Source organism: Mycobacterium sp. GA-1285 (assembly GCF_001499905.1).
Lineage (GTDB): Bacteria > Actinomycetota > Actinomycetes > Mycobacteriales > Mycobacteriaceae > Mycobacterium.
On sequence record NZ_LQIS01000011.1, the window covers coordinates 1 to 56961 of the forward strand.

At 66.1% G+C, this 56961-nt stretch carries 52 protein-coding genes and 2 pseudogenes (1 of these 54 only partly in view); 29 read left to right on the top strand and 25 right to left on the bottom strand.

The window, feature by feature from the left end; genetic code table 11:
- Nucleotides 1-337: 337 nt before the first annotated feature.
- Both AU193_RS08295 and AU193_RS08300 read right to left on the bottom strand, forming a co-directional pair.
- Entirely contained in the window at nt 338-1690 is a 1353-nt protein-coding gene (locus AU193_RS08295; RefSeq protein WP_064421899.1) for an MFS transporter, read from the bottom strand.
- 39 nt (nt 1691-1729) lie between these two features.
- Complete coding sequence (locus AU193_RS08300) at nt 1730-2134, bottom strand: cupin domain-containing protein (protein WP_064421900.1); 405 nt, start codon at nt 2132-2134, stop codon at nt 1730-1732.
- 245 nt (nt 2135-2379) lie between these two features.
- On the opposite strand from AU193_RS08300, the gene AU193_RS08305 reads away from it, so the two are divergent.
- Nucleotides 2380-2955, top strand: a complete 576-nt coding sequence (locus tag AU193_RS08305; protein WP_371259169.1) for a nitroreductase — start codon at nt 2380-2382, stop codon at nt 2953-2955.
- A 12-nt stretch (nt 2956-2967) separates the two neighbouring features.
- Here AU193_RS08305 and AU193_RS08310 read toward each other — a convergent pair whose 3' ends face one another.
- Entirely contained in the window at nt 2968-4776 is a 1809-nt protein-coding gene (locus tag AU193_RS08310) for a long-chain fatty acid--CoA ligase (protein WP_064421901.1), read from the bottom strand.
- A 192-nt stretch (nt 4777-4968) separates the two neighbouring features.
- On the opposite strand from AU193_RS08310, the gene AU193_RS08315 reads away from it, so the two are divergent.
- Complete coding sequence (locus AU193_RS08315; RefSeq protein ID WP_064421902.1) at nt 4969-5235, top strand: YdeI/OmpD-associated family protein; 267 nt, start codon at nt 4969-4971, stop codon at nt 5233-5235.
- On the opposite strand, the gene AU193_RS08320 is transcribed toward AU193_RS08315, so the two are convergent.
- Nucleotides 5236-6441, bottom strand: a complete 1206-nt coding sequence (locus tag AU193_RS08320) for an NAD(P)/FAD-dependent oxidoreductase (protein WP_064421991.1) — start codon at nt 6439-6441, stop codon at nt 5236-5238.
- A 173-nt stretch (nt 6442-6614) separates the two neighbouring features.
- Between AU193_RS08320 and AU193_RS08325 the strand changes: the two genes are divergently transcribed.
- On the top strand, nt 6615-7298 hold the full coding sequence (locus tag AU193_RS08325; RefSeq protein ID WP_064421903.1) for a TetR/AcrR family transcriptional regulator: 684 nt from the start codon (nt 6615-6617) through the stop codon (nt 7296-7298).
- Between the two features lie 28 nt (nt 7299-7326).
- Here the strand turns inward: AU193_RS08325 and AU193_RS08330 are convergent.
- From AU193_RS08330 to AU193_RS08335, 3 genes and pseudogenes are all read right to left on the bottom strand, one after another.
- A pseudogene (locus AU193_RS08330) lies at nt 7327-8606 on the bottom strand (hypothetical protein).
- Nucleotides 8600-8680, bottom strand: a pseudogene (locus AU193_RS23810) (oxidoreductase); the annotation flags it as partial. The pseudogenes AU193_RS08330 and AU193_RS23810, both read right to left, overlap by 7 nt.
- 60 nt (nt 8681-8740) lie before the next feature.
- Nucleotides 8741-9712, bottom strand: a complete 972-nt coding sequence (locus AU193_RS08335; protein WP_064421992.1) for an enoyl-CoA hydratase/isomerase family protein — start codon at nt 9710-9712, stop codon at nt 8741-8743.
- Nucleotides 9713-10933: 1221 nt separating this feature from the next.
- Between AU193_RS08335 and AU193_RS08340 the strand changes: the two genes are divergently transcribed.
- The 4 genes from AU193_RS08340 to AU193_RS08355 all read left to right on the top strand — a co-directional run bounded on the left by AU193_RS08340 (nt 10934) and on the right by AU193_RS08355 (nt 14917).
- On the top strand, nt 10934-11980 hold the full coding sequence (locus AU193_RS08340; RefSeq protein ID WP_156425153.1) for a hypothetical protein: 1047 nt from the start codon (nt 10934-10936) through the stop codon (nt 11978-11980).
- A 149-nt stretch (nt 11981-12129) separates the two neighbouring features.
- On the top strand, nt 12130-13179 hold the full coding sequence (locus tag AU193_RS08345) for a Rieske 2Fe-2S domain-containing protein (protein WP_064421905.1): 1050 nt from the start codon (nt 12130-12132) through the stop codon (nt 13177-13179).
- Nucleotides 13176-14267: a dihydrodipicolinate reductase gene (locus tag AU193_RS08350; RefSeq protein WP_064421906.1), complete on the top strand. Its 1092-nt coding sequence runs from the start codon at nt 13176-13178 to the stop codon at nt 14265-14267. The genes AU193_RS08345 and AU193_RS08350 overlap by 4 nt, the downstream gene beginning before the upstream one ends.
- 2 nt (nt 14268-14269) lie before the next feature.
- Nucleotides 14270-14917: a TetR/AcrR family transcriptional regulator gene (locus AU193_RS08355; protein ID WP_064421907.1), complete on the top strand. Its 648-nt coding sequence runs from the start codon at nt 14270-14272 to the stop codon at nt 14915-14917.
- Between the two features lie 6 nt (nt 14918-14923).
- Here AU193_RS08355 and AU193_RS08360 read toward each other — a convergent pair whose 3' ends face one another.
- The 3 genes from AU193_RS08360 to AU193_RS08370 all read right to left on the bottom strand — a co-directional run bounded on the left by AU193_RS08360 (nt 14924) and on the right by AU193_RS08370 (nt 18270).
- Nucleotides 14924-15799 carry a universal stress protein gene (locus AU193_RS08360; protein ID WP_064421908.1) on the bottom strand — a complete coding sequence of 292 codons (876 nt, stop codon included), beginning with the start codon at nt 15797-15799 and terminating at the stop codon, nt 14924-14926.
- A 97-nt stretch (nt 15800-15896) separates the two neighbouring features.
- Nucleotides 15897-17021 (bottom strand): acyl-CoA dehydrogenase family protein, encoded by a 1125-nt coding sequence (locus tag AU193_RS08365; protein ID WP_064421909.1) that lies wholly within the window; start codon nt 17019-17021, stop codon nt 15897-15899.
- A 10-nt stretch (nt 17022-17031) separates the two neighbouring features.
- The gene (locus AU193_RS08370) at nt 17032-18270 is read right to left on the bottom strand and encodes an acyl-CoA dehydrogenase family protein (RefSeq protein WP_064421910.1); all 1239 of its coding nucleotides are present in this window, start codon (nt 18268-18270) and stop codon (nt 17032-17034) included.
- 135 nt (nt 18271-18405) lie between these two features.
- On the opposite strand from AU193_RS08370, the gene AU193_RS08375 reads away from it, so the two are divergent.
- Nucleotides 18406-18807: a PAS domain-containing protein gene (locus AU193_RS08375; protein ID WP_064421911.1), complete on the top strand. Its 402-nt coding sequence runs from the start codon at nt 18406-18408 to the stop codon at nt 18805-18807.
- A gap of 1 nt (nt 18808) precedes the next feature.
- Here the strand turns inward: AU193_RS08375 and AU193_RS08380 are convergent, their stop codons facing one another.
- Together AU193_RS08380 and AU193_RS08385 are read right to left on the bottom strand one after the other, a co-directional pair.
- Nucleotides 18809-19468 carry a ScbR family autoregulator-binding transcription factor gene (locus AU193_RS08380; protein ID WP_064421912.1) on the bottom strand — a complete coding sequence of 220 codons (660 nt, stop codon included), beginning with the start codon at nt 19466-19468 and terminating at the stop codon, nt 18809-18811.
- Between the two features lie 63 nt (nt 19469-19531).
- Nucleotides 19532-20149, bottom strand: a complete 618-nt coding sequence (locus AU193_RS08385) for a TetR/AcrR family transcriptional regulator (RefSeq protein ID WP_253867689.1) — start codon at nt 20147-20149, stop codon at nt 19532-19534.
- A gap of 421 nt (nt 20150-20570) precedes the next feature.
- Between AU193_RS08385 and AU193_RS08390 the strand changes: the two genes are divergently transcribed.
- Nucleotides 20571-21452 (top strand): hypothetical protein, encoded by an 882-nt coding sequence (locus AU193_RS08390; RefSeq protein ID WP_064421913.1) that lies wholly within the window; start codon nt 20571-20573, stop codon nt 21450-21452.
- On the opposite strand, the gene AU193_RS08395 is transcribed toward AU193_RS08390, so the two are convergent.
- From AU193_RS08395 to AU193_RS08405, 3 genes are read right to left on the bottom strand one after another with little or no spacing between them, the layout of a single operon-like run.
- Nucleotides 21399-23198: a bifunctional diguanylate cyclase/phosphodiesterase gene (locus AU193_RS08395; protein WP_064421994.1), complete on the bottom strand. Its 1800-nt coding sequence runs from the start codon at nt 23196-23198 to the stop codon at nt 21399-21401. The two genes, AU193_RS08390 and AU193_RS08395, sit on opposite strands and share 54 nt — an antisense overlap.
- 47 nt (nt 23199-23245) lie before the next feature.
- The gene (locus AU193_RS08400; protein ID WP_064421914.1) at nt 23246-25384 is read right to left on the bottom strand and encodes an Rv1355c family protein; all 2139 of its coding nucleotides are present in this window, start codon (nt 25382-25384) and stop codon (nt 23246-23248) included.
- On the bottom strand, nt 25381-26130 hold the full coding sequence (locus AU193_RS08405) for a hypothetical protein (protein WP_064421915.1): 750 nt from the start codon (nt 26128-26130) through the stop codon (nt 25381-25383). Before AU193_RS08405 ends, AU193_RS08400 begins: the two co-directional genes overlap by 4 nt.
- Before the next feature lie 302 nt (nt 26131-26432).
- Here AU193_RS08405 and purU point away from each other — a divergent pair, with 302 nt between their 5' ends.
- Both purU and AU193_RS08415 read left to right on the top strand, forming a co-directional pair.
- The gene (purU, locus tag AU193_RS08410) at nt 26433-27329 is read left to right on the top strand and encodes a formyltetrahydrofolate deformylase (protein WP_064421916.1); all 897 of its coding nucleotides are present in this window, start codon (nt 26433-26435) and stop codon (nt 27327-27329) included.
- 28 nt (nt 27330-27357) lie between these two features.
- A complete protein-coding gene (locus tag AU193_RS08415; protein ID WP_064421917.1) occupies nt 27358-27810 on the top strand; it encodes a MaoC family dehydratase in 453 nt (150 codons plus the stop codon).
- Nucleotides 27811-27814: 4 nt separating this feature from the next.
- Here AU193_RS08415 and AU193_RS08420 read toward each other — a convergent pair whose 3' ends face one another.
- Nucleotides 27815-28633 (bottom strand): mycofactocin-coupled SDR family oxidoreductase, encoded by an 819-nt coding sequence (locus AU193_RS08420; protein ID WP_064421918.1) that lies wholly within the window; start codon nt 28631-28633, stop codon nt 27815-27817.
- Nucleotides 28630-29802 (bottom strand): acyl-CoA dehydrogenase family protein, encoded by a 1173-nt coding sequence (locus AU193_RS08425; protein WP_064421919.1) that lies wholly within the window; start codon nt 29800-29802, stop codon nt 28630-28632. Before AU193_RS08425 ends, AU193_RS08420 begins: the two co-directional genes overlap by 4 nt.
- Nucleotides 29803-29974: 172 nt before the next feature.
- Between AU193_RS08425 and fabG the strand changes: the two genes are divergently transcribed.
- Genes fabG through AU193_RS08445 form a run of 4 tightly spaced genes read left to right on the top strand, consistent with a single transcriptional unit; the run spans nt 29975 to nt 33790 of the window.
- Entirely contained in the window at nt 29975-30715 is a 741-nt protein-coding gene (fabG, locus tag AU193_RS08430) for a 3-oxoacyl-ACP reductase FabG (RefSeq protein WP_064421920.1), read from the top strand.
- The gene (locus tag AU193_RS08435; RefSeq protein WP_064421921.1) at nt 30715-31929 is read left to right on the top strand and encodes an acetyl-CoA C-acetyltransferase; all 1215 of its coding nucleotides are present in this window, start codon (nt 30715-30717) and stop codon (nt 31927-31929) included. Before fabG ends, AU193_RS08435 begins: the two co-directional genes overlap by 1 nt.
- Nucleotides 31926-33119, top strand: a complete 1194-nt coding sequence (locus tag AU193_RS08440) for an acyl-CoA dehydrogenase family protein (RefSeq protein WP_064421922.1) — start codon at nt 31926-31928, stop codon at nt 33117-33119. The genes AU193_RS08435 and AU193_RS08440 overlap by 4 nt, the downstream gene beginning before the upstream one ends.
- A gap of 2 nt (nt 33120-33121) precedes the next feature.
- On the top strand, nt 33122-33790 hold the full coding sequence (locus AU193_RS08445) for a GntR family transcriptional regulator (protein ID WP_064421923.1): 669 nt from the start codon (nt 33122-33124) through the stop codon (nt 33788-33790).
- Here AU193_RS08445 and AU193_RS08450 read toward each other — a convergent pair.
- The 6 genes from AU193_RS08450 to AU193_RS08475 are packed head-to-tail and all read right to left on the bottom strand — an operon-like array spanning nt 33783 to nt 40674.
- The gene (locus AU193_RS08450; RefSeq protein ID WP_064421924.1) at nt 33783-35273 is read right to left on the bottom strand and encodes a class I adenylate-forming enzyme family protein; all 1491 of its coding nucleotides are present in this window, start codon (nt 35271-35273) and stop codon (nt 33783-33785) included. The two genes, AU193_RS08445 and AU193_RS08450, sit on opposite strands and share 8 nt — an antisense overlap.
- Nucleotides 35266-36774 (bottom strand): class I adenylate-forming enzyme family protein, encoded by a 1509-nt coding sequence (locus tag AU193_RS08455; protein ID WP_064421925.1) that lies wholly within the window; start codon nt 36772-36774, stop codon nt 35266-35268. The genes AU193_RS08450 and AU193_RS08455 overlap by 8 nt, the downstream gene beginning before the upstream one ends.
- Nucleotides 36767-38224, bottom strand: coding sequence for a class I adenylate-forming enzyme family protein (locus AU193_RS08460; RefSeq protein ID WP_064421926.1), 1458 nt, complete (start codon nt 38222-38224; stop codon nt 36767-36769). The genes AU193_RS08455 and AU193_RS08460 overlap by 8 nt, the downstream gene beginning before the upstream one ends.
- A complete protein-coding gene (locus AU193_RS08465) occupies nt 38224-39021 on the bottom strand; it encodes an enoyl-CoA hydratase/isomerase family protein (protein ID WP_064421995.1) in 798 nt (265 codons plus the stop codon). The genes AU193_RS08460 and AU193_RS08465 overlap by 1 nt, the downstream gene beginning before the upstream one ends.
- On the bottom strand, nt 39018-39836 hold the full coding sequence (locus AU193_RS08470; protein ID WP_064421927.1) for an enoyl-CoA hydratase/isomerase family protein: 819 nt from the start codon (nt 39834-39836) through the stop codon (nt 39018-39020). The genes AU193_RS08465 and AU193_RS08470 overlap by 4 nt, the downstream gene beginning before the upstream one ends.
- A 16-nt stretch (nt 39837-39852) precedes the next feature.
- On the bottom strand, nt 39853-40674 hold the full coding sequence (locus tag AU193_RS08475; protein ID WP_253867691.1) for an enoyl-CoA hydratase/isomerase family protein: 822 nt from the start codon (nt 40672-40674) through the stop codon (nt 39853-39855).
- Between the two features lie 96 nt (nt 40675-40770).
- On the opposite strand from AU193_RS08475, the gene AU193_RS08480 reads away from it, so the two are divergent.
- The 4 genes from AU193_RS08480 (at nt 40771) to AU193_RS08495 (ending at nt 44358) form a co-directional block, all read left to right on the top strand.
- Nucleotides 40771-41421, top strand: coding sequence for a hypothetical protein (locus AU193_RS08480; RefSeq protein ID WP_064421929.1), 651 nt, complete (start codon nt 40771-40773; stop codon nt 41419-41421).
- Nucleotides 41418-42191: a FadR/GntR family transcriptional regulator gene (locus AU193_RS08485; protein WP_064421930.1), complete on the top strand. Its 774-nt coding sequence runs from the start codon at nt 41418-41420 to the stop codon at nt 42189-42191. The genes AU193_RS08480 and AU193_RS08485 overlap by 4 nt, the downstream gene beginning before the upstream one ends.
- A gap of 9 nt (nt 42192-42200) precedes the next feature.
- Nucleotides 42201-43118: an enoyl-CoA hydratase/isomerase family protein gene (locus AU193_RS08490; protein ID WP_064421931.1), complete on the top strand. Its 918-nt coding sequence runs from the start codon at nt 42201-42203 to the stop codon at nt 43116-43118.
- Nucleotides 43119-43182: 64 nt separating this feature from the next.
- Entirely contained in the window at nt 43183-44358 is a 1176-nt protein-coding gene (locus AU193_RS08495) for a thiolase family protein (protein WP_064421932.1), read from the top strand.
- Nucleotides 44359-44452: 94 nt separating this feature from the next.
- Here AU193_RS08495 and AU193_RS08500 read toward each other — a convergent pair whose 3' ends face one another.
- The gene (locus tag AU193_RS08500; protein ID WP_064421933.1) at nt 44453-45187 is read right to left on the bottom strand and encodes a TetR/AcrR family transcriptional regulator; all 735 of its coding nucleotides are present in this window, start codon (nt 45185-45187) and stop codon (nt 44453-44455) included.
- A gap of 231 nt (nt 45188-45418) precedes the next feature.
- Between AU193_RS08500 and AU193_RS08505 the strand changes: the two genes are divergently transcribed.
- The 10 genes from AU193_RS08505 to AU193_RS08550 all read left to right on the top strand — a co-directional run bounded on the left by AU193_RS08505 (nt 45419) and on the right by AU193_RS08550 (nt 55873).
- Nucleotides 45419-46216, top strand: coding sequence for an SDR family NAD(P)-dependent oxidoreductase (locus tag AU193_RS08505; RefSeq protein ID WP_064421934.1), 798 nt, complete (start codon nt 45419-45421; stop codon nt 46214-46216).
- Nucleotides 46217-46258: 42 nt separating this feature from the next.
- On the top strand, nt 46259-47266 hold the full coding sequence (locus AU193_RS08510) for a dihydrodipicolinate synthase family protein (RefSeq protein ID WP_064421935.1): 1008 nt from the start codon (nt 46259-46261) through the stop codon (nt 47264-47266).
- 121 nt (nt 47267-47387) lie between these two features.
- Entirely contained in the window at nt 47388-48257 is an 870-nt protein-coding gene (locus tag AU193_RS08515; RefSeq protein ID WP_064421936.1) for an enoyl-CoA hydratase, read from the top strand.
- A complete protein-coding gene (locus tag AU193_RS08520; RefSeq protein WP_064421937.1) occupies nt 48254-49471 on the top strand; it encodes an amidohydrolase family protein in 1218 nt (405 codons plus the stop codon). The genes AU193_RS08515 and AU193_RS08520 overlap by 4 nt, the downstream gene beginning before the upstream one ends.
- 103 nt (nt 49472-49574) lie before the next feature.
- Entirely contained in the window at nt 49575-51188 is a 1614-nt protein-coding gene (locus AU193_RS08525) for an acyl-CoA synthetase (RefSeq protein ID WP_064421938.1), read from the top strand.
- Nucleotides 51185-52021, top strand: a complete 837-nt coding sequence (locus AU193_RS08530; RefSeq protein WP_064421939.1) for an amidohydrolase family protein — start codon at nt 51185-51187, stop codon at nt 52019-52021. Before AU193_RS08525 ends, AU193_RS08530 begins: the two co-directional genes overlap by 4 nt.
- Nucleotides 52021-53067: an acyl-CoA dehydrogenase family protein gene (locus tag AU193_RS08535; RefSeq protein WP_064421940.1), complete on the top strand. Its 1047-nt coding sequence runs from the start codon at nt 52021-52023 to the stop codon at nt 53065-53067. The genes AU193_RS08530 and AU193_RS08535 overlap by 1 nt, the downstream gene beginning before the upstream one ends.
- On the top strand, nt 53067-54260 hold the full coding sequence (locus AU193_RS08540; protein WP_064421941.1) for an acyl-CoA dehydrogenase family protein: 1194 nt from the start codon (nt 53067-53069) through the stop codon (nt 54258-54260). Before AU193_RS08535 ends, AU193_RS08540 begins: the two co-directional genes overlap by 1 nt.
- A gap of 93 nt (nt 54261-54353) precedes the next feature.
- Nucleotides 54354-55388: an NAD-dependent epimerase/dehydratase family protein gene (locus AU193_RS08545; RefSeq protein ID WP_064421942.1), complete on the top strand. Its 1035-nt coding sequence runs from the start codon at nt 54354-54356 to the stop codon at nt 55386-55388.
- On the top strand, nt 55385-55873 hold the full coding sequence (locus AU193_RS08550; protein ID WP_064421943.1) for a nuclear transport factor 2 family protein: 489 nt from the start codon (nt 55385-55387) through the stop codon (nt 55871-55873). Before AU193_RS08545 ends, AU193_RS08550 begins: the two co-directional genes overlap by 4 nt.
- A gap of 68 nt (nt 55874-55941) precedes the next feature.
- On the opposite strand, the gene AU193_RS08555 is transcribed toward AU193_RS08550, so the two are convergent.
- Nucleotides 55942-56961, bottom strand: partial view of a thiolase family protein gene (locus AU193_RS08555; RefSeq protein WP_064421944.1) — the 3' portion only. It continues 126 nt past the right edge of the window; 1020 of the gene's 1146 nt are visible here — the last part of the coding sequence; its start codon lies beyond the right edge, outside the window; it ends in the stop codon at nt 55942-55944.

Genomic DNA, 56961 nt, shown 5'->3' on the forward strand with positions numbered 1-56961 from the left:
GTCAGCAAGTCGACATCACAGGCGGCCACCGTCTCGAAGGCGGCACGCAACGCGCTCACCGCGGCCTGCAGATCGTCTCCCGACATACATCGAACATACATTCGACCACCGACACTAAACGGTTAGCGGCCCACGCAAACCGAGATAACACCTGAACGCCAGCAGCACCGACCTCGGACTGCCCGCCTGTCAGCGAATTATTCGCTGCGAGCGAAAAATTCGCTTATAGCCGGGCAGTTGCACAAGTGGGCCCGACGGGAACTGGTGAGACTGGTGGTGCGAGTCTCCTGGCCCCGCCACGAAATCCACGTCCGATCGAGTCGTACCTAGCCAAGCATCAACGCCGAGATACGTCGGGCAACCGCGCGCCGGCGAATACCCCGACGAGTCCCATTGCCGCGAGGAACAGCAGCGCCCACGAGATGTCGATGATCGCCAGCAGCGAGCTGACGCCACCGACGAGCAGCAGGATGAATCCCATAGCCGAATTCGAAACCGCCACATAGACGGTCCGCTGATCACCGACGGCCATATCGACGACGTAGGTCTTGCGGCCTACCCGTACGCCGATGTGCGTGAGCGCGAGCGAGAAGTACACGACAATGAACAGCACGTTGCTCAGCCAGCCTGCGCCGGTAAAGCCGGGGAGTGCGACGACAACGACCGTTGCGATGACGATCGCCGAGGCCACGCCCGCGCCGACGCTCATCAGCCGCTTGCTCGATCTGTCCGCGAAGCCGCCGAAGATACGGCCGCCGATCAGCGCCGCGACTCCTGAGGCGATGATGAAGCCACCGAGGCCCGTCAGGCTGTCGGCGCCTGACTGGATCGACAACGTCACCACGAACGGTGTGCTCAGCGAGGAGACGAGCAGCAGGCTGCGCACCCCGACGAAGTGCCGAAACAGCTTGTCCTCGCGCAGCAGCCTGTGCGTGTTCGCGAACCAGTTGTCTGATTTGGTGAACGCGTCGAGATCTGTTGAGGCGTCCGGCTCCGGCTCCTCCCAGGGCGCTTCGCCGGGCGGCTCGCGGACGCCCCGATAGACCACCGCCACCGCGACCCAGAGCGCCGCGCCCGCCGCGAGCAACCACGCCAGTTGACCGGCCGAAAGATCTTCACCGCCCAGGAGGCGGATGGCGAGACCCAGGGTGATGGCGACCAGTCCGGCCGCCGTCGTTGCCACGCCGTTGATCTGCCCGCGTTCACCCTTCGGGACCGTTCGACCCTGCACATCCTTCGACGCGATCGAGCAGAGGCAGCGGCCCAGCGCGAAGACCGCGAGGGCGGCCACGATGGCCGCACCGGCCGCCAGGCCCCTGCCGACAGCGGCGGTGGCTGCCATCACCGCGACCGCTGCGGCCTGCACCAGCGCACCGGTGACGAACACCCACTTGCGGTACCGCACGCGCAAGACCAGCGGTGTCAGAAACGCCTGCGGCAGCATCGAACCCGACTCACGGACCGGCACCAGGACACCGGTGAGTGCCGCAGGCACACCCAAGGTCGCGAACAACCACGGCAACACCGTCGATGCGTTGACCGTCTCGTCGCCCGACGACTGCAGGGCGCTGGCGAGCATCAGTCGCAGCCCGTTCGGTGCGACGTTCCGCCGAACCTCGCTCGGCAGCTCCTGCTCGGCTTCCCAATTCCGCTTCAGCAGTGCGGAATACAGGTTCTGGACTGCACTCACGGCGTCAGCGCCCGGTCTGGTCTGGAGTGAGCGGCGGGTTTAGTGGTCCTCGTCGGCCTGCGTCTCGTGCACTGTGCCATGGGCGTGGTGCGGCGGTGCGTACAGGCTGTACAGCTTCAACGGCTCGTCTCCGATGTTGGTGATGTTGTGCCACGACCCCATCGGCACGAGGATGATCCAGTCGTCGGAGATCTCCTCGTCGAACGTGAGGTTGTCTTTCGACGGGCCCATCTGAACTCGCGCGCGACCCTGCTCGAGGCGGAGGAACTGGTCGGTGTCGGAGTGGATTTCGAGACCCACATCGCCGCCCACCGGGATCGACATGAGCGTGAGCTGAAGCTTTTCGCCGGTCCACAACGTCGTGCGGAACTTGTCGTTGGCTTCGGTGGCGTCCTCGATGTTGACGACGTAGGGCTTGGGTCCGTGGTCGGTGAAATCGGTCAACGGTCTCTCCTTGTGTTCGGGCCGCAGACGGCTTTTCGGGCAAGCCTCGGTGGTTGCCTATCGGATGCCGACGACACGGTTCGCAAACTCGAACGGCCGCAACGGCGCTCGGGCAAGCGACCAGGTCATCAGGCATCGTCTGACGCTAACAAGCGTGAGTCGGCGCTTCCAGCAAGGGCAGCCTGACCTTGTGTATGCTGGCGACCTTTGAGCATGGCGGGAGATGTGGCGAGACAATGGCCAGCGTGAAGTTCTTTTCCGATCCGGTACTCGAGTCGATGGCGACGCGGCGGTCGATCTCGAAAGTGGGCCCGGAGACACCAACTGACGAGGAGCTGGCCGGACTGCTCGCGGCCGTCACGTCCGTGGCGGATCACAAGGCTCTGCGTCCCTGGCGGCTGGTCCTGCTGCGCGGCGACGATCGGATGAGATTGGCCGAGGCGCTCGACGCAGCGGCAGGCGAAGTGCGCGAGCCCGGCGAGTTCAATACGAAACCCTTCCGCGCCCAACTGTTGATCGCGATCGTCGCGAGCCCGAAGGAGCATCCCAAGGTGCCGACGTGGGAACAGCACGCGGTCGCCGCCGGGGTGGGCCACCTGCTCGAGCTCGCCCTGTGGGCCGCGGGGTGGGGCGCCATGTGGCGCACGGGTCTGCTCGCGAACAGCCCCGAGGTTCGCGCGGCGCACGGCCTGACCGACCGGGAACACTTGATGGGCTGGCTGTACGTGGGCAGCATCGACGACTCCCTGCGCAGGCGTCTGCGTGAGTCGAAGCGGCCTGCGCTCGATCCCCACCAGTTCCTGAGCCGCATGCCCCTGTAGCGGGCGCTGCGCTCAGGAATAGAACGAGTCGAGTAGCTCCTTGTTCTTTTTCTCGACGACCCCCCGCTTGACCTTCAGCGACGGTGTCAACTCACCGTTTTCGATCGACAGGTCGTGGTCGAGCAGCTCCCATTTCTTGATGGTCTCCCATCGGTTCAGTTGCGAGTTGAGCTCGTCGACGTACCCACCCACCATGTCCCGCACCGCATCCGACTTCACCAGCTCCGCGTAGGACTTGCCGCCGAGGCCGTTCTGCTCGGCCCACCCGGACAGGGCGTCGGGGTCCAGCGTGATCAGCGCGACGCAGAAGTTACGGGATTCGCCGAAGACGAGGATGTGGCCCGCATACGGGCACAGCGCCATGAACTTGCCCTCGATGGCCGGTGGCGCGACGTACTTTCCGCCCGAGGTCTTGAACAATTCCTTGATCCGGCCGGTGACCGTCAGGAAACCGTCCTCGTCCAACTCGCCCTTGTCCCCGGTGCGCAGCCACCCGTCCTGGGTGAACACCTCCGCCGTCTTGTCGGGCAGGTTGTGGTATCCGTCCATCACGCACGGGCCCTGCACCTGCACCTCGCCGTCATCGGAGAGGCGCACCGACGTGCCGTCGAACACCTGCCCGACGGTGCCCAGCTTGTAGTTTTCGGGCCGGTTGATGAATGCGCCGGCCGCGGTTTCGGTCAGTCCGTAGCCCTCCAGGATCAACAGGCCGGCTGCGTGGAACCATTCGGCGATGTCGCGGTTCAGCGGAGCCGAACCGGAGATGAAGAACTTGATGCGTCCGCCGAACACGTCGCGCACCTTGCTGAAGACCAGCCGGTCGAACGCGGTGTGCGCGATCTTGAGCGGAAGCGGTACCTCCTTACCGGCCAGCCGGTGCTTGTCGGCATTGCGTCCCACGGCGAAGGCGGCGGTGAAGAGCTTCTCCTTCACTCCCTCTTGAGAGGAGACGACCCGCGCGTGAGCCTTCTCGAAGATGCGCGGAGCGGCGCCCATGAAGGTCGGTTTCACCTCGGCCATGTTCGGGACGATCTTGTCGACGCGACCGTCGATCGCGCTGGCAAAGCCGCACGCCAGCTGAGCCGTGATCAACACCTTGCCGAACGCATGCGCCAGCGGCAGCCACAACAGCTGCAGGTCGTCCTCGCCAAGGATGCCGAAGTCGGCAATGGTGTTGCCCTCGTACACCCACGCCCGGTGCGGCAACCGCACGCCTTTGGGATTGCCGGTCGTACCCGAGGTGTAAATCAGCGTCGCCAACTTGTCCGGCGTGATCGACTCCGCCGTCGTGCGCACGCACTCGGGGTGATCGGCGAGGTACTTGGTTCCGATGTCGGACAACTCGGCGATCGTGATGACGCGGTCTCCGTCGCCAGCCCCGTCGAAAAGCACCACCTTCTCGAGGTGCGGCAAATCGTCGCGCCGCTCTTTGAGCTTCTCCAGCTGTGTCTCATCTTCGGCGAACACGACGCGGGATTCCGAATCGCTCAGGATGTAAGCGGTGTCGGCCGCGTTGGTCGTGGGGTACACCGTGGTGGTGGCGGCTCCGGCGCACATGACCGCGAGATCGGCGAGGATCCATTCATATCTCGTGCTCGAAGCGATAGCCACACGTTCTTCGGGTTGGATGCCCAGCGCCAGTAGGCCGGCCGCCAACGCCTCTACCTGTTCCGAGGCCTCTCGCCAACTCAGCGATACCCACCGTTCCCCATCACGTTTGCGGAAAGCCTCCCGGTCGGCGGATTTCCGAACGCGGTCGAAGAACATGGCGGCCACGTTGGGGGACACGGTCGTGGCTTTCTGATTGGTGTCGGTCGACATCGCTGTCTCCTGGTTGGGATCTCATACGGTACCGCGCTTCGGGGTGCGGTCGGGTGTTGCGCCTCTAATACCCAATGCGGACAGGTATGACGCGCTGGGACTGCGAGACCCTTGATACCGGATCCGAACTGTCGGATGGTCAATCCCTACCGCATGCGACCAGTCTGCCTTCCCGCCGTCTATCCTGCGCCCATGGGAAGCTCACGAGTTTCCGGCGGCGTGGTGCACAAGCTGCCGACCGATCTGCGTAAGGCGTTGCTCGCCAACGACACCGCGCTCGCGGCCTGGAACGACATAACCCCGCTGGCGCGCAACGAGTTCATCTGCTGGGTCGAGGACGCCAAGCAGGAGAAGACCCGCGAACGCCGGATCCGCCGGACCCAGGAGGAACTGGAAGAGGGTAAGCGACGCCCGTGCTGTTGGCCGGGCTGCCAGCACCGTGAGCGAAACGGCAAGTAGTCACTGGTCGTAGGCGGGCGCCGTCTGCAGTTCCGGTGCCGCCGCGGCCAACAGCGCCGTGCGGTCACCGGTCAGCGGGGGATAGATCCGCTCGCCGTTGATGATCCGCTTCGTCGCCTTGGCCGTCGCGCCGGTGCTGACGACGCGGCGGTCCCAGCCCTCGGTGTACACCGCACCGGCCGGACCGAGGTCGAGCACCGTGACGTACCACGGAATCCGAAGTGTCCTCATGGGCAGGCCCAGTAGGTCACCGATCACGTTGTAGCCCGCGTACCTGCCCATCGGACGACCGTGTTGACACGACATCACCGACAGATGCTCGTCGTCCATCCGCGCGGCGGCCACGTCGCCCGCCGCGAACACACCACTGACGCCCTCCACCCGTAGATAGTCGTCGACCGCAACGCGGCCGAGCCGATCCAGCGGCACACCCAACTGACTCGTCAGCGGATGGGCGCGCATACCGGCGCACCAGACGACGGTGGCCGTATCGATCACATCTCCCGTCGACAGCGTGACGCTGCGCTCGCCGACCGCGGTGACCCCCGCTCCGGTGATCACCTCGATTCCGTTGTCGCGCAACGCTTTCTCGATGACAGGCCGTGCCGAGTCGCCCATGTCCGAGCCGACGTGAGGGTTCCGGTCGACGAGTACGACGCGCGGGGTAGCAGCCGGGCAGAGGGCGTCCGCCAGCATCGCGGGCAGCTCGCTGGCCGTCTCGATGCCGGTGAGGCCCGCACCGACCACGACGGCCGTCGCCGATGCCGGGTCGTCGGTAGGCAACGTGCGAACGTGACCCTGTAGCCGCAGCGCCGCATCGTAGGTGTCGACGTCGAACCCGAACTCCGCCAACCCCGGAATGTCGGGTTTGGCGACGCGACTGCCCACCGCCAGCACGAGGCGGTCGTAACTCAACGTCGCTCCGTCGGCGATGCCCAGCGTCGCAGCCGCCGGGTCGATTGCCGTCACCTCCGCGGCCACATGCCCGACACCGACGGGATCGAGCAACTGCGACAGCGGGATTCGGCACGCGGTCAGGTCCGCTTCGTAGTTGCGCACGCGGATGTCGTGATACGGCTTCGGACTGACGACGGTGACGTCCACCGTCCGGAGGCCGAGTTCGTCGAGGCGGCGTGCCGCCCCGAGCGCGGCCCATAGCCCGGCGAAGCCGGACCCGGCCACGAGCACACGCGCTGACGCCGACATCGCCCCATCGTCGTTCGGTGACGGGGCGGGGGCAAGCACCATGACGAACTCGCGAACTGTACGCCAGGGTCGTGGTAGCCGGCATCCCGCGACCCTCCGGTACATCTCGCGAGCTTCACAACGTGCTAACGCCGCCGAGGCTAAATCAATCGTTTGATTTAACTGTGCGGGCGGTGTCTACTGAGTCGGTGACCGCAGCCCGGCCCCTGAGTGGGCACCGCTCGGAAGGGACGCGCGAAGTACTGCTCGCCGCCGCTGAGCGACTCTTCGCCGAACGCGGTATGCACGCCGTGTCCAACCGCCAAATCAGCGAGGCCGCTTCGCAGGGCAACAACGCCGCGGTCTGCTATCACTTCGGTACCCGCACCGACCTTCTGCGCGCGATCGAAGGCAAGCACCGGGTACCGATCGAGCAGTTGCGCGCCAGGATGCTGGCCGAGATCGGCGGGTCCGCCGACCTGCGTGACTGGGTCGACTGCCTGGTACGACCGCTGACCGAACACCTCGACCAACTCGGCAACCCGACTTGGTACGCGCGGTTCGCCGCACAGGCCATGGCCGATCCGACCTACCGCGAGGTCGTCACCAAGGACGCCTTGTCCTCCCCGCATCTGGTGCAGGCGATCGACGGCATCACGGGATGCCTTGCCGAACTACCGAAGCGGGTCCGATTCGATCGAATCGTGATGGCGCGCAACCTACTCATGCACACCTGCGCCGAACACGAGGGGGCACTGGCGCGACGCGGTCCCCTCGCGCGGTCACCCTGGCCACAGGCCGCCGACGGGCTCACCGACGCGATCACCGGGCTGTGGCAGGCACCGGTCCGCCGGAATCCCTCGAGGAACTCGCGGTGAGCGGTGCGCCAGGTATGCGCGCTGGGCGTCAGAGCTGAGCCGGTTTCGCCACATCACCGTGCGTCTGCCACAGGTTCAAGACGTTGATCAACATCTGCAACGGCGCGCGCACACCCTCGTCAGACCTGATACGCGGATCGGCGCGTGTGGTGAGCGGACCGGCGCCGGGAAGCCGCTTGCGGATCAACGCCGGGACGTCGAGCAGCCAGGTGACGCCCATCAACGTCGCGTACAGCACCAGATCACGTTCCATCGCCGCAGGGTCGAGCACCGGTCCACCGCTTGCGAGCACCTCCTTGCAGAACAATTCGAGCAACTCGTCGAGATGGCTGTCCCACAGTGATGTTTCGGCTCCCGACAGGGACCCCCATACCGCCATCGCCACATTCATCCGGCTGACGCAGCCCCAGTCCATCAGCCCGCAACGCAACTCGCCGTCGTCACCGCGCCAGAACCAGGCGTTGTCGACGTTCGCGTTCCAGTGGCAGAGCGCGAGGTAGTCGGGGTCGGCGCGCAGTTGCCACCACACGTCCGCTTCGCGCCTCATCAATTCTGGTGCCTGCGCGGTCATCCGAGACAGGAACGACGACGACCGAACGTTCGCCGGGAACAACCCTCGTGACGCTCGACGAACTCGGCGAGCCGGTGCAGCCGGCGCTCGAGTTGCTCGGCGGTGTATACCGGAGGCTGGCCCACGGTCGCGGCCCGCAGATCCACCGGGAACTGCGCGAGCAGATCGGCGGGCAGCCGACCCGAGCGTTCGGTCCCCGCCAGCCGCGCCACCGCGGTCAACAACGCCCGGTAATGGATTGCCTGCTCGGGCATCTCGTAGTCGAGACACTTGTGATACTGCGGTTCGATCGCGCCGGTGCCGAAAGCGATGCGCTCGCTGATCATCAGCCCCGTGCCGGTTTCGCGGTGAAAGTCGGCGAACACGGTGGCCGGCACGGCGATCGGAAAATCAGGGGCGCGCGTGAGCGCCGCGAACCGAGTCTCGGACTCCATCTGGGTGCGCCCGACATCACGCACCGCGTCGTCGAAGTCGCGGGAGAACTTCACGAACAGGTCGGTGTGCGCGTCGCCATGCTCGCGCGCATAGCGCACGGTCAACGCTGCCTTGCGTCCGGTGCTGCCTCCGGACACCTCGTCGAAGCGGTCGATCGCGACCACTTCGTTGTCACCGGGGAGCGCACCGTAGACGCGGAACGCCTCGGTGAGGAAACCGGTTCCTGCCCCGCGCAGCGCGTCGGGGTGAGTGGGAAACGCGAGGCCGGTCGCATCGCCGCGCACCCAGTCGATCTTCACCATGTCTGTTCCGCCGCCCGCACGAGATTCTCGTTCACCGCGACACGCCGGTCGCGTGTCACCATGCACGTCACCGAGCACGTAGTCGTCGTGTTCTCCCAGAATCGGTGCACCGCACTCGATGCGTGCGGGACGGGTCAGGGCTTGCTGCGTCCCGAACGGCTCAGCCGCCACTCCGGTGGAAAGTTCATGTCGTTGTCCTTGACCACGTTGTTGAGCCCCTTCTCGAACGTGCCCTCCGTGAGGTCGACATCGTTTTGCTGGTCGTTCTGGATCATCGGCAGCATCCCTTCGACCATTCCGGTCAACAGGCTGCCGAAGTATTCACCCTTGTGCTGCTTGTACAACTCGAGGAAGGTCTTCTGCACCGCCACCGTGTCGGTCGGGCGGGACTTCGAGCACGCCAGCGCGTACTTCTCGGTCTCGGCTTCCAGCTTCTCCCTGGGCACGACACTGTTGAGGAAGCCGCACTCATACATCTCCTTGGCGCTGAACGGCCGACCGGTGAACAACATTTCGGAGAACTTGCGTAAGCCCATCGTCTCGGCCCACCACCACAGGCGCGGCCCCCACCCCACGTACCGGAACGCCGGGTGTCCGAACAGCGCGTCGTCGGAGGAGATCACCAGATCGGCGTCGCCCGCCTGATAGAAATGCCAGCCGTAGCAGTATCCCTTCGCTTCGATGATGCTGATCTTGCGGAGTTCCTGCAGTGGCCGGTTGCCGGCACGCGCCTTGGCGTAGAAGTCCGTCACCGTCGACAGGTAGCGGTACGAACCGCCCGGCGGGTACTTGACGTCATCGTCGTTGATCGCGAGTTCGTGAAGCAGCGGCATGCCCGGGTTCTCGAGCATGTCCCGCTGCTCAGGAAGGTCGCCGCCACTTCCGAAATCCTCGCCCTCACCCCGGATCACGACGACCTTGACATCGTCGTCGACGTTGCACTTGTGGATCATGTCGGCGTAGAGCTGGCGCATGCCCATCGTCGTCGAGTTCTGGGCCTCCGGACGATTGAACGTGATGTAGGCGATCCGGTTTTTCCGGTCCTTCTCCAATCGAATGTGCTGCTCGGCTTCCCGCTTCATCTGTTCGTAGTCGAACTCTGGCATGTTCGCTTCCTCCACTTCGTGTTACCTCCAGTAGGCGGCCCGCGTAGCCGGGCAACTGAACACCCGCCGACGAATCGATTTCGTCAAGGGCGAAGGCTCTGATCGTCTTGCGTATCGCTCGTCGGTCAATCCACCACGGCAGTCATCGACTTCCATCCACCCACGGTGGACGTCGGGCTGTGCTCGGCATAAGCCAGGCCGACCTGCCAGTCCGGAATCGTTGACGGTGCCGACGTGGCGGGCGGTGGATGTCGAAGTCGGCGTCGTAGGGGTTATAAATGGACGCTCCCCTTCTCGACGGCGCTGTCTCGGCTGTCTTGCACACCTTCGTCAGCGCTCACCGTCATCTGCGTTCCGCCTTCCACCGGACCTCACTGGGGAGCGGTGCCGTCACACGTCACCGGCTCGTGGACAGTCTGTCAGCGCTCGATCGCGGCGGGGCTGTTTAGACCGTCCGCTTAAAACGACGTGTCACGCTCCGGCGGCCCCGTTTCCCCGGCTACCAATTGACCGCCAAGATCAAGAGTCCGAACGATTTCATTCCCCGTCTTGGAGCGGGCATTCGCAAGCCCTGCCCAGCTCGAACCGGGCAGCGTCACCGAGGTGCGGTGACCGCCGCCGACCTGCTCTGATGACGTCGGGAGCCCTGCCGCAGACCGTCGCGCGGATCAGTCACCGCTATTGGAGGCCTTGACCTCCGAGCCGCTCGCGGCGGGGTTGATCTTGGCCCGCTATTCGCCATGGTTCTTCGTTCGGCAAAGATTTGCAGCGAGCCGCTCGCAGTCGTCACCAATAGCTCTGTATTGCGGGACTATTTTCGTGTAACAATCGTATTTCGAACCCTCTGCACGAGGGTTCTCTTTTGGACGGGAGGCAATCATTCCCACGTCACCTTTGCGCATCACGGCGGGTGTCTGTGTACTCGCCGCCGGATTGCTGTTCGGCGCCGGCGGCGCCATCGCCAGTGCTGACGACTCAGGAGGCGGGGGAACGAGCGGCTCGGCCGGCACGAGCCAGGGTTCCTCGAGCACGGGAGGCTCCGGGGCTTCCGGCGGGGTCTCGACCAATGCCCCGTCGAAGATCGACCGGCGCTTTCGGCTTCGCCTTCCGGATTTCTCTCGAAATTCACCCTCGCGGCAGAGCAGGTTCAACCGCCCCCCGACCATCGTCCGGGGCGGCGTAGACACGACCGCGAAGACCGGAAAGCCGGACGGCTCGAAGTTGACTGCCGAGGAATCCCAGCTCGTGCCCGCCGACGAAGCCAAGACCACGCCGGCCGAGGCGCAGGAAACCGCACCCGGCATTCAGGAACCGGCGGCGGAGACCCCCGGTACCGAGGCCCCGGCGCCGACGGTGCCCGCGGACGGCTCGGGGACTCAACAGGATTCGGACCCGGCCGCGGTCGGCGCGGCATCGGCCCAACAGCAGACGGGGACGGGCTCTGAGACGATGCCCGTCCAGGCCGATGACCCGGTGGCTCCGGGACTGAAGGCCGATCCGCTGAGCAACGCGTTCGGAACGATCAACGGCGCGGTGGTGACCTGGTCGGAGTCGCTCGCCGCGCTGCCGACCTCGCGAACGCCGATCATGGACGCCATCACATCGCTTCAGACCATGGTGACGACCGTGGCGGGAGCGGTCACGCGGGTGCCCAGCGACCTCTACGCCATGCTGGGCATCCCCGCTTCGGCGGCCGGTCCGCCGCAGCCATTGATCGGTGGAAGCGGCACGCTCGACGTCCGGACGATGAACGCTCCGACTGGCGGAGCGCTGGTCGGACCGCATCCGGGTGAAGCCCCGCATGTCGTGACTTCCACGGACAGCGGCTCGCTGTTCGGCGCAATGGCCCCGCGCCCGGCGCAGGGCAAGGTGGCCACCACTGACACCGTCCAATCGCTCTCGGTCTCGGGAACCGTGCCGTTGACGACCGCCACCGCCCCGGCCAGCGCGAAGTCCATCTTCGAGCACGTCATCGAGGCGGTTCTGGTTCCGGCCTCGCTGACGGCCCTGGCTGCCGTGGCATTGCCGGGTGTCGGAGCGTTGCTCATCGTCGCCGCGGCCGGCGTGCGCGTCGGCTACCGGCAGGCGAAAGCCGCTCTCGCTCTGCGGGCCTCCGGTATCGCACGGTTCGCGGGGCCGGGTCCGCTGGGCGTCGTCCGCTCGGGCTCCATGGTCGCGCTACGTCAGCGCGCCCGTGGGCCGCGCACCAAACGCGCGGTGTGTCCGGAAGCGGAGCGCCTGGCGCGCACCCAAGAACACGTCGCCTAGCCGGTCGGCTACATCCTCGACTTTGCGTCGGTCAACGCCGCACGGTGCTGGTGTGTCCGCGGGAAAATCACCCTGGCCAAATTTACATTGAGTGCTCTATCATTTGTCGGACCGAGACTCAGCCGCAGCGCAGCCCGAGAGGACCGTCGATGGCCAAACCGCCCCTGTCGATGAAGCCGACCGGATGGTTCCAGGTCGCGTGGTCGGCAGAGCTCGAGCCCGGCGCAGTCCGGCGGATGAAGTACTTCGATCGCGAAATGGTCGCTTGGCGGACGTCGGCCGGCCGAGCGGTGGTGATGGACGCCTATTGCGAGCACCTCGGCGCCCATCTGGGTTACGGCGGACACGTGGAGGGCGACGTCATCGAGTGCCCATTCCACGGTTGGCAATGGAACGCCGACGGCCGCAACGTCTGCATCCCGTACCAGGACCGCCCGAACCGCGGCCGTCGTATCCGCAGCTATCCCGTCGCCGAACGCAACGACTCGATCTACATCTGGCATGACATCGAGGGACGCCCACCGTATTTCGACGCGCCGGACGTCTTCGGTAGTTTCACCGACACCCGCACCGCCGCCGACTACTATCCGCCGATGACCCTCTTCCGCGAGGGCCTCGAACTGCATCCCCAGTACGTGCTGGAGAACGGCGTCGATTTCGCGCACTTCAAGTTCGTGCACAAGACTCCGATCATCCCGATCTTCACTCGCCACGATTTCGCCGAGCCGTGGTCGTATGTCGACTTCACCATCACATTCGGTGGCGACGAGACCCAATCGATCGAAAACGTCCGAAGCGGTGTCGAAGCCATCAACGGGGGGCTGGGGATCGCGGTGACCAAGAGCTGGGGCATGGTGGACAACCGGACGATCTCGGCGATCACCCCAGTGGACGACCGCACGTCGGATGTCCGGTTCATGGTCTACATCGGCCGGACCCCCGGCCGCGACGACCAACGGGCCGAGGCGAAGGCCACCGAGTTCGGCGCCGAAGTCATCCGCCAGTTCACTCAGGACGTGCACATCTGGTCGCACCAGCGCTATTCCGACCCGCCCGCGCTGGCGACGGCCGAGCACGAGGGTTTCACCGCCTTACGCAAATGGGCGACCCAGTTCTATCCCGACGGCCGTGGCGGCAGTGCTGCGGACCTCGAAACATCCCGCGCAGCAACGGCTTCCGAGAAAGGATCGACCCGATGACCGCACACCCCGCCCCCCCGACACGGGTCTTCCAGGTTGCCACGGGGAACCTCGGAACCGAGATGATCAAGCGGATCGGGGAGCATCCGGATCTCGAGCTCGTCGGATTGCATTGCTACACCCCCGAGAAAGTCGGGCGGGATGCCGGTGAGATCGTCGGGATCGGACCTGTGGGGGTGAGCGCCACCGGCACGGTCGAGGAGATCATCGCCGCCCGACCCGATGTGCTGACGTTCCACGGAGTGTTTCCCGACGAAGACCTCTACGTCAAGGTTCTCGAGGCGGGCATCAACGTCGTCACCACGGCCGACTGGATCACCGGCTGGCATCGCGACACCAACCATCCGCATCCCTCGGGTAAACCCGTATCCCAGCTCCTCGAGGAGGCTTGTCGCAAGGGCGGTTCGACGTTCTACGGCACGGGCATGAACCCCGGCCTCAACCAGATTCTCGGTGTGGTGTGTTCGGCCGACGTCGCCGAGATCGAGAACGTCACCACGATCGAGTCTGTCGATGTGTCTTGTCATCACTCGAAAGACACCTGGATCGAGGTCGGTTACGGTCAACCCGTCGAGGATCCCGAGATCCCGGGCAAGCTGGAGAAGTACACACGGGTGTTCGCCGACAGCGTGTTGATGATGGCCGACTGCTTCGACCTGAAACTCGACGAGGTGAAGTTCAGCTACGAATTAGGCGCCTGCACAAAGGATGTGGACCTCGGCTGGTATCAGCTGCCGAAGGGCTCGCTGGGCGGGAATTACATCAAGTACCAAGGCATGGTCGACGGCGTGCCGAAAGTGGAGACCCATCTCGAGTGGCAGATGACACCGCACACCGATCCGCACTGGGACATCAAGGGCTGCTACATCACCCAGATCAAGGGTGACCCGTGCGTGTACAACAAGCACATGATCTTCCCGAAGCCCGGTGTGGACCTGTCGAATCCCGAGGCCTTCGCCTCGATCGGCATGACGGTCACGGGAATGCCTGCGCTGCATGCCATCCGGTCGGTGGTGGCCGCACCACCGGGGTTGATCACCAGCGCCGACCTGCCGCTGCGCGGCTTCGCCGGGCGCTTCAAGAGGTAGGAATGCCCCAGGCCGCCAACGTCGCGCCGCGCCGCCCGCCCAACGGCAAGCAGCTCCGCGCGGATCGAACCCGCGCGATGGTCATCGAGGAGACGGTGCGCTGCGTCCTCGAAGAGGGATTCGGTGCGGCGAGTGCCAAGCACATCACCGAACGCGCGGGTGTGACGTGGGGGGTGATCCAGTATCACTTCGGTGACCGGGACGGGTTGTTGATGGCCGTCGTCGACGAGGGCTTCGCGCAACTGGTGGCCTGCCTGCACGATGTTCAGACCGCACTGGGGGAGCACCACGGGCGCGCACGCACCGAACTGGTGATCGACGCGGTCGCCGACGCCTTCCTCAGCCCGACATCCGTTGCGGCGCTGGAGATCTTGATCGCGACCCGAAGCGGGCGCACCGATGCGCAGCAGCGTCACCTGGCGGAGCTGTTCTCCACGCTGACCCGGCTCGGCCGCTTCGTCGCCGAGGGGCTTGACCAGAAACACGCCGACGCGGTGGGCAACCTCATCTGGACCACTCTGATGGGGGCGATGGTGGCGAGGATGGCGGTCGAGGAACCGGTCGACGTCGGTCGCGAGTTGCGCGCGTTGACCGACGTCGTCACGGCGTATGTCGAGCTTCAGCTCGAGGGGGCTGCGGCCGCCGGGTAGCTCAGCTCAGCGCGGCCGGACGACGATCACCGGTGCCTTGGCCGACTGTGCGACCTTCGTCGCTACGGAGCCGAGCACAAGGTTCGAGAATCCGCCGCGGCCCCGGCTGCCGACGACGACGAGCTGAGCCTCGCTTGACGCTTCGACGAGCCGTCGTGCGGGGTCGTCGCTGACGATCATGCGCTGCACCCGCACATCCGGGTACCGTTCCTGCCATCCGGCGAGGCGTTCGGCGAGAACGCGGTGTCCGCCGTCCTCGTAGCGTTCCCAGTCGCTTCCGATCGAAGGAAACGAGGCGTCGCTCCACGCGTGCATCGCGGAGAGCCCCACACCGCGCCTCGAAGCCTCGTCGAACGCCAGCGCGGTGGCCTCTTCGGAGGCAGGCGAACCGTCGATGCCGACCAGGACGGGAGAGCCGCTGCCGGCGGGGGGCGGGTCACTGGTGGGAACGACCGCGACCGGTCCCCGCCCGTGATGCAACAGGCCACTGCTGACCGAACCGAGGAACGCCCGACCGAGAACACCGAGGCCCCGGGACCCGGACACGGTCATGTATGCCTCGCGCGAGGCGCTGACGAGCGCCGCGGCCGCCCCCGCGTTCGCGATGCGCGTTTCGATGGGCGGGGGCGCGTTGTCGCCCGCGGCGGCCTGGACTGTCTTCTGCGCTCCGTCGAGGATCTCGCGGCCGTTCGATTCCATCGATTCGATGTAGCTGGCTTCCAGATATGCGACCGGCCAGGTCACGGCGACAGGAGCGATCGCATGGAGCAACCTGATCGGCTGGTCGTGCAACAGGGCCTCGTGGGTGGCCCACCGGATGGCCGCCTCGGAGTCCGGTGATCCGTCGACGCCGACGAGGATCCCACTCGGGCCTGCAGCCATGATCTCTCCCTTCGCAACGTGGCGGTTACTGATTCCACGTTAGGTGGTCGACCAGCCACCCGGACAGGGCATTCGGTCCCGCCTCGTGCGGGGAGCGTCAAGCCCCGGTCAGCTCCGCGTACCGGGTGACGTGGAAATCGGTTGTGCCGAACTCGTACTGAAGCGCCGTCAGCCGCTTGAAGTAGTGGCCGATCGCGAGTTCCTCGGTCATGCCCATGCCGCCGTGGAGTTGAACCGACTGCTGTCCGATGAACCGCGCGGCCCGACCAACGGTGGCCTTGGCCGCCGAAACCGCGCGTGCCCGCACATCCGGCTCGGCCTCGAGGTTGAGGACCGCCAGGTAGGCGGCGGACACCGACTGTTCGAGTTCCATGTACATATCGACCATGCGGTGCTGCAGCACCTGGAAACTGCCGATGGGCTGGCCGAACTGCTGACGTTGCTTGGCGTATTCGACGGTGTCGGCCAACACCTTCCGCATGCATCCGACCGCTTCCGCACAGACTGCGGCCGCACCTTCGTCGCGTGCCTGAGCCAGCGACGGCCACGCCGCGCCCTCCTCGCCCAGCAGCGCGTGGGCCGGAAGTCGCAGGCCGTCGAACGTCAGGTCGGATGCCCGGCGGTCGTCGATGGTGCGGTAGTGGTGGGCCGCGACAGCGTCTCCCGCCGAATCGAGATCGACGACGAACAGCGAGATCCCGTTGGTCGTGCGCGCGCTGACCAGAAGGTGGGTGGCCAGAGGCGCGCTCGCGACGACGATCTTGGACCCCTGCAACACCCATTCCTCGCCGTCGCGCGCGGCGCTGGTCGTCACGTCCGCCCAATTGTGCCCGGACGCCGGCTCGTTGGCCGCGAGCGCGACGATGGCCGTTCCCTCGACGATCCGCTCGAGCAGCGCCGAGGCCGGCTCACCGCCCGCACGGCGCAGCAGGCCACCCGAGACGACCACCGTGTCCACGTACGGCTCGACGACCAACGCATGCCCGAGTGCCTCGGCGATGACCATCACTTCGACCGGCCCGCCGCCGATTCCTCCGATGTCCTCCGGCAACGCGGCGCCCAGGATCCCGAGCTCGTTGGCGAACCCGGACCAGATGTCGGGTTGCCATCCGGCGCCCGTCTTCGCCGCAGCGCGGCTGGTCTCGAGGTCGTATCGGCTCGACAAGAACTTGTTCAAGCCGTCGCGCAGCAGTTCTTGTTCCTTGCTCAGGTTGAAATCCATCTCGAGCCCCTCAGAGTCCCAGCGCCGCTTTGGCCAGGATGTTTCGCTGAATCTCGTTGCTGCCGGCGTAGATCGAGCCGGCCCGGTCGTTGAAGTAGCGCAATGGTGCGACGGCTTGCCAGGGCTCACCGCTGAGGTATCCATCCGGCGGCGGTTCGAACTCGGCGATCGGCCCGCCAGGGCAGGTCGCGTGCGGCTGGTAAACGCGGCCCCGCGGCCCGGCCGCTTCCATGGCGAGTTCGGTGATCGCCTGGCTCAACTCAGTCGAGAGCACCTTGAGCATCGACGAGGCGGCGCCGGGGTTCCTCCCCTCGGCGACGGTCGCCAACACCCGGTACTCGAGGATTTCGAGCACTTCGGTGCGGATCCGCGCGTCGGCCAGCTTGCGGGCGAAGGCCGGGTCGTCGAGCAGCCGGCCCCCGCTGGGTCCCGGTTCAGCGGCCGCGACCGTGGCGATCTCCTGGGCCATCACCTGCAGCGCCGGTGACGACGCCCCGCCGCCGCGTTCGAACTCCAACAGGTACTTCGCGACGGTCCACCCGTCGTCGATCTTGCCGAGGACGTTCGTCGTCGGCACCCGCACCTCGTCGAAGAAGACCTGGTTCTGAACCTCTTCTCCGGATGTCATCACCAGAGGCCGGATCTCGATGCCGGGGGAGGACATGTCGATGAGGACGAACGTGATGCCCTGCTGTTTCTTCTGCCCCCTCGACGTCCGCACCAGCGCGAACATCCAGTTCGCCTCGCGGGCGTGTGTCGTCCAGATCTTGCTCCCGGTGCAGATGAGGTCGCCGGCCGATTCATCGATGACCGCCGCCATCGAGAGTGCGGCCAAATCGGAACCCGCCTCGGGCTCGGAGTAACCCTGACAGAAGAAGACCTCGCCGGTCAGGATGCGGGGGAGGAAGAAGTCCTTCTGTGCGTCGGTCCCGAACTTGATCAGGGCGTGGGCGACCATGCGGATCCCCATCGGCGACAACGACGGCGCACCCGCCAGCGTGGACTCCCGACTGAATATGTAGTGCTGGGTCAGGCTCCAATCGCAGCCGCCGTACTCGACGGGCCAGGCCGGTGCGGCCCACCCCCGTTCATGCAGGATCCGCTGCCATTCCATGCTCGCGTCGTGGTCGGCGTACACGCTGGTCATGAGGCGGCCGGCGCGGCGAAGCTCGGGCGTCAGCTTCTCGTCGAGAAAGCTGCGCACCTCGTCACGAAACTCCGTGTCCGCCGGTGACCACTTGAGGTCCATCGTCGATCCCCTGTCTCTTACCGCCCTACACAGTAAACCTAGTTGACTATGTGGCCAGTTGTGGGGCCGCTGACGTGAATCGGCGCTCCGGGATAAGCGGAACGGGCACGCCGGGGCGACGGCATAATTGAGTTCGTGGAGAGGCGACGAGACAGTCATGTTGCGAAGTCGCCGACGGCTGTTCTCGGTGAGTTGCCGGCATTGGTGGTGCTCGACCGCCTACCGGTGCCGGTGTTGGCGATAGCCGAAGACGGTGCGATCGTGTTCGCCAACGAGGCGTTCGCAGACATGGTCGGCTACACCGCCGACGCACTGCGCGAGCTGCATTTCCACCAGATCTTCCACACGCTGCCCACCGATGAGCCCGCGGTGTCGGTGATGCGCGCGCACGAGGAGCTGGTCGTCGAACTCCTACACCGGGACAGCTCGATCGTGCGGGCCAAGATGAGCAAGTCGGCCCTGCGGCGCGGCAGCGATCCGGTCGCCTTGGCCACCTTTCAGGATCTGACCGAACAACTCTGGGTCGAAGAACTGTGAATCAGGGCTCGAGGGGTGGGGCGGATTGGCGCATCGACTCGCGAGCCAGGTACTGCTGGAAATAGGTCAGCGACTCCTCGGTCACCAAAGCCTGCAGCAGGACCCCCCAGATTCGTCCGAGGCGTTCCATCACGTCGACGCCGGACGAGGTTGAGCTGGTGAGCAGTTCGGCGCCCGTCATCGATCCGACAACGGTCTCGGCGACCGCGACGGGATCGAGGTCAGGGCGTACGTCGCCCTCCTCGATCGCCAGCGTCACGCTCGACGAGATTTCCTCGAGCCAGCGGTCGTAGATGCGGGTATTGGCCTGGCTGAACCCCCCGAAGGCGCGCCGCAACTGGACGGCACTTCTGGCGACCATGTGCGTGGAGAGCAGGTCCGCGACAACGAAACACGAGTGGATGATGCGTTCGAGGGCGGGCGCCGCGGACTCGCTGATCTTCTCGAACGCGTCGAACAGGGTTGCGCTGCCCTCCTCGATGATCGCAGCGGCCAGCGCTTCTTTGGAGTCGAAGTGGTAGTACAGAGCGCCCTTGGTCATCTCGGCGTGATCGATGATGTCGCCCAGGTTGGTCGCGGGATAGCCGATCTCGTTGAACAGCTCCACCGCGGCATCGATGATCCGTCGTCGGGTCGCCTCGGATCGGGCTTGCCGCGCCATCGCCGACACCTCCCGATTTCCTGGCCGCCACCGGTGGAGATGGCCTGGTCGGGGGATCATAGATCATCTCAACGGGGATGCCGACTTGATGGCGACGATGGTCCGCCGCTTGAGGAACTCGGCGAGGTAAGAGATGCGGTCTGGGTCGGTCAGGCCGGGAAGGATCAGCATCCACGCGGACTGCAGGTCCCGCAGGAAGCGTTCGGGGTCGTCGAGATCGCTGGTCTGCCGTAAGCCCATGTAGACCGAGACCAGAAGGCGGCCGATCACCTCGGCGTCGCCGTTGTCGCGGATGTCGCCTTCTGCGACCGCCCTCTCGATAACCCTCGTGTAACCCTCGACCCACCGGCCGAGGACCGCCGACTGTAATCCGTCGGTGCGGCCGATGTACTCGAGAAGATTCAGTCCGGCCCTCGCCACCTCGCTGCCGATGTCGTCGATCGCGATCCGAAACGACAGATCGATGAGCGTCTCCACGCCGGATAATCTGCGTGCCAGCACCTCGTCGACCGACGCTCGCGCTTCCTCCATGCGGAGTTCGACGATCGCCGACGCCAGCGCGTGTTTGGAGCGGAAGTGAAAGTACATCGCCCCCTTGGTGACCGCCGCGTCCGCGAGGATGTCGTCGAGGTTGACCCGGCTGTAGGAGTTGCGCGCGAACAGACGAGACGCCGCACGCAAGATCTGAAGCCGCGTGTAGTCCGATCGTCGATCGACGTGTTCTGCCGGTGGGGGAACGCGGTTCAGTGGGAGCCTCGTTTGCCCGAAGTTGACCAACCCTGCGATTCTTTCATCCACTTCCCCGGTTCGACGAATTCCGTGCCGTTAGCTGTGTGCGACACCCCGGCGGTCGCGTGTTCCTCCGGCGCTCTCGATTCCTGGGCAATCTTTTCGTCTGACTTCTCCGAAATGCCGCACGTCGAATTGTCGTGTCCGACACGTCAGACTTTAAGTCATAATTCAGCGCCTATAACATCCAAAAAGTATGTAAAGTAACCCAGGTGATGACTTCCGGTTCGCGGCGATCCGTGTCGCGGCCCGTCGGTCACCCTGCGTCGCACACGTCGTTCCTCGCGTTGCCGCGACCCGGGAGACGTTAACGGTGCAGTGGGACGACGAAGTCGATGTGGTGTGTGTCGGTGCCGGTGCGGCCGGGCTCGCACACGCCATCGCACTCGACGAGTTCGGTGGCGAGGTTTTTCTCACCGACTGGGGCGTCGGGCAGCGCCACTGGCTCGGCACGAACGCGGCCGACGAGTGCACCCGGCACTTCTTCGCCGAGATGACGTCCGACTTGGGCCCGCTGCACTGCCAGTCCCATGACCTCGGCGTGCCCATCCGCGCCGTGCCATCGCATGTACCCGCCGAGACCACCCGCATGGTCGCACCGTTCGTCGGGGCGCGGTTGCGCGAATGGGCCGCTCAATGTCTGGCGTCGCCGTTCGGTTACCTGTCGACCCGGCTACCGGATTGGAGCGCGACGACTGTCTGCGCGTCGGACGGCCAGATACTCGAGGTCCTCGAGATCGGCTCGCTTTCCGGCGATTCCGAAGAGCTCGCCGGCGCCGTGTCCGATCTGCTCCTCAAGGGTGTGGCCGACCGTGACATCGAAGTGCACTCCGACCATGCGCTGCAACGCCTGGTTTTCGAGGAGGGTGTCGCGGTGGGCGCGGTGTTCGCAACGTCCGCCGGGTCGATGGCGGTCCGGGCCCGGCACGGGATCACGGTGACCAGTGGAGCTGCACAACTCGCCGAGGTCGATCGGCGGTCGGTGTCGGGCGACGTCCTGCGCGTCTGCCTCGTCGGGCAGCGTGCCAGCAGGTTCGGTCGCGTCGAGGTGCTCACCTCCGAACCGCCCACAGTGTCAAGCGCGGCGTGCCGTGCGCGCGGGCGCCGCTTACACGCCGATCTTCATAGGACGTACCGCCACTCAGGGTCGTGGCGATGCGGCGAAGTCCACGGGTATCCGCCCCCGGGCGAGTAGCGCTTCCATCTCGGCGCCCGGCACCGGATGCGACAGCAGGAACCCCTGCGCCCGGTGGCATCCATGCGCGAGCAGGGTGCGGGCGGCCTCCTCGGTCTCCACGCCCTCGGCGACGAGCTGCAGGCCGAACGCCTCCGCGAGCGCGATGATGGCGCGGACGATGGCGAGATCGCCACGGTTTTCGCCCAGCTCCCGCACGAAGCCTTTGTCGATCTTCAGGGTGTCGACGGGCAGTGACTTCAAGTGCGACAGCACGCTGTAGCCGGTGCCGAAGTCGTCGATGGCGACCTGCACGCCCACCTGTTTGAGACCGGCCAGCGTCTTTCGGGTGGTTTCGATGTCCTGCACCACGATGCTCTCGGTGATCTCCAGGCACACCGATCCGCCTTCGAGGCCGAACTCGTCGATGGTGCCCGCGACCGATCCCACGAATCCGTCGCTGACCAGTTGGACCGGCGAGACGTTGACCCGCAATACCGCGTCGCGGCCGACGCCGCGCGCGCGCCATTGCGCGAACTCGCGGCACGCCGTCCGCATCACCCAGCGTCCCAATTCGCCTGCCAGGTTGATGGATTCGGCCACACCGATGAACGAACCGGGCGCGAGCAGGCCCCGCGTCGGATGCTCCCAGCGGACCAATGCCTCGGCGGCGAGGATCTCGCCGGTGCGCATGTTGACCTCGGGCTGATAGTGCAGGAGAAGGGCGCCCGTCTCGATGACGCTGTGTAGGTGGAGCTCGATGTCGTTGCGGAAGTCGGACTCCAACGACATCTGATCGGTGAAGACCGCCACCTCGTTCCCGCCGGAAGCCTTGGCGGTCAACACCGCTTGGTCGGCGCGCCGCAAGAGATCCGATGTGTCGTCGCGGCCCGGGTCGCCCAACGCCACTCCGATGCTGACCGTACGGGTGAGCGTCTCGCCGTCGACCGCGACCCGCTCATTGAGCGCCGTCTGCAACCGAGTGGCAAGTTCCCTGGCGGTGTCGACGTCCGTCGGCCCAGCAGGCACGACCACGAACTCGTCGCCACCGAGCCGGGCGAGGAAGGTGCCGTCGTCGGCGCTTTGACGCAGCCGTTCGGCCAGTACGCGAATGAACCAGTCACCCGCGGTGTGGCCGAGGTAGTCGTTGATGGCCTTCAGCCGGTCCAGATCGAAGAACAGCACCGAGACCGGTCCCGGTCGGCCCTGCTGCAGACGAGCGTCCAGGTGCGCGAGCAGGGCGCGCCGGTTACACAATCCCGTCAGATCGTCGTGTTCGGCCAGGTGGCGGAGGCGATCCTCGGCTTCGACACGCGCTTGAACCTGGGCGAACAGAGAAGCGATCGCCTTGAGCGCGTTGAGTTCTTCCGGAGCCCAGTCCCGGTCGCCGAATTTCACGAAGCCGAGCACTCCGGAGGTGATGTCGCCCGAGAGCATCGGCACGCACGCCATCGAGGTCGACGGAACCTGCCTGCCCTCGGCGATGGTCTGCTGATACTCCTCGGTCGAGGGCTCCGGACGGAACACGATCGGTTCCTTCTGGTGCTCGCACCGGGCGAACACCGGATCGGCGTCGGCGAAATAGACCACGCGTAACGGGTCGGGATCCGGAATCCCGGGCCGGACCGGCCATTCGGCGACCAGCACCGACGCGCGGATCCGATGATCGTTGTGACGCAGAAAGCTGACGTCGACGCCGAGGTACTCGACGAGGTCGGCCAGGACGCGCTGGCTCACCTCGACCGACGTCGCGGCGTTCACACCCATCAGCTGCGTGGCGACCGAGGTGACGAGGTTCTCGAGGCTGCTGGGCACTAACCCTCCCTGACGCCGTCGGGGCTGTCGCGACGGTGGTGGCTGCGGCGCCGGCTGCGTACCGACGAGCGGGCTGCGTAGGTGAGCCTGAGGATCAACGCCTGCGACTCCGCCGGACCGGTGCCCGCGAGCTGGTGAAAATCATATTGCAGCCTGCCGAGGTCGTCGGCGAAAGTGGGAGAGACGCGGCGGCGGTCCGGCTCGTCGAGCGCGTACAGGAATGGCGGTGAAACCGGTTGCACGGCAAGGCCGTGCTGCTCTGCCCGGATCCACACCGACTCCACTGCCGCCCCGGCGCGCGCGTAGTCGGCCAGGCGGCGCCCTTTCACCGAGACGACCGCGAGACCTGCGCAGCCTCGTACCCGGCGCTCGGTGTCGTCACCGAGGGCCCGCCCCCCGTCCCACTCCTTCACGTGGTTCATCACCTCCGGCCGCCGAAGGACCTCGAGCATCACCCAATCCGCCGGGGAGAGCTCGAGGGTGCGCACGTCGATGCCGGAGTCCAGTGAGGGGGCGTCGGGCCATCGCAGTTCGGCGAACATCTCGGCGTGCAGGCGCGGAGTCAGATACCGGATGCGGTCGGCGGCAGCCAGGATCGCCGCGGCCGATTCGAGGTCGTCCCGCCCGGTCAGGATCCTCAACCGGGCGCCTTCGGCGTCCGCGGCGGCCGCCAGGATCGCGACCGTGCCGGCGGAGATCGGTGCCGCGTTGCCGAGACGCCGATTCGTTTCACGGGCCAGCATCGGCTCGTACAGCGATGCGAGTTCGGGGTCGTCGCCCGGCGCGAGCGTCAGCGTCGCGATCAACGGTGAGGCCTCGTCACCGGCGCCGTAGTGCACCTGCCCGGTCATGTGGTGCACGGCGGCCGCCACACGTGCGTTGAAGGTGGCGGCGCCGACGGCGACGGCGCTGGCCCGCAAACCGACGTCCATCGTCGTGGTGTACCGCGGGTCCAACGCGATCGTCGCCGATCCGGTCGCCACCTCGATTCGCCAGGGTTGAGCATTGCCACCCGAGGGCGCGCGCTGTGCGGCGGCGGCGATGGCGTCCGTCGCTCGGTGCGGTGGAACTTTCACAGGCGGGTCGTCGACGGGGTGTTCCTGGGCGGGCACCACGGGGGTCTCGAGTCGGTCGAAGACCTCGTCGATGTCCATCCGCGCCCGTCCGGACGGGAGATGCTCGCCCAAGCCGATTCGCCTGACGGCTTCGGCGACCAAACTCGTGTTCAGTGCCACCTCGGACGTCAACTGCGGCCACGTCGACAAAGTCTGTCCCACCTCGAGCAGCGAGGCCGCCATCCGGGCCGAGACCTGGCTCGCCTCGACGAGTCGGAGCGAGTACGGCAACTTGTCGGTGCTGCTGAGATTCGCCAGACCGGTCGCGTCCAGGTCACCGGCGAGACCGTGGAGAATCGGGCGCGCCGGATCGAGGTCGAACCGCTCGACATCGATCAGCGCGCGATCGCTGGTCGTCATGAGCACCGGGATCCCGCGCGCCCGTGCGGCTTCGCGGACCTGAAGTTTGGCGTCCAGGGAGTCGCATTCCTCGATCACGATGTCCACGCCGTCGAGGAATTCGTGCACGGTCTGCGCGTTGACGCCCGAGACGTCGACGCGCACGGGGAAGTACGGATCGAGTTCAGCGATCCTCCTGGCGCACACGATCGCCTTGTTCACCCCGATGTCGAGCACCGAGGCGGGCACCCGGTTCAGGTTCGTCAGATCCATGTCGTCGAAGTCGCTCAACCGCAAAAGACCGCACAGCCCCTGAGCCGCCAGCGCGTAGGCGATCGTGTGACCGACACTCAATCCGACGACTCCGACCGTCAGGCCACCGAGCCTTTTCTGTTCGGCCGGGGTGATCAGGTTTCGGTTGCGATCCAGACGCACGCGGCGAAACCCTTTGGGACCGAGGATGTCGGCCACGGCACGGCGCCACGGATAGTAGGCCCAGCGAATCGGTTCGGCGAGAACATCTTCGGGCGGTGATGGGCGTGATTCGCGCAGCGCCCGCTGCTGTTGTGCTGCGCTGTCAATGAACGCGATGCGCGGATCTGACCGCAGTTCGGCGAGGACGGGATCGTCGGCGAGCAGAACTACTGCCGTGCACCGATTCGAATCGCCGTCCCCGTCGATCACCGCTCCGTCCCGGTGGCGGCTGACATACCCGTCGCCTTCCGAACGGGAGCCAGCATGTGTTGTTCGGCGAAATACAACGAAAGCTGTTTGGGATCAGCATGTTTGGCGAACGTCGCACGGTCCCACCAAGCCAGTCGGGTTTCGTAACGCTCGTCGGGATACGGCGTCGGAGGAATCTTGGTCGCCAGAATGCCGCCGGACGAAAGCCATCGTTTGAGCACATAGGAGGCCGCCGTCGCGACGATGAACTGGATGTCGAGAAGCCCCATTGCGTGCAGCGGTGTTCTGGAGATCGCGTAGGTGAGCTGGCGGTTGCGATCGGGATCGTCCGTCACCCATGCGGTTTTCATCTCCACAACGCCGAATGGTAGACGGTCGCTGATCATCTTCCGTACCGCGTCGAAGCCCGGTTGGCCCTTCCACTCCAGCAGTGCGTGGGCCTCATCGGCGCACTGGTATGGCCCTTTCGCGCGTAGGCCACCGACGACCCTTCCCGTGCGGTCGACACAGGCGGCGAACAGAATCGTGTCCGAGCCCGAGTGCAACGCCTCCACGTCGAGCGCTTTCGCCACACCATGCTTGGTGTAACTGCGTGTGGCCCCGTGCACGAAATTCCGCCATAGCTCAGGTTCGACCGCGGGGTGTGCAAACGTGATTGAGCAGTCGGTCTCGGAGTCCCAGAAACTGGGAGTCTGTCGCAAACTGGCGGCAACATCGGTGGCGGGTCGGAATTGTGCAATGGTCATATTCGTCCGATCATCGGGGCAGTTTCCATGGTCCGGTCGCTGCTGTTCACATGTGGATTTCCCACATCCATCTGAGTATGTCGCCGAGTGCTGTTTTATTACCAGCAAGCGAAGTGATCTTGTTGTGAAAAAGTCCCTTGTCGCCGCGAAAGAAATTTCCGGTCGTGATGCGGTGTTCGCGCGCAGCTAATTGGTGACTGCCGGTTGCGAAATGAAATGAGTCCGCCCGCGGATTCGGTGTCCAAACCCGGGATGCGGTGGTTCACCTGCGCTTGTGTCGGCCGAGTGCCACCCTGTGAGACGTGGGCGGGAAGTATCCGAGTGCCGGTGCGGGGGGTCTACCCGTTAAGGACGTGGGCAGGTTGCTGCTGCGCTGCGCCGACCGACCCGGGCTGGTGGCGGCCGTCAGCGCCTTCCTCGCCGCGGCCGGCGCCAACATCGTGTCACTGGATCAACACGCGACCGAACAGTCGGGCGGCACGTTCATGCAGCGCACCATTTTTCACCTGCCGGGCCTGACGGCAGCGCGCGATGAACTCGAACGCGAATTCGCCGAGCAGGTGGCCATACCATTCGGTATGGATTTTCGGCTCACCGAGGCCGCGAAACGCAAGCGGGTGGCGATCATGGCTTCCACAGAAGATCACTGCCTGCTCGACCTGCTGTGGCGCAACCGGCGCGGCGAGCTCGACATGGCCGTGGCCATGGTGATCTCGAACCATCCGGACCTCGCCGATCAAGTCCGGCCCTTCTCGGTTCCGTTCATTCACGTGCCCGCCAGCAGGGAAATCCGCGAGGACGCCGAACATCGCCAACTCGAATTGCTGCGCGGCAATGTCGACCTCGTGGTCCTGGCCCGGTACATGCAGATCCTTACGCCGCGATTCCTCGCCGAGGTCGGGTGCCCGCTCATCAACATCCACCACTCGTTCCTGCCGGCGTTCATCGGCGCCGCGCCGTATCGGCGGGCCAAGGAGCGAGGAGTCAAGCTCGTCGGCGCGACGGCGCATTACGTGACCGAGAACCTCGACGAGGGGCCGATCATCGAGCAGGACGTGGTCCGGGTGGACCATCGGCACAGCGTGGAGGATCTGGTCCGCCTCGGATCGGACGTCGAACGCGTTGTTTTGTCCCGAGCGGTGCTGTGGCACTGTGAGGACCGCGTCATCCGATTCGGCAACCAGACCGTCGTCTTTTAGCCGGCGTCGCCGGTACGAAGGAGAAGTAGTGAAGAAATTCAGCGACCTCGACGAGTTCATCGCGGCGCAGGGCAGCCAACTCGGCCCCACGGACTGGCTCGAAGTCACCCAGGACCGTGTCAACTTGTTCGCCGACGCGACCGAGGACCACCAGTGGATCCACGTCGACCCCGAGAAGGCGGCGAACGGGCCGTTCGGCGCGACGATCGCCCACGGCTTGCTGACGCTGTCGCTGCTCCCGCACTTCTCGCACCAGCTGTACACGGTCGGCAACGTCGCGATGGCGATCAACTACGGCTACAACAAGGTTCGTTTCATCACGCCGGTCAAGGTCGGCGCGAAGATCCGCGCCAGGGCAGAACTGACGAAGATCGACCAGCTCGACGGCGCCGTGCAGTCGACGATGACCACGACGATCGAGATCGAGGGTTCGGAAAAGCCTGCCGCGGTTGCGGAGTCGATCGTCCGCTTCATTCGCTGAGACTTCAGTACTGGGTGGAGCCCTGATCCACCGGAATGGCAGTCGCCGTCATGTGTTTCGACTCGTCGCCGGCCAACCAGCACACCACGTCGGCCACGTCCTCGGGTTGCAGCACCCACGTCGGGAGAAACGGCGTCATCATGTGCTGTAACTGAGGGTTGGTCTCCATCACCTTGGCGATCGCGCTGATCATGTCGCCCGAGCCCATCGCGGTGTTGACCGGGCCCGGGTGCACGCTGTTGACGCGGATCGAGTGCTTTCCGAGTTCGGCGGCGAGCGCACGGGCCATGCCGGTGACGGCATGCTTGCTGGCGGTGTAGTGAACCATGAACGGCTGCAACTTGATTCCCGCGGCCGAGCTGATCAGGATGATGGACCCGCCCCGGCCGCCGTCGACGATGTGCTGGGCACCGGCCCGCACGGTGTTGAAGGTGCCCGTCACGTTGATGTCCATCACGTCGCGGAAATCCTCCGGCGTGATTTCGTCCCACGCCTGAGGGGGCGAGATACCGGCGTTGGCGACGATCACATCGAGGCGGCCGAATTCGGCGACACCCTCGGTGACGATCTCGTTGAGGGTCTCGGCGTCGCGGATGTCGGTCTGCGAGGTGAGGATGCGACGACCGGTGGTCTCGACCAGGCGGGCCGTCTCGGCCAGGTCCTCCGGAGTCGCATGGTCGTAAGGCACGCAGTCCGGAAGCTTTCCCGCGATGTCGACGGCGATGATGTCGGCGCCCTCGGTGGCCATCCGGACGGCGTGTGCGCGACCCTGGCCCCTTGCGGCGCCGGTGATGAACGCGACCTTGTCGGCGAGCCTGTTCATGAGCGCTCCTTCTGCGCTGCCTTGACGAGGTTCGACCCGATGATGAGCCGCTGAATCTCGCTGGTGCCCTCGTAGAGCCGCAGCAGCCGGACATCGCGGTATATCCGTTCGACGGGAACCTCGCGCATGTAGCCACTGCCGCCGTGGATCTGAACCGCGAGATCGGCGACGTCGCCCGCCATTTCGGTGCAGAACAGCTTGGCCGCCGACGGCGCCATCCTGCGGTCCTCGCCGGTGACCCATTGGCGCGCGGTGTCGCGGACCAAGGCGCGGCCGGCCATCACACCGGTCTGCTGGTCGGCGAGCATCGCCTGCACCAACTGGAAGTCGCCGATCGGTGTACCTCCCTGGGTCGCGGTCGCGGCGTAGGCGACCGACTCGTCGAGCGCCCGTTGCGCGGCCCCGACCGCCAGAGCGGCGATGTGTACACGTCCGCGCGCCAACGAGATCATCGCGGCGCGGTAACCGATGTCCTCGCTACCGCCGACGAGCGCTTCGGCGGGCACCCGCACGTCGTCGAAGCTGACGTCGGCGGTCCACGCGCCTTCCTGGCCCATCTTCGCGTCCTTGGCGCCGACCTGGACACCGGCGGTGTCGGCAGGTACCAGGAACACGGCGATGCCCGCGCCGTCCGCATCGGCGGGTCGGCTGCGGGCGAACACGACGAAAAGGTCGGCGGTCGGGGCGTTGGTGATGAACCGCTTCTGACCCGCGATCACCCAATCGTCACCGTCGCGAACGGCTTTGGTGCGAAGGCCCGACGGATTGGAGCCCGCGCCGGGCTCGGTCAGCGCGAAAGAGGCGACGACGTCGCCGGTGGCCATCGGCTCGAGCCAGCGCGCCTTCTGCTCGTCGGTCCCGAACCCGACCAGTACCTGCCCGGCGATGCCGTTGTTCGTGCCGAACATCGAGCGCAGGGCCAGCGAGGTGTAGCCCAGCTCCATCGCCAGCTCGACGTCCTGCGACAGGTTCAGACCCAGCCCGCCCCACTCCTGCGGAATCGCGTAGCCGAAGAGCCCCATCTTCTTGGCCTGCTCGCGAAGGTCGTCGGGCACCCGGTCCTCGGCCAGGATCTCGTGCTCGCGGGGGATCACCGCGGTCCGGACGAAGTGACGGGTCTGCGCCAGGATCTCCTGGAAGTCCTCGTCGCTGACCTCGGACGTCGTCATCCTGTGCTCCTCGTCGCTCTTCTCCGGCGCGAACGTTCGTCAGCGCGAGATTCCTTGGACAGGTCGCGCGGGGAACGTTCGGCACACGCTGAACTGGCGCGATCATATATGAAATATGATGTTCGACTGATGCGGCCCCCGGTGGGCCTTGACCAGCGGAAGGGGTGATCAGGTGTCGCTGTTGACCGGGCAGACGGCGGTCGTGACCGGAGGTGCACAGGGGCTGGGATTCGCGATCGCCGAGCGGTATATCGCCGAGGGCGCTCGAGTGGTACTCGGGGATCTCGATCTGGCGGCGACCGAGCAGGCGGCCAAGCGACTCGGTGGCGAGGACGTCGCGATCGCCGTGCGCAGCGACGTCACGAAAGCCGACGACGTCGAGGCGTTGGTCCGCGCCGCGGTGGAGCGGTTCGGTGGCCTGGACATCATGGTCAACAATGCCGGGATCACCCGTGACGCAACCCTTCGCAAGATGACCGAAGAGCAGTTCGATCAGGTCATCGCCGTGCACCTCAAGGGCACATGGAACGGGCTGAAGGCGGCCGCTCCGGTCATGCGGGAGAACAAGAGTGGCGCCATCATCAACATGTCGTCGATCTCGGGCAAGGTCGGTCTGGTCGGGCAGACGAACTATTCGGCAGCCAAGGCCGGCGTCGTGGGCATGACCAAGGCGGCCGCCAAGGAGCTGGCCCATCTGGGCGTGCGGGTCAACGCGATTCAGCCCGGGTTGATCCGCTCGGCGATGACCGAAGCGATGCCACAACGCATTTGGGACTCCAAGCTCGCCGAGGTGCCGATGGGTCGCGCCGGTGAGCCCGACGAGGTCGCCAAGGTCGCGCTGTTTCTGGCCAGTGATTTGTCGTCATACATGACCGGCACGGTCCTCGAGGTCACCGGCGGGAGGTACGTCTGATGCGCGAGGCCGTCATCTGCGAACCGGTGCGTACGCCGATCGGCCGCTACGGCGGAATGTTCAAGTCTCTGACCGCCGTTGACCTCGGCGTCACCGCACTCAAGGGTTTGCTTGAGCGCACCGGAATCCACCCCGCCGCAGTCGAGGACGTGATTCTCGGTCATTGCTACCCGAGCAGCGAGGCGCCCGCCATCGGACGTGTCGTGGCGCTGGATGCGGGTCTTCCGGTGACGGTGCCCGGTATGCAGGTCGACCGGCGGTGCGGTTCGGGTCTGCAGGCCGTCATCCAGGCCTGTCTTCAGGTTGCCAACGGCGACAGCGACGTCGTGGTCGCGGGCGGCGCCGAGAGCATGAGCAACGTGACGTTCTACTCGACCGACATCAGGTGGGGGTCCAAGTCCGGCGGCGTCATGCTGCACGACTCGCTGGCCCGCGGACGCACGACCGCAGGCGGCAGGAACCATCCGGTTCCCGGCGGCATGCTCGAGACCGCGGAGAACCTGCGCAGGCAGTACGGCATCTCGCGCCAGGAACAGGACGAACTTGCCGTGAGGTCGCATCAGCGCGCGGTGGCCGCCCAGAAGGACGGCATCCTGGCCGAGGAGATCGTGCCGGTGATGGTGCAGACCCGCCACGGGGAGGAGCGGATCGACACCGACGAACACCCGAGGCCCGACACCTCGCTCGAGTCACTGGCAAAGCTGAAACCCGTTCTCGGTAAGCAGGATCCGGAGGCGACGGTCACCGCGGGCAATGCGAGCGGCCAGAACGACGCCGCATCGATGTGCGTGGTGACCACGCGCGACAAAGCCGAGGAGCTGGGGCTGACACCGCTGGTGCGCCTGGTGTCGTGGGGCTCGGCGGGCGTGGCGCCGAATGTCATGGGTATCGGGCCCGTGCCCGCGACGGCGGCCGCGCTGGCCAAGGCGGGGCTGACGTTGAGCGATATCGACCTGATCGAGCTGAACGAGGCCTTCGCGGCGCAGGCGCTTGCCGTGATGCGGGAGTGGAACTTCGGCGAGGCGGACGCCGAACGCACGAACGTGCACGGCTCCGGCATCTCGCTGGGGCACCCCGTCGGCGCGACGGGAGGCCGGATGCTGGCGACGCTGGCGCGCGAACTGACCAGGCGCGGCGCCCGCTACGGCCTGGAGACCATGTGCATCGGCGGAGGCCAGGGGCTGGCAGCGGTGTTCGAGAGGGTAGGGGCATGACCAAACTCGCCCAGACGGTCGGCCTGACCGATGTGCAGACCGAAATCCTGTCCACCGTGCGCCAATTCGTCGAGAAAGAGATCATCCCGAACGCGCCGGACTTCGAGAGGACTGACACCTACCCCCAGGCCATCGTCGATGCGATGAAGGAGATGGGGCTGTTCGGCTTGATGATTCCCGAGTCCTACGGTGGCCTCGGCGAATCGCTGTTGACGTACGCGCTGTGCGTCGAGGAGTTGGCGCGCGGTTGGATGAGCATCTCCGGTGTGCTCAACACCCACTTCATCGTCGCCTACATGCTGCGTCAGCACGGCACCGATGCGCAGAAGCAGCACTACCTGCCGCGGATGGCGACGGGGGAGACGCGCGGCGCCTTCTCGATGTCCGAACCCGAGCTGGGATCCGACGTCGCCGCGATCCGCACGCGGGCGACCCGCAACGACGACGGCACCTATCGGATCGACGGTCAGAAGATGTGGCTGACCAACGGCGGCACGTCGACGTTGATCGCGGTGCTGGTACGCACCGACGAGGGGGCCGACAAACCGCACCGCAACCTGACCGCGTTCCTCGTCGAAAAGCCGGTCGGCTATGGCGAAGTCGCGCCGGGCTTGACGATTCCGGGCAAACTCGACAAGCTCGGCTACAAGGGCATCGACACCACCGAGTTGATCTTCGACGGCTACGAGGCCCAGGCTGACGACATCCTCGGCGAGGCCCCCGGGCAGGGTTTCTTCCAGATGATGGACGGCATCGAGGTCGGCCGGGTCAACGTCTCGGCGCGTGCCTGCGGCGTGGGCATCCGTGCCTTCGAACTCGCCGTGCGCTACGCCCAGCAGCGGCAGACGTTCGGTAAGCCGATCTCCGAGCATCAGGCCATCGCCTTCCAATTGGCAGAGATGGCGACCAAAGTCGAGGCGGCGCACCTGATGATGGTCAACGCCGCCCGGCTGAAGGACTCTGGGGAACGCAACGACGTCGCGGCCGGAATGGCGAAGTACCTTGCGAGCGAGTTCTGCTCGGAGGTCACGCAGCAGAGCTTCCGGATCCACGGCGGTTACGGGTACTCGAAGGAATACGAGATCGAGCGGTTGATGCGCGATGCGCCGTTCCTTCTGATCGGTGAGGGCACGAGCGAGATCCAGAAGAACATCATCAGCAAGCGGTTGCTCGCCGACTATCAGGTCTGACGGTGACAGCATCCGAATTCGCCTTCCGGCCTCAACTCGCCGAGGACGTAGCACGTTTCGTGCGCAAACGCATCTTCGACGGCACCTATGCCGCCGGTGAGTACGTGCGGCTGGACCAACTGGCCGCCGAGCTCGGCATCAGCGTCACCCCGGTCCGCGAGGCGCTGTTCGAGCTGAAGGCCGAAGGGCTGCTCACCCAACAGCCGCGGCGGGGATTCGTCGTGCTGCCGGTGACCGGGCGTGATCTCACCGACGTGTCGAATGTGCAGGCCTACATCGGCGGTGAGCTCGCGGCGCGCGCCGCAGCCAACATCACCGACGAACAACTTCGCGACCTGAAACAGATCCAAACCGATCTGGAAGCGGCGTACGCCGCCGCCGAAGACGAACGAGCGGTACGGCTCAACCACGAATTCCACCGCGCCATCAACGTCGCCGCGGACTCGCCCAAGCTGGCCCAGTTGATGTCTCAGATCACCCGCTATGCCCCCGAGTCGGTGTTCCCGGTCATCGCGGGCTGGCCGGAGCTGTCGAACGATCACCACCGCAGGCTGCTGGGTGCGCTGGAGCAGCACGACGAGGACCGTGCCCGCGCCGAGATGTCCGACCATCTCGCGGCGGGGGCGAAGCCGTTGATCGAACACCTCAGAGCGCGCGGCGTGGTCACCTGACGCGGGCGAGCAGGATATCGCGCAGTGCGCGGACGTCGACCTTGCCCGACGCCTTGCGGGGAATGTCGCCGTCGTTGTCGGTGATGAGCCACACCGTCGGAACCTTGAAGGCGCTCAACCGGTTTCGCGCCTCGGTACGCAACTCGTCGAGCGGACGGCCCGATACCACGGCGGCGCCGACGGCACCGGCGACCTCCGTGACGATCGCGTTGTGCACACCGTCGATCGTGCGCAGTGCCCGCTCGACTTCGCTCGGGTATACCGTCGCGCCGCTGACCTTGAACATGTCATCGCAGCGTCCGTGGTAGAACATGAAGCCGTCGTCGTCGAGATGTCCGAGGTCGCCGGTGGGGTAGAAGCCATCCGGGGTGAATACGTCTTCGCGGCTGCGGCGACATATCCCTCGCATCACGTGCGGCCCGCGAATCTGGATCATCCCGATGGTCCCGGTCGGCACCGGCTCACCGCTGCCGGTGTCGACGATGCGAACCTCCATGCCGTCGAAGGGCTTTCCGCAGCTGCCCCATGCCGAGCGTGGCATGTCGGTGTCGGCGGGGTAGCCGCAGTACGGCCCGAACGACTCGGTCATGCCGAACAAGTTGGCCCGCGCACCCGGCTCTCCGCGCAGATCGGCGGGCAGAAGCGCAGGCAGACTCCCGGGCCGCAATGACGACAGATCGGCTCCGACAGAAGCGGATTGGCGTGCCAGGGCCTCCGCCTGGTCGGGCCAGCCGCGAAACAGCGTGACTCGTTCGCGTTCGACGAGGCGCAGCGTGGACTCCGGCCGGGGAATCTGCTCGGTGATCAGCGTGGCGCCCACCAACAGCGTCGAGAGGATGCCGCTGCCGAACCCGCCGACCCAGAAGAACGGCATCGGCAGATACAACCGGGTGTCAGCGGAGATGCACCGCGCGGACAGGCCCGACCGCACCGCGCCCAGAGCGTTGCCGTGCGAATGGATCACGCCCTTCGGTGGACCACTGCTGCCGGAGGTGAACATGATCACCAGGGGATCGCTCGGGGTCACCGCGGCCGCAATGTCATCGACGGGCGCGGCGTCGCCGGCGGGCAGCCGGTCCGCGTGCCAGACCTTACGCAGGGCCGGAAGATCGGCCCGCTCGGTGGAGATGTCGTCCAGGTACCGGTGGCCGCGGAACTCCTCGACGGCCACGACGAACTGCACCGCCGCCACGCGAAGCTGGGCCGCGAGTTCGGGCGGCTGCAACAGCGTGCTCAATGGCACCACCACGGCGCCGACGCGGGTCAGCGCGATCGCGATCCGCACCCACTCGACGCTGTTGGGCATGATCAACGCGACCCGGCTGCCCTTGCCGACGCCGGCGGTCCAAAAGGCCGCGGCCAACTCACGTGTGGAGGCGTCGAGTTCGGCGTAGGTGATCCTGGCCGACGGGTCGATCACCGCCGCTTTGTCGCCGCGCTCGGCGGCTCGCCGCCGCATCAGCGCGTCGATCGTGTCAGACATCGAAAACCTCTGCCAATCGGGACAAGTCGACCTTTCCGCTGGACAGCACGGGAATGCGGGCAGCGGGCACGGCGGCGAACCGCCGGGGAATCTTGTACGCCGACAACTCGGACTTGAGCCGTTCACGACATCCGGCCTCGTCGAATGACGCGCCGTCCTCCACCGCGATCACCGCGGCGACGATCTGGCCGCGTTCGGCGTCGGGCAGGCCGATCACGTGCGCGACGACGCCGTCGGTCACCTTCGCGATCGCCCGTTCGACCTCCGCGGGTGCGACGTTGGCGCCCGCGGTCTTGATCATCGCGCCGCGGCGGCCGATGAAGTAGAAGAAGCCGTCGGCGTCAGTGCGGACGAGGTCGCCGGTGTGGAACCACCCGTCGACGTCGAAACACTCCTCCCGGCTGCGCTTGTGATACCGCAGCATCATGAACGGCCCGCGCGCGCACAGTTCACCGCCGCCGACCCCCACGGGCGCTCCGGTGTCGGGATCGACGACCTTGACATCGAATCCGGGTACCGGCTTGCCGAACGATCCGCGCCGGTGCTCGGGCTGATCGGATTCATCGGAGCAGGCGAGGATGACGCTGCCGGACTCCGTCATGCCGAGCATCGTATGACGCAGTTCGGGATCGGCGGGCCGGACTTCGGGAGCCATGATCGGGTAGAGGTTGCCTCGCCTGATCGACGACAGGTCGCGGCTGGGCAGGCTGGGGTGGCGAGCGAGGTGGGCGATGCCCGCGACGAAACCGTTGGTCATCGTCGGCTTCTCGGCCTCCAACAGGTCGAGGGTCTCAGCGGGATCGACGGCGTTGGAGCACAACAGCGTTGCACCGGCGAGCAGCGTGGCCAGCACCGAGTAGGCGAACCCGCCGATCCAGAAGAACGGTGAGTTGCTGAACAGCTTGACCTCGGCGGTCAGTCCGCGGATCTCGTTGAGCACCACCTGATGGTCGAGCAGCCCGGCGTGTGTGTGCACGACCCCTTTGGGTGCGCTCGTCGATCCCGAGGTGTAGATTATCGCCAACTCATCGCAGGGCTCGACATCGTCTTCGAGCGCGGCCAGCAGTTCGCCACCGGCCGACTCCGGGGGCTCGGTGTCAACGAGGACGTGACGCAGCAGCGGAAGGCCCGCAATGTCGGTGAGCCGTCGCCGGTAGTCGTGCGAACGGTATGACGCTGTGGCCAAGAGGATCTCGACGTCAGCGTGGCCGAGCTGTTCGCGCATCTCCGGCGCGGTAGCCAGCGTCGAGACCGGGATCACGACGGCGCCGATCCGTGCGATGGCCAACATCGCCACGACGAACGCCGACCCGTTCGGGTACAACACACCGACGTGCGTGCCCTTGCCGGCGCCCAGCGTGATGAGTCCGCGTGCCAGCCGGGCCGACCGGCGTTCGGCGTCGGCATAGCCCAACCGGTCCGTATCGCAGATCAACAGCGGATGGTCACCGCGCGCGGCGGCCTGCGCACGCAGCACAGAGCCAACGGTTCGCTCAGGCATGGCCGACGGTCTCGAAGTGCTGCCGGACCGCGCTGAGGTCGGGTTTTCCCGACGGTGTGCACGGCATCTGCTCGACGATCGCGATGACGCTCGGAATTTCATAGCGGGCCAGGCGGGTTCGCAGGAACTCTTCGAGCGTTGCGGAATCGACGGGCTCGCGCGGCTGCACCATCGCCACCGGTGTCTCACCGAGCCGGTCGTCGGGTCGGCCGACCACGGCGGCGCTGTGCACCGCGGGGTGGGTCTCGAGCGCTGCCCGCACGTCGTCGGGCATGATCTTGAATCCGCCCCGAATGATCGCCTGGTCGGCACGCCCCAGGATCCACACGAACCCGTCCGCGTCGATGCGCGCCATGTCTGTGGTGCGGATCCAGTCCGCTTCCGGGCCCAGCTGACCGGGCTTCACCTCGAGCAGACCGGGCTCATCGGCGCCGAGGGGACGGCCGTCGTCATCGACGACGCGCAGTTGCGCGCCGAGGCTGGCCCTTCCCACACTGCCCCGCTTGGTCTGCCAGTACTGCCGATAATCGGCCAGCGTCCAGCCTGCGACGCCACCGCCGAATTCGGTTGCGGCATAGGACGTCAGTACCGGTATGCCGAACTTCGCGGTGAAGGCGTCGGCGTCCTCGGCTGACAACGGTGCGGTGCCGGAGGTGACCGCCTGGATGCCGGCCAGGTCGTCGCGGGTCAGGTCCGAATGCAACACCGTGCGCAGCGCAGCGGGTACGAGGGACACCGCGCGCGGACGGTGACGTCGCACCGCGTCGGCCCAGCGCTTCAGTTCGAAGCGGTCGAGAAGGACGAATGAGCGCCCCTCGCATACGCATTGCAGAACCCGAAAGACCCCACCGATGTGCACCAGCGGGGCGTTGACGATTGCCACCCCGCTTCGCAACTGCCTCGTCGACGGCGCTTCCTTGAAACCCTCGCCGATCACACTGTGCGCCAACATGTCATAGGTGAGGTCGATCCGTTTGGGTGGCCCGGTTGTCCCGCTGGTCAACATCCGCACCGCGACGCCGATGCGGTTCTCCTCGGGGACAAGCGCGCGAGCCGCGGTCAGGCGGATCGGATCTGAGACCGTCGAGATTGCCACCATGTCGGTGCCCGGGGTGCTCACCAGCCGCGACAGGTCGCCCTGTTCGCCGATCACCACCGGCAGGGCGAGTGCCTGCAGGTCGGCCCGGATGCGGTCGTCGCCGCGCGACGGGTTGACGACCACGACGGTGCCGCCGCCGAGCAGGACGCCGAGAAGACTCGCGACATGAGCCGGCGTGTTACGCAACAGCATTCCCACCTGACGTCCCGTCACCCCGACCCCGTGGATCTGGGCGGCCAGTCCGGCGACCTGGCCCCAGGTGATCCATTCGCCTTCGTATTCGATGGCCGGCGCGTCGGGGTCGAGCGCGAGGACGTCTCTGATGCGTCGGCTGAGCGGGTGATCACCCATCAGCGGATCCTCGGTTCGGATCGCGCGCCCGGGGGCGCCTGGGCCAGCTCGGCCTGCCCCAACGGATTACCCAGCCGGGTGTAGATCAGGTTCTGCTCCATCGCCGCGCGGTACGGCTTCTCCAACGACTCCCATATCGCCTTGACGGTGCCCTGGGTCGCCGACGGCGGCTTGGCGGCGATCCCCGCCGCGATCTCGTGTGCGCGTGTCCACAGGCGGTCGGCGGTCACGACCTCGGTCACCAGGCCCATCTGCAGAGCCGTGGTGGCGCTGACGCGTTCGTCGTTGCCCATCAACGCAATCCGCAGCGTCTGGGCCAGCCCGACGCGCCGCATCAGGCCGATCGGTTCCAGCGCGCATACGAGGCCGGCGCTCACGTGGGAGTCGAAGAAGGTGGCATCCTGCGAGCAGATCACCACATCGGCCTCGTTGAGGAAGTAGAACGCCCCCGCTGTGCACATGCCCTGTACCGCGCAGACGACCGGCTTCCACATCTTCTGCCATTTCGGACTGAGGTGCTCGCCGGGATCCTCGTGGTTCCAGACGTTTCCGGGCTGGCCGTACGGGATCTTGACGTCCAGGCCCGCGCTGAACGCGCGGTCGCCGGCGGCGCGGAGCACCACCGCATGGACGGCGTCGTCGTTCTTGACCAGGTGCCACGCCTGCGACATCTCCTCGCACATTGTGCGGTTGAAGGCGTTCAGCGATTCCGGCCGGTTCAGCGTGATGGTCGCGACGTGGTCGGCGGCGTCCACGTCGACGAGAATGGTCTCGAACGACGGCGTCGTCAAGGTCATCGGCACTGCCAGTTCGGAGTCCGCTTCTCCACGAAGGCCTTCGGACCTTCGGCGGCGTCGTCGGTGCGCACGACCCGCTCACGGAATGTCTCGGCGAGAATCTCCGCCTCGTGCAGCGGCAGGTCGAGCGTCTTGTGGATGGCCAACCGCGTGCCTCGAACCGCGAGCGGGGCGTTGGAGTTCACGATGTCGGCGATCTCGTGCGCGCGCTCGAGCAGCCGGTCGTGCTCCACGACTTCGCTGATCATGCCCAACTCATACGCGCGTTCGGCGCTCATCCGTTCGTGCTTGCCCATCAGCGCCATGCGCAGCGCGATGTTGCGGGGCAGGATCCTGGCCAGCCGGACCATTTCGCGGCCTGCCACCAGCCCGATGCTCACGTGCGGATCGAAGAACGTCGCCTTGTCGGAGGCGATCGCGATGTCGCCGGTGGTGATCCAGTCCAGCCCTGCGCCGCAACACAATCCGTTGACCGCGGTGAGAACCGGTTTGGCCATGCGCCGGAACGGGGGAGTGCCCTCCTGCGGCGCCTCCCACTGTTCATAGGTGGACAGGTATGGCCGCTCGTAGATGACCCTGCCGTCCTCGGGAATCTCCCCGACGTCGGCGCCGGTGCAGAAGGCCCGGCCCGTACCCGTCACGATCAGGATCCAGATGTCGTCGTCGTTCTCGGCTTCGTCGTAGGCGGCGCGGAGCTCGGTGATCATGTGCGGGCTCAGCGCGTTGAGCGCATTCGGCCGGTTCAGGGTGATCGTGGCCTTGTGCCCGTCGACCTCGTACTTGATGTCGTCGAAGTCGGGGTGTGTGGGGGACATTCGTTGTTCCTATCCGTCAGCGCCCGTGGAATTCCGGCGGGCGCTTGTCACGGAACGCCGCCAGTCCTTCTCTGAAATCGGTGGTTCGACACGACAGCTCGACGTTGTAGAGCTCCCGGTTCATGGTGTCGGAAAGCGACGCGTGCTGGCCGTAGTGAATGGACTGTTTGGCCAGGCCGATCGCCACGGTGGGTCCGGATGCCAATCGCTCGACGAGTTCGTCGGCCACTGCGGACAATTCGGGTTCCGGTACGGCGGTGTGGATCAGGCCCCACTCGGCCGCGTCGGCGCCGCTGACCTTCTCGCCCAGCAGCAGCATCCGCTTGGCGCGCGCCAATCCGACGAGCCGGGGCAGCAGCCAGGACGACCCCGAATCGGGGCTGAAGCCGCGGCCGAGGAACGGCTCCCAGAACACGGCGTCCTCTGCGGCCACGGTGAAGTCGGCCGCCAGCGCCAGGTTGCAACCGAGGCCAGCGGCCCACCCGCGAACCGTGCACACCACCGGCAGGTGAAGGGTGTGGACCAGTTCGACCACCCGATGCGCGGTGTGGGGTTGGCGGCGGACGATGTCGCCGGTGCGGGGGCGCGGGTCACCGGCGTTGGACGCCACCCAGTCGACGCCCGCACAGAAATCCGATCCGCCGCCGCAGATATGGACGGCGCGCAGCGAGTCGTCGGTGGCGGCGGCGGTCAACGTCGTCACCAACGTGTCGGTCATGCTGCGGCTCAACGCGTTACGGCGCGACGGGCGGCTCAGCGTGATACGCAGAACCGCGTCGTCGCGCGACGTCTCAACCACGCCGTCGTCGGCCGCATCGGTCACCGTTGAATCCGCCAATCTCGAGCTATACGGTTAGACATACAGTATTGCTATCTTGTACAAGTTAGCAAGGACAGCGGTCGAAAAGACGTCGCCGCCGACGAGAGGCCACCGATGGCACAGGACACGCCCAGTTACGGCGAGCAACCGCTGGCGCAGACCGTCGCCGCCGCGGGCGCCCTCCGCCGGCTGAGCGGCCTGTTGCTCTCGTTGGAGCACGAGCACCCCACCGTCGACGTAATGCTGCGCCAGATCGACGACTGGGAACGCGAACTCGCCGCCGCGGCACCCGCTGATCCGACGCCCCGGATCGGTCCCGACGCCACGGAGTCGCAACGCGTCTACCTCGACCACGCCTTCGACATCGGCGCGTACAACCCGGCGTTTCCCGAATACACCGTCGACCAGTTGGGCGCCGACACCGCGTCGGGCAGGGTCACGTTCCCGGTCGTCTTCGAAGGTCCACCGGGGTTGGTCAACGGGGGATTCGTCGCGGTGTTCTTCGACTGCGTGACCCAGCACCACAGCTGCGCGATGGGCCGTACCGGCAAGACCCGCTCGCTGACCGTCACCTTCCGTAGGCCGACACCGATCCTCACCGAGCTTAGATTCGACGTGAACCGCGTGGAGGCCGACGGCCGCGTGACATCCACGGCGCGGCTGCTGCTCGGAGACGAGGTGTTGTGCGTCGGCGAGTTCAACACGTCGGCGTCCTCACCCGAGCGGCTGTCTGTGTTCGAGTTCGGGAAGCGCCGGACGAGATGACCAGCGCGCACAGGATTCGTCAACCCCGGGTGGCAGAGATCATCGCCGCACGGCTTCGCGACGACATCCTGTCCGGGCGGCTCAAGGAGGGCGACGTGCTGCCGTCCCAAGACGGCCTGCTCGCCGAGTTCGGAGTCAGCCCGCCGGCCCTGCGTGAGGCGATCCACATCCTGGAGACCGACGGGCTGATCTCGGTGCGGCGGGGCAACATGGGCGGTGCAGTCGTGCATCAGCCCTCGGCAGACCGGACCGCCCACATGATCAGCATGGTGTTGCAGGCACGCTCTGCTACACCCGCGGACGTCAGCGGCGCACTGCTGCACCTCGAACCTATCTGCGCGAGCATGTGCGCCGCCAGGGCCGACCGCATGACCGAGGTCGTCCCCTACCTCGAAGGCGAAATACAAAGGCAAATCGACGAATTCGACGATCCGGCACGGTATGTCCCCAATGCCCGCCGGTTCCACGAAACCGTCGTCTCCCGCTGCGGCAACGAGCCGATGATTCTGTTGATCGGTTCGTTGGAGCTGATCTGGTCGGCGCACGAGTCGTCGGTGTGGGGCGACGAGACCGGCGCCGATCCGATGAACGACAAGACGATGCGGGCCGCGCTGAGGGATCACCAACGCCTGCTCGACGCTATCCGTGACGGCAACCAGGCCCGTGCGGCACGGTTGGCCGCCGAACACCTCGCGGTCGCGCGCCGCAACACGCTTGCTGCCGGAACGGACAAAACCATTGAGGCCAAGCTCATCTACGACGTTCAGTGAGGACACTCCATGACCACCGCCGACGACCGCGTGCTGTTCGATGTCGACCGCGACAAGCGGATCGCGACCATCACGCTGAACAACCCCGCGCAGCGCAACTCCTACGACGCGGCGATGCGCGAGACCATCGGCCGTTACCTCGACGAGGTCGCCGAGGACGACGACATCACGGTCGTCCTGTTGCGCGGCGCCGACGGAGTCTTCAGCACCGGCGCCGATATGAACAACGCGTACGGCTGGTATGGCGATGTGGGGGCACCTCCCGCCCGAAGGGCAGGGGGACGCTCGCGCGATGAGCGCTCGGCGCAGGCTAAGCGGCGCCCGAGCCAACGCCGTCGGCTGACCGTCGACCGCAAGTCCTTCGGCTTCTACCACAACTTCATGGGCTTCCCGAAGGTCACGGTGGGGGAGATCAGCGGCTACGCCCTCGGCGGCGGCTTCGAGATGGCGCTGATGACCGACATCTCCGTCATCGCCCGCACCACCAAGATCGGCATGCCGGCCACCCGGTTCCTCGGACCCGCGCTCGGCAGCCTGCACATGTTCTTTCACCGGCTGGGCCCGGTCCTGGCTCGCCGGCTGCTGTTGACCGGCGACATCATCGAGGCCGGCGCGGTCGAGCACCTCGGCGTCTTCACTGAGACCTGCGAGGCCCACCAGGTGACCAAGCGTGCCCGCTACTGGGCCGAGAAGGCCGCCAAGATGCCCGCCGACGGCGTGGTGATCGCCAAGGAAGCGTTCCGCCTCGTCGAGCAGAGCCAGGCCTACCAGGGCGAGGAGGTGGCGAGCTACCTGTTCCACGCGTACGGGACGAACCTGCAGTTCGCAGAGGGCGAGTTCAACTTCGTCAAGACCCGCGCGCAGCACGGGACCAAGGAAGCGTTCCGGCTGCGTGACGAGCATTTCCACGTACCTGAGCCCGAGTAGCGGGGTCCGCTACACTATCTGCTAGTTTTGTAAAGCCGCTAACGTCGAAACCCGAGGTAGAAACATGGGAACACCCGTCATCGTCGGTGCCGCCAGGACCGCCATCGGCCGCTCGTTCAAGGGCACGCTGGTCAACACCCCGCCGGAGACGCTGATCACCACCGTCCTGCCGGAGGTGATCCGCCGCTCGGGTATCGACCCCAACGACATCGATGACCTGATCTTCGCCGAATCCCATTATGGCGGTGGGGATTTGGCCCGCTACGCGGCCGACGCCTGTGGGCTGCCCGACGTTCCGGGCCAGTCGGTGAACCGGCACTGCGCAGGCAGCCTCACCGCGATCGGCAACGCGGCAGCTCAGATCGGTTCCGGCATGGAGCGCGCGCTGATCGCCGGCGGTGTGCAGTCGCTGTCGATGACACCCCTGGTGAACTGGCGCATCCCGGGCCCCGAGCTGAAGTTCGAAGAGAAGTGGATGCCGCCCACCCACGTCGAGACGCCGGACGCGCCGACGCGCGACATGTCCATCACCGTCGGCTGGAACACCGCGCAAGCGGTCGGCATCACCCGCGAGGAGATGGACGCCTGGGCGGCGCGCTCGCATGAGCGCGCGATCGCCGCCATTGACGCGGGCAAGTTCGTCGACGAGATCGTGCCGTTGAAGGTTCAGCAGTTCGACGGGTCGGTCACCGAGTTCAGCGTCGACGAGCATCCGCGCCGCGACACCACGGTCGAGAAGCTGGCCGGCCTCAAACCGCTGCACCCCGAGATCGAGGGCTTCTCGATCACCGCGGGCAACAGCAGCGGCACCAACGACGCGGCGGCCGCGCTGGCGCTCGTCGACAATGACTACGCCGACGCCAACAACCTCACCAAGCTGGCGACCGTGAAAGCGTGGGCCGCTGCGGGTGTGGCGCCGCGCGACTGCGGACTCGGTGCGGTCAAGGTGATCGGCAAGGTGCTCGACCGCGCCGGCCTCAAGCCGTCCGACGTCACGCTGTGGGAGATCAACGAGGCGTTCGCGTCGGTGCCGATCGCAGCGTGCCGCGAGCACGGCATCGACGAGGAGCTGGTGAACTTCTCCGGAAGTGGTTGCAGCCTCGGCCATCCCATCGCCGCCTCGGGCGCGCGGATGGTCACCACGCTGGTCTACGAATTGCAGCGTCGCGGCGGCGGCATCGGTGTCGCTGCGATGTGCGCCGGCGGCGGCCAGGGCGGCGCGGTCGTCATCGAGGTCTAGTTCCGAGGTCTAACGCGCCGCCGCTCGATTGTGCATCTGGCGACGGATTTCACCGGGGAAACGTCGCCAGATCCACAAACGACGCCGCGCGTGATTACCGATTGCGGGCGGTCTTCTTCGCCGACTTGTTGTTCTCCTCGATGAGCCTGCTCGCGCGGTCGAGGATGCATTCGAGGCCGAACTCGAAGTTCTTGTCGTCGGCCGCGCCGATGTGGTGGCCCTTCTCAGTGACCAAGGCCAGCAGCGGTGTGCTGTCGGCGTCGATGGTCATGGTCTCCTCGAGGTCGCTAGGGCCCTCATTGGCGGCCCGGTTCTTCTCCCGAAGGCGGTGCAGCACAACGGATCCGCGGACATGCACCGAGACCGCGGAGTACGTGTCGAACGCGTCCTCGGCCGACAGGCCCGCCTCGACCAGGCCTGCGATCGCCTTCTCCACCTCCTGCACGCCCAGCTTGGCCACCCGGGGACTCAGCGCCGACCGGATGAGGATCAGGTCGCACAGAATCGGGTTGCCCATGAACGTCTTTCGCATGGTGCGTGCATGGATGCGCAACGTCTCGCGCCAGTCCTTGGCTTCCACATACGGCGTCGCGAACACGTACTGGCGCAGTGCCTGGTCGGTCATCGCGTTGAGTAGATCGTCCTTCTTGCGGAAGTACCAGTAGATGCTTGTCACCCCGACGCCGAGGTGCTTGCCGAGAAGTGGCATGGACAAGTTGTCGATGCCCACGTCTTCGGCGAGTTCGAAGGCGCCCTTGATGATGTCGTCGGGATTGATCGATCCGCGTTCGCGCCGTTGGCGCTTCTCCGCGGTCGCCTGCCTTGCCACTAGGGCACCTCCATCGAATAAGCCGCGCACAGCGCCCCGAAAGCGGGGTTGGTGGACTTGAATGTACCGTCAGCCGCTCCTGATCTGCGCCAATGCAGGTGTGTCGCGGCTCGGCCGTTACCGTCAACCATACCGGTAGCCATTCCGTCGTCCGGCTCCACGGTGATTCCGCTGTTCTACTGTAAGTCCTATAGTAAGGTCTTCTACGCAGTCGGGTGAGCGAAAGGCCGCATGGACCTCGGGTTGAAGGACGCCACCGCCGTGGTCGTCGGCGGCGGGCGCGGGATGGGGTTTGCGACGGCGCGCTGCCTGGCCGAGGAGGGGACCAGGGTGGCGGTGATCGGGCGGACGCCGGATGTCCTCGCAGACGCGGCGACCGCCCTCGCCGAGATCGGGAGCCCGGACACGCTCGCGCTGAGCGCCGACACCACCGACGCCGATCAGGTGCAGCGAGCCTTCGACGAAGTCGCGCAGCGCTGGGACGGCCGGCTCAACATCCTGATCAACGCCGTCGGCCCCGACGCGGTCGGCACCTTCGAGGACCTGACCGACGAGCAGTGGCACGTAGCCTTCGACAGCGGCGTGATGGGCATGGTGCACTGCGTGCGCTCGGCTTTACCGCTGTTGCGCGCGGCCGAATGGGCGCGGGTGGTCAACTTCTCCGCACATTCGACGCAACGGCAGAGCGTGATCCTGCCCGCCTACACCGCCGCCAAAGCGGCGCTGACGAGCATCTCGAAGAACCTGTCGCTGTTGCTGGCTCCCGACGAGATCATGGTCAACGTGGTCTCACCGGGCAGCATCGCCTCCGAAGCGCTGATCGGCTGGGCCGAGTCGGTGGGGGTCGACGGCAATGATCCGTATGCGTTGATGGCCGCGATCGGTGAGCACTTCGGCCATCCGGCACACCTCCCGCGCGCGGGGCTGCCCGACGAAATCGGGCCTGTGGTCGCATTTCTCGCGTCCCGCCGCAACTCGTACATGACCGGCGCCAACGTCAACGTCGACGGAGGCTCGGATTTCACCTGAGCCTTCACCTGGCGTCCGAACCATCGGCTGAGGAGGGTCATCATGGCTTCGGCGAAAGATGCCCGGGAGTGGGCTCGCACCCATCTGCGCGGGATCGGCGACTCGCTCTACACGCCCTTTTGCGGTGTCGACGGCGACGACATCGATTGGGATGCCTATCGAACGCTGGTGCGGCACTGCGTCGACACGCTGAATCATCCGCTGTTGTGGTGCACAAGCGGCATCGCCGAGTTCTGGGCGCTGACGATCGACGAACGAAAGCGGTTGCTGGAGGTCGCTATCGAGGAAGGTCGCGCCACCAACCCCGACGTCGTCGTGCAGGCGTGCACCGCGGCGACCGCGGCCAAGGACTGCCTCGAGCTCACTCGTCACGCGCAGGAGGCCGGCGCCGACATCGTCTACATCCAGACCCCGATGATGGAGGCGCACGGCGGGCAGGGCGTGCTGAACTTCTTCCGCTACATCGCCGATCGCACCGACATCGCGCTCGGGATGTTCAACTCCCCGTCGTCGGGTTACGTGCTGACGCCGGTTGAAAGCGCCGCGATCTACGACGAGATTCCGGGGGTCTGTGCGACCAAGGAGGGCGCGTTCCGCCCGATGGCCAGCAGGATGCTGCACGAGTTGGCGCCGGGCCTTGCGATATGGGAGTGCGACAAGACCGTGTACCGCGCCGGCTGGCTGCGCGACGGCATCGTCTGTCCCGCGCAGCTCGGCACCGCCGGCTATCTGTTCGAAACCCCGGAGCGACGGGTGTTCAGCGAGTATTGGGAACTCATCGCCAACGACAAACTCGTGGAGGCGATGGACCATGCGCGCGAGTCCGGGCTCGATCAGTTCGACCTCGACATGGGCTCGTGGTTCACCTGCTATCCCGGGCGGCCCGACTACTTCACCCACTGGGGCGGGGCGTTCAAGTACGCGGCGTCGGTGCTCGGCCTGCCGATCGGGGAGTATCCGCACTCCCGTCCGCCGCAAGCACACCTGCCAGCCGAGGCGAAAGCCCAGATCGACACCGCATATCAGCGGCTCGGACTGGTCGAGGCGTGAGCGTCTCGCCGCGGCGTCCGACCGGCCCCGTCACGCCGCGGCGACGGTTGCGGAAGGCGCTACCGATAGGTGTACAGTATGAGCATTCACAAAGCTCGCGCCGCTGGAGGAGGACTGCTGGGTGAGCGCTCCTGACCAAGTCGCCGACTCCGACTTCGAATCCGACTCCGATGCCGCGCCGGTCCGCTACGAGGTGCTCGACACCGGCGTCGCGGTGCTCACCCTGAACCGGCCGGACCGGATGAACGGATGGGGCGGTGGGCTCGCCGGCACGTTCTACGAACGCATGGACGACGCCGAGGCCGATCCCGCGGTGCGCGCAATCGTGGTCACCGGCAGCGGCCGCGCGTTCTGCGCGGGTGCGGACATGGGGGACCTGACGACGATCAGCGCCGCGACGGTCGACGCCGCCGACACCGACGTCGGCAAGCTCGTCGGCGCCCGACATCCGCACTTCCTGATGGGGATGCGCAAACCCGTGATCGCCGCGATCAACGGCGCCTGCGCGGGCATGGGGCTCACGCTGGCCCTGGCGTGCGACGTGCGTTTCGCGGCCGAGGGCGCGAAGTTCACCACGTCGTTCGCCCGACGCGGGTTAATCGCCGAATACGGCATCTCCTGGATGCTGCCGCGGATCGTCGGCACCGGTGTTGCCATGGACCTGCTGCTGTCCGGTCGGGTGTTCTTCGCCGATGAGGCCGCCCGCCTGGGCGTGGTCAACGAGGTGGTCGCCGCGGAGGAATTGCTTCCGCGCACGATCGGTTACGCCGAGGACATCGCCGCCAACTGTGCGCCCAGTTCGCTGGCGGTGATCAAACAACAGGTGTACGCAGACACCATGCGCGATGTCTTCGACGCCAGCGATCACGCCGAGAAGCTTATGCACGAGTCGATGACGCGACCCGACTTCCTCGAGGGCATCACCAGTTTCTTCGAGAAGCGCACGCCGAACTTTCCGCCCCTGAAACGTGAGAAGGAGGATGCGACATGAGCGCACGACAGCCCTTGGACTACATGGCCATCGACGTCGACAACCACTACTACGAGCCGCTGGATGCCTTCACGCGGCATCTGCCCAAGGAGTTCAAGCGTCGTGGGGTGCAGATGCTTCAAGACGGGAAGCGCACCTTCGCCGTGATCGGTGAACGGGTCAACCACTTCATCCCGAACCCGACGTTCGACCCGATCATCGAGCCGGGGTGCCTGGACCTGTTGTTCCGCGGGGAGATTCCCGACGGTGTCGATCCCGCCTCGCTGATGAAGGTCGACCGGTTGGGCGACCATCCCGAGTATCAGAACCGCGAAGCCCGGATGAAGATTCTCGACAAGCAGAACCTCGAAACGGTTTTCATGCTGCCGACGTTCGCTTGCGGAGTCGAGGAGGCGCTCAAGCACGACATCGAGGCCACGATGGCATCGGTGCACGCGTTCAACCTTTGGCTCGACGAGGACTGGGGTTTCGACCGGCCCGACCATCGGTTCATCTCGGCCCCGATCATCTCGCTGGCCGACCCCGAGAAAGCCGTGGAGGAAGTCGATTTCGTGCTCGGCCGGGGCGCCAAGACGGTGTGTGTGCGGCCCGCTCCGGTGCCGGGTGCGGTCAAGCCGCGGTCGCTCGGCGACCCGCTGCACGACCCGGTGTGGGCGCGCCTCGCTGAAGCCGGTGTTCCGGTGATCTTCCACCTGTCCGACAGCGGGTACCTCGCGATCGCGGCGCTGTGGGGCGGCAAGTCGACGTTCGAGGGCTTCGGCAAGAAGGACCCGCTCGACCAGGTCCTGCTCGACGACCGCGCCATCCACGACTCGATGGCGTCGATGATCGTGCACCAGGTCTTCACCCGTCATCCGAAGCTGAAGGTGGCCAGCATCGAGAACGGTTCCTACTTCGTCTACCGCTTGATCAAACGCCTCAAGAAGGCGGCCAACACCGCGCCGTACCACTTCAAGGAGGACCCGGTCGAGCAGTTGCGCAACAACGTCTGGATCGCCCCGTACTACGAGGACGACGTCAAACTGCTGGCCGACACCATCGGCGTGGACAAGATCCTGTTCGGTTCGGACTGGCCGCACGGCGAGGGCCTCGCCGACCCGATGGCCTTCACCGCCGACATCCCGCAGTTCCCGGAGTTCAGCGCCGAAGACACCCGAAAGGTCATGCGCGACAACGCCCTCGAACTGCTCGGCGTCAACGTCCCGGCCGTGTGATGCCGACCAGTTCCGGAATCACCCGCCATTGTGCGGTTTCATCCGCACATCGCGGCGTGTCGCGGATGAAACCGCACAACGGGCATATCGAAGGCGCCGGCAGATGAGCGAGTGGACGATCGGGGCGGTTCTCGACGCGATCGCCCAGGCGGTGCCCGATCGAGTGATGACGGTGTGCGGCGCGCGCCGCAGCACGTTCGGTGAGTCGGCGGACCGCACCCGCCGTCTCGCGAACTATCTGGCCGCGCAGGGACTCGGCGCGCACCGCGAACGCGAGGAACTGCAGAACTGGGAGTGCGGGCAGGACCGCGTCGCGCTGCTCATGCACAACGACCTGTACCCCGACATGGTGATCGGATGCCTCAAGGCCCGGACGGTCCCGGTCAACGTCAACTACAACTACACCCCGCGCGAGGTCGCCGAACTCCTCGACTACCTGCGCCCACGTGCGGTCATCTACCACCGGTCGTTCGGCCCGAGGTTCGCCGACGTGCTGCCGCCCGCCTCGACGGAGCTGTTGATCGAGATCGACGACGACGCGTCCGTCCGGCAGCTCACCGACGCGATCACCCTCGATGATGTTCTGGCGCAAGGTGATACCGATGTCGACATCGCGACCTCGCCCGACGACGTGATGATGGTGTGCACCGGCGGGACCACCGGCAGGCCCAAGGGCGTGATGTGGCGCCAGAGCGACACGTACGTCATCTCGATGAACGGCGCGGACCACGACTCTGTCGACGATATCCACGCCAAGGTTGCGCATGGGGGACAACCCTGGTTCGCGGTGTCGCCGCTGATGCACGCGGCAGGCATGTGGACGGCGTTCGCCGCCCTGCTCAACGGCCTGCCGGTGATCCTCTACGACCAGACGCGGTTCGATCCGCGCGCGGTCCTGGAAACCGCGCAGCGCGAGAAGGTCGGCTTGATGACGATGGTCGGCGACGCCTACGCCGCGCCGTTGGTCGAGGAGCTGCGCCGCGGCTCCTACGACCTGTCGTCGTTGTTCGCGATCGGAACCGGTGGGGCGGCCACCAACCCCAAACACCAACGCGCACTGCTGGAACTGCTGCCCCAGATCACGCTCATCAACGGATACGGGTCGTCCGAGACCGGGAACGTCGGATTCGGCCGCAGCCAGCGTGGTGAGCAGAAGGACACCTTCGAACTGCGCGAGGGCGCGCTGGTGCTCTCCGAGGACTACCAACGCTTCCTCGAACCGGGTGAGCACGAGATCGGTTTTGTTGCGCGCGGTGGCCGCATTCCACTCGGCTACTTCGACGACGAGGCGGCGACGCGCAGGACCTTCCCGGTGGTCGACGGGCAACGCGTAGTGATCTCGGGTGATCGGGGATCGTTGGCCGCCGACGGCACGCTGCGGTTGTTCGGACGTGATGCGCTGGTCGTCAACACGGGAGGCGAGAAGGTGTTCGTCGAGGAGGTCGAAGAGGTGCTGCGCGCGCACCCGGCGATATCCGACGCCCTGGTGGTGGGGCGGCCCAGCGAGCGGTGGGGTGAGGAGATCGTGGCGCTGGTCGCGCTGAACGACGGCGCCGAAGCCGCCCACGAACCGTTGCACGCGCACTGCACGTCGAGCCTGGCGAGGTTCAAGGCGCCGAAGGAGTTCATCTTCGTCGACCAGGTCCGTCGGCTCGGAAACGGCAAACCGGACTATCGCTGGGCCAAAGCCGCTGCCACACAACAGGTGAACGCATGAGCACCCGCGCCATTGACTGTCTGGTCAACGTGCACTTCGGCGAGACCGAGCAGCAGCCGACGTGGATGCTCAAGGTTCGCGACGACTACTTCAAGGGCCCCGAGTCGATGTTCGCGCCCGTCGACCTCGGTGAGTTGCTCGAGGAGATGGACGAGCAGGGTGTCCAGAAGGCGATCCTGATGGACAGCATCGCCAAGCCCTCGACGACGGCGCGCAAGTTCGTCGACGCCCGACCGGACAGGTTCGCGCTGGCGATCGGTGGGGTCAACCTGCTGCGGCCGATCCCGTCGCTGCGGGAGTTGGCATCCGTCGTCAACGACTTACCGGTGGCGTATGCGGCGGTGGGACCGAGCTTTTGGGGTGACGGGCAGTACCCGCCCAGCGACGCCGTCTACTACCCGCTCTACACCAAGTGCGCCGAACTGGGGCTGCCCCTGTGCGTCAACACCGGCCTTCCCGGACCGCCGATCCCGGGTGAGGTGCAGAACCCGATCCACCTCGACCGGGTCTGCGTGCGGTTCCCGGAACTCAAGCTCTGCATGATCCACGGCGCCGACCCGTGGTGGGACGTCGCGATCCGTCTGCTCATCAAGTACCAGAACCTCCGCCTGATGACGTCGGCGTGGTCACCGAAGCGGCTACCCGACAGCCTGCTTCACTACATGCGTACCCGCGGCCCGAACAAGGTGATCTACGCGTCGGATTGGCCGGTGCTCAGAATGCGCCGCGTCGTCCCCGAGGCGCTCGCCCTTGACCTGCCGGCCGAGGTGCGCGACAACTACTTGTACAACAACGCGCAGGAGTTCTTCTTCGGCGCCGACAAGGAGCAGTGATGGACCGTTACGAACTGCGCAGGCTCGACTACAGCCTGTCCGACGACCACCAGGCCTTGCAGGCGGCGTACAAGGACTTCTTCAAGACGCACTGTTCAATCGAAACCGTTCGGGCCGCTGAGGCATCCGGCTTCGACAAGAGCCTGTGGGAGCGGCTGTGCACCATGGGCGCGACCACGATGGCACTGCCCGAGAAGATGGGTGGCGACGGCGCCACGCTGGTCGACCTGACGCTGGTGGCAGAGGAGATCGGCCGGTCGCTGGCGCCCGTGCCGTGGATCGACCACGTGAGCGCGGCACGTCTGCTCGGCCGACTGGGAGCGGTCGATCCCGACGTCGTGAGCGGCAAGCAGATCGTCGGACTGGACCCCCAGCAGGACAGCACATCCGGGGTGCGCTTGCTGCCGAGCGGATCGGTTGCCGACCATATCGTCCTGCGCGACGGTGACGACGTCGTCAAGCTGACGTTCGCCACCCGGCCCACGAAGGTCGACAACATCGGCCGGCTGCCGATGGCGTGGATCGACCCGGCTGCGGCCGACAGCCGGACCGTCCTGGCGAGCGGTGCCGATGCGCTGGCGGTATATCAACGGGCACTGGACGAATGGCGTGTGCTGTCCGGGGCGGCGCTCGTCGGGTTGGTCGAGGAGACGATGACGATCGCCGCGGAGTTCGCCAAAACCCGCTACACGCTCGGCGTACCGATCTCGACGCTGCAGGCGATTTCGCATCCGCTGGCCAACATCGCGATCACGGTGCAGGGCGGACGCAACCTCGTGCGGCGCGCCGCGTGGTTCCTCGACAACGAACCCGGCGAGCGGCCCGAACTGGCCCCGTCGGCGTTCGTGTTCATGGCCGAGGAGGCGTCGAAGGCCGCCACGATGGCGGTCCAGGTCCAAGGCGGGCTCGGGGTGTCGGCGGAGGCCGCCGCCAGCGCGTACCTGCTGCGCGCCCGCGGGTGGGCGCTCGCCGGGGGAGACCCGGCCGCCAGTGCCAAGTACATCGCCGGCATCGTCGCGGCTCGTGAGAGCGGAGAGGACAAGTAATGGATTTCTCGCGGGTCGAACTCTCCGAAGAGGACCAGGCTTTCCTCGAGGAGTCCCGCGCGTTCCTGCGGGAGATCGTCACGGAGGATGTGCTCCGGCGCGACCGGGAAACCGGCGACAACTTCGACGAGGGCGTGCATCTGGCGCTCGGCAAGGCCGGATACCTTGCGCGCGAATGGAAGCCGGAGTCCGAGGGCGGGTTCAACCGGATCCGGCGGCGCATCTGGGAACTGGAGAAACGCCGCGCGCATGTGCCGTGGGTGACGTCCGGCACCACGGCGATGATCGCGCGGTCCGTGGCCAAGTTCGGCTCACCCGAGCTCAAGGCCGAGGTGATGCCGCGGGTGTACACCGGCGAGGTCCGGCTCTGCCTGGGCTACACCGAACCAGAGGGCGGATCCGACGTCGCCACCTGCAAGACCAGGGCGGTGCGGGACGGCGATGGGTGGATTATCAACGGCTCGAAGATGTTCACCACCGGCGCCCACAACTGCCAGTACGTCTTCCTGATCACCAACACCGACCCTGAGGCGCCGAAACACAAGAGCCTCACCATGTTTCTCGTCCCGCTCGACTCGCCGGGCATCGAGATCCAGGGCATCCGCACCGTCGACGGCGACCGGACGAACATCGTGTACTACAGCGACGTCCGCGTCGACGACAAGTACCGTCTCGGCGAGGTGAACGACGGCTGGACGGTGGTGCGTGAACCGCTCAACGTCGAGCACGGCGCGGTGGAAGCGGCCGCCGACGGCCTGCAGGACGTCTCGATCATGATGCACCAGGCCAGCACGATGGCCGCCGCGGTCGACAAGGCCGCGGCGATCGTCACCGAACCGGATCCCAACGGCCGCAGGTTGATCGACGACGGCTCGGTCGCATACCGTCTGGGCCGCAGCGTCGCCCGTATGGAGGCGGCGTTCTCGGCCACCAGCATCTTCGGTCGGGTCGCGCTGGCGCAGACGATGCGCGACATCTCACCGGACCTGATGGACATGCTGGGCACGGCGTCGTCGCTTCCACTCGGCACCGACGGGGCGATCGACGACGGCGCCGCCGAGTACGTGTACCGCTTCGCGCCGCTGGTCGGCATCTATGGCGGCACGCTCGAGGTGTTCCGCAACATGATCGCGCAGTACGTTCTTGGTCTCGGCAAGCCCGCATACGCCCCGCCGACCCAGAAAGCCTCCTGACCTTGGGCTTCCCCCCTTTTCGCGAGCGTCCGTGTTTGCACACGAAACGCCGTGAAAATCTGACAGTTTCCGGTCACTCGCGAGGTACAGAACATGACAGACACACCCCCGACCGCAACACCGTCCGCGCGCCGCGCGCTGGTGATGGGCCCGAGCGGCTTCGTCGGTTCACACGTCACGCGCAAACTCGTCGAGCGCGGCGACGACGTACGGGTATATCTGCGCAGAAGCAGTTCGACGGTGGCCATCGACGACCTCGACGTCGAGCGCTGCCACGGCGACCTGTACGACGACGAAGCCCTTCACGCGGCGATGGCCGACCGCGACGTCGTCTACTACTGCATCGTCGACACCCGGTTTCATCTCCGTGATCCGGCCCCGCTGTTCGAGACCAACGTCCACTGCCTGCGACGGGTCCTTGACATCGCGGCCAAAGCCGGCCTGCACCGGTTCGTGTTCTGCAGCACCATCGGCACGATCGCGCTCGGCGACGGCCGCGGCCCGGTGACCGAGGACATGCCGTTCGACTGGGGCGACAAGGGCGGCGCGTACATCGAATCCCGTCGCCAGGCCGAGGAACTGGTTTTGTCCTACGCCCGCGACCACGGCCTGCCCGCCGTGGTGATGTGTGTATCGAACCCCTACGGACCGCGGGACTTTCATCCGCATCAGGGCCTGATGGTGCAGTACGCCGCGTTCGGCAGGATCCCCGCCTACATCAGTGGCGTGTCCACCGAAGTCGTCGGCATCGAGGACGTTGCCGAGGCATTCCTGCTCGCAGGCGAACACGGCGGCGTGGGCGAGCGCTACATCATCTCCGAAAGCTACATGCCGATGCGCGACATGCTCACGACGGCCGCCGGGGCAGTTGGAGCGAAACCCCCGCGGTTCGGGGTCCCGCTTCCCGTGGTTTACGCGTCGGTGTGGGTCGCGAGCGTGGTGGCCCGACTGTTGCGACGGGAGATCCCGATGAACACGACCGGGATCCGGCTGTTGCACATCATGGCGCCGGCAGACCACAGTAAGGCGACACGGGAACTCGGCTGGCATCCGCGGCCCACCGCCGAGTCGCTGCGCAAGGCCGCGCGATTCTACGTCGAGCAGGCGCGGGACAAGGCCACCGGATGAATGAAGCCGAGCTTGTCGAGATCGAGGCGATCAAGCAGTTGAAGGCCCGCTACTGCCGCTTCCTCGACACGAAAGACTGGGCGGCGTGGCGCACTCTGTTCGCTGACGACTTCCTCAGCGACACCTCCCCTGCCGGCGGGAAAGTGATCGAAGGCGCCGACGAGTTCGTCGCGTTCACCCGCAAGAGCCTGCGCAATCAAGTCTCCGTGCACCAGGTCCACGCCCCGGAGATCGAGCTGACATCGCCGACCACCGCGCGCGGCGTGTGGGCCCTCGAGGACGTCGTGCGCTTCGGCCCCGGCGTCAACCTACGCGGCTACGGCCACTACTACGAGACCTACGAGAAGCTCGACGGCCAGTGGCGCTTCACGAGTTCGACGTTGACGCGGTTGCGCGAGGACGTCTTCAATGGCCTTGTCGCCGTTTATATTTCGAATCGCATACGAAAGCTCATCATGAAAGCGTCGCGTCGCGCATTGAAGTGACCGCGGTCAGGACAAGGAGCTTCACCGACAGCGGGACCGGATACTCGTAGGGGATCACCTGATCGGCGTCACCTCGTCAGGATCGTCGCCGCGGCGGTTCCGGGCGCCCCATAGAGTTGCGCGAAGCCGACTTTCGGTTCGCCGGGTACCTGGCGATCACCGGCCTCGCCGCGCAGCTGGCGCACCAACTCGTGAATTTGGCGCAGCCCCGACGCGCCGATCGGTTCACCATTGGCGATCAGCCCGCCATCGGTGTTGACCGGCAGCGGTCCGGTGATCTCGGTGTCCCCGTCGGCCACCAGCTTCTCTTGGTCGCCGTCGGCGCAGAAGCCGCATTCGGCCATGTGGATGATCTCGGCGCCGGCGTCGGTGTCCTGCAACTGGATGACGTCGACGTCCTGCGGTGCGACACCGGCCTTTTCGAATGCCGCGTTCGCGGCGTACACCGTCGGTGCGACGTCCTCCTCCACGGGCGCGAATGTCGTGTTCACCTCGTAGGCACCATACTTGCGGGTGCGCACCTCGACGGCCCGCAGGTACACCGGTTTGGTGGTGTAGCGCTCGGCGATGTCGGCACGACACATCACAACGGCTGCCGCGCCCTCGTCGGGGGCGCAGAACATGTACTGCGTGAGCGGATAGTTCAGCATCGCGGAGTTCAGGATCTGGTCCTCGGCGATGGGCTTGCGGCGGAACGCGTTGGGGTTCAGCGCCCCGTTGCGGAAGTTCTTGGCAGCCACCTTGGCCAGCGTCTGCTGGGAGATACCGTGCTGGTGCAGGTAGCGGTTGGCCTTCATGCCGAAAAACTGGGTGGTGAGGTATTGACCGTTCTCGGCGTACCAGCGCGGCATGCCCACCAGGGCGGGGTCCTCGGTGAACGCGCCGCGCGGATGTTTGTCCAGCCCGATCGCGATGCCGATGTCGTAGTCGCCCAATCGGATTCCGTCGGCGCACGCCTTCGCCGCGCTGGCCGCGGTGGCACAGGCGTTGAACACGTTGGTGAAGGGAATACCGGACAACCCGACCATGCCGACGATCGCGTCCGGGTTGGCGACGGTCCAGCTGCCTCCGGTGGCGAACTGGATGTC

What these genes read in the sequence shown, in the direction of transcription:
- AU193_RS08345 (WP_064421905.1), top strand. Translation starts at nt 12,130, where the DNA reads ATGGCCAAACCGCCCCTGTCGATGAAGCCGACCGGATGGTTCCAGGTC.
- AU193_RS08395 (WP_064421994.1), bottom strand. Translation starts at nt 23,198, where the DNA reads ATGGGTGTGAACGCCGCGACGTCGGTCGAGGTGAGCCAGCGCGTCCTG.
- AU193_RS08490 (WP_064421931.1), top strand. Translation starts at nt 42,201, where the DNA reads ATGACCACCGCCGACGACCGCGTGCTGTTCGATGTCGACCGCGACAAG.
- AU193_RS08450 (WP_064421924.1), bottom strand. Translation starts at nt 35,273, where the DNA reads ATGTCTGACACGATCGACGCGCTGATGCGGCGGCGAGCCGCCGAGCGC.
- AU193_RS08510 (WP_064421935.1), top strand. Translation starts at nt 46,259, where the DNA reads ATGGCTTCGGCGAAAGATGCCCGGGAGTGGGCTCGCACCCATCTGCGC.
- AU193_RS08465 (WP_064421995.1), bottom strand. Translation starts at nt 39,021, where the DNA reads ATGACCTTGACGACGCCGTCGTTCGAGACCATTCTCGTCGACGTGGAC.
- AU193_RS08320 (WP_064421991.1), bottom strand. Translation starts at nt 6,441, where the DNA reads ATGTCGGCGTCAGCGCGTGTGCTCGTGGCCGGGTCCGGCTTCGCCGGG.
- AU193_RS08335 (WP_064421992.1), bottom strand. Translation starts at nt 9,712, where the DNA reads ATGCCAGAGTTCGACTACGAACAGATGAAGCGGGAAGCCGAGCAGCAC.
- AU193_RS08550 (WP_064421943.1), top strand. Translation starts at nt 55,385, where the DNA reads ATGAATGAAGCCGAGCTTGTCGAGATCGAGGCGATCAAGCAGTTGAAG.
- AU193_RS08485 (WP_064421930.1), top strand. Translation starts at nt 41,418, where the DNA reads ATGACCAGCGCGCACAGGATTCGTCAACCCCGGGTGGCAGAGATCATC.
- AU193_RS08360 (WP_064421908.1), bottom strand. Translation starts at nt 15,799, where the DNA reads ATGGCTGCAGGCCCGAGTGGGATCCTCGTCGGCGTCGACGGATCACCG.
- AU193_RS08530 (WP_064421939.1), top strand. Translation starts at nt 51,185, where the DNA reads ATGAGCACCCGCGCCATTGACTGTCTGGTCAACGTGCACTTCGGCGAG.
- AU193_RS08435 (WP_064421921.1), top strand. Translation starts at nt 30,715, where the DNA reads ATGCGCGAGGCCGTCATCTGCGAACCGGTGCGTACGCCGATCGGCCGC.
- AU193_RS08425 (WP_064421919.1), bottom strand. Translation starts at nt 29,802, where the DNA reads ATGACGACGTCCGAGGTCAGCGACGAGGACTTCCAGGAGATCCTGGCG.
- AU193_RS08455 (WP_064421925.1), bottom strand. Translation starts at nt 36,774, where the DNA reads ATGCCTGAGCGAACCGTTGGCTCTGTGCTGCGTGCGCAGGCCGCCGCG.
- AU193_RS08470 (WP_064421927.1), bottom strand. Translation starts at nt 39,836, where the DNA reads ATGTCCCCCACACACCCCGACTTCGACGACATCAAGTACGAGGTCGAC.
- AU193_RS08370 (WP_064421910.1), bottom strand. Translation starts at nt 18,270, where the DNA reads ATGGACCTCAAGTGGTCACCGGCGGACACGGAGTTTCGTGACGAGGTG.
- AU193_RS08380 (WP_064421912.1), bottom strand. Translation starts at nt 19,468, where the DNA reads ATGGCGCGGCAAGCCCGATCCGAGGCGACCCGACGACGGATCATCGAT.
- AU193_RS08505 (WP_064421934.1), top strand. Translation starts at nt 45,419, where the DNA reads ATGGACCTCGGGTTGAAGGACGCCACCGCCGTGGTCGTCGGCGGCGGG.
- AU193_RS08480 (WP_064421929.1), top strand. Translation starts at nt 40,771, where the DNA reads ATGGCACAGGACACGCCCAGTTACGGCGAGCAACCGCTGGCGCAGACC.
- AU193_RS08350 (WP_064421906.1), top strand. Translation starts at nt 13,176, where the DNA reads ATGACCGCACACCCCGCCCCCCCGACACGGGTCTTCCAGGTTGCCACG.
- AU193_RS08460 (WP_064421926.1), bottom strand. Translation starts at nt 38,224, where the DNA reads ATGGGTGATCACCCGCTCAGCCGACGCATCAGAGACGTCCTCGCGCTC.
- AU193_RS08310 (WP_064421901.1), bottom strand. Translation starts at nt 4,776, where the DNA reads ATGTCGACCGACACCAATCAGAAAGCCACGACCGTGTCCCCCAACGTG.
- AU193_RS08540 (WP_064421941.1), top strand. Translation starts at nt 53,067, where the DNA reads ATGGATTTCTCGCGGGTCGAACTCTCCGAAGAGGACCAGGCTTTCCTC.
- AU193_RS08520 (WP_064421937.1), top strand. Translation starts at nt 48,254, where the DNA reads ATGAGCGCACGACAGCCCTTGGACTACATGGCCATCGACGTCGACAAC.
- AU193_RS08545 (WP_064421942.1), top strand. Translation starts at nt 54,354, where the DNA reads ATGACAGACACACCCCCGACCGCAACACCGTCCGCGCGCCGCGCGCTG.
- AU193_RS08315 (WP_064421902.1), top strand. Translation starts at nt 4,969, where the DNA reads ATGGGAAGCTCACGAGTTTCCGGCGGCGTGGTGCACAAGCTGCCGACC.
- AU193_RS08365 (WP_064421909.1), bottom strand. Translation starts at nt 17,021, where the DNA reads ATGGATTTCAACCTGAGCAAGGAACAAGAACTGCTGCGCGACGGCTTG.
- AU193_RS08405 (WP_064421915.1), bottom strand. Translation starts at nt 26,130, where the DNA reads ATGACCATTGCACAATTCCGACCCGCCACCGATGTTGCCGCCAGTTTG.
- AU193_RS08440 (WP_064421922.1), top strand. Translation starts at nt 31,926, where the DNA reads ATGACCAAACTCGCCCAGACGGTCGGCCTGACCGATGTGCAGACCGAA.
- AU193_RS08525 (WP_064421938.1), top strand. Translation starts at nt 49,575, where the DNA reads ATGAGCGAGTGGACGATCGGGGCGGTTCTCGACGCGATCGCCCAGGCG.
- AU193_RS08535 (WP_064421940.1), top strand. Translation starts at nt 52,021, where the DNA reads ATGGACCGTTACGAACTGCGCAGGCTCGACTACAGCCTGTCCGACGAC.
- AU193_RS08420 (WP_064421918.1), bottom strand. Translation starts at nt 28,633, where the DNA reads ATGAACAGGCTCGCCGACAAGGTCGCGTTCATCACCGGCGCCGCAAGG.
- AU193_RS08355 (WP_064421907.1), top strand. Translation starts at nt 14,270, where the DNA reads ATGCCCCAGGCCGCCAACGTCGCGCCGCGCCGCCCGCCCAACGGCAAG.
- AU193_RS08495 (WP_064421932.1), top strand. Translation starts at nt 43,183, where the DNA reads ATGGGAACACCCGTCATCGTCGGTGCCGCCAGGACCGCCATCGGCCGC.